This is a genomic window from Noviherbaspirillum galbum, from assembly GCF_010974945.1.
GTDB classification, from domain to species: Bacteria; Pseudomonadota; Gammaproteobacteria; order Burkholderiales; family Burkholderiaceae_D; genus Noviherbaspirillum; species Noviherbaspirillum galbum.
This window is the reverse complement of sequence record NZ_JAAIVB010000003.1, coordinates 57,180-114,850: the sequence shown is the minus strand read 5'-3', so window position 1 is coordinate 114,850 and position 57,671 is coordinate 57,180. Positions and strand designations below refer to the sequence as shown.

Genomic DNA, 57,671 nt, shown 5'->3' with positions numbered 1-57,671 from the left:
AGCATGAGACCGCGCAAAACATCGCGCGGCCATTGCGCCTATGTCAATGCTGGGGAAACGTCTTGCGATATGGCAACGCAAGCCGGCCGTTCAGGCGGGAGGTCGCGCAACGGCGGAAGCAATGATGAGATGGATGGCAGCTGGAGAAGGGCGGCCAGGAGAAGGGCTCCCGCGGCGCGGCCGAAAGCTTGGCCGCAAACGCAGGGGGATTCGCTCAGGAAAAGAATTGATGCGCAACTGCCAGGATGCCGCCCAGGTTGATGGCAAGGCCGAGGGCCAGCTGTGCGGAGGAAATGCCCGGCTTGTTGGAAGACTGCTTGTTCATGATTGCATCCCTTGTCTGTTTCACGTCATGCCAACAAGGATAGCAATCCGCCCGCCACCTGAGAATTTGAATCGTTCAATGCCCGTTTTAGTGCCGGACTATCATGGCGCGGGCGCGGAAGGCTGGGGCTGGGCTGACGCCTGGTACTTGTCCCCAGCCGTCGCCCGGATGGGGTGCGTGTCATAGATCAGGTCGAGGTACTCGATCTCGCATGTTCCCGGGCGAAAACGGAACAGGTCCATGACCTTGAAGGAAATCAGGGTGCCATCCCGCACGGTCCAGTCGTACTGGAAATAGGCGACCGCGTGATTCTTGTCCTGCGCGCTCAGGAAAATGTCGATGGGGATGATGACATTGGTGGCGGAGGCCTGGCCGAGCCGTTCGAAGAAGGGCACCGCCGGCATTTCGCCGAGGAAGGGCGAACGTACCCTGCCATCCGTGGCGAACAGGCCGGTGATCGTGGCGTAGTCGCTGCGGCCGAGGGCCGCCATGTAGGTGCGGAGGATATCGGTATAGGTCTGCATGTCGGTGCCTGGTCCTCGTGCTTGGTGGAGTCCTGTCGATTATGTCAATATTCGCGTGTTCCGGCATGACATTCCACTTATCCGCGGCATATGCGCATCCTCCTGGTTGAAGACGATTCCATGATTGGCGAAGGCGTTCGTACCTTCCTGCGGCAGGAGGGCTACGTCGTGGACTGGGTGCGCAACGGCGAGCTCGCCGACACCGTGCTGTCGACGGAACACGTCGACCTGGTGCTTCTCGACCTGGGGCTGCCCGGCCGGGATGGCATGGACGTGCTGCGCAGGATGCGGGCCCGCAAGGATGGCACGCCGGTCATCGTCGTCACCGCGCGCGACGAGGTCGCGGACCGCATCCGCGGACTCGACGCCGGCGCCGATGATTACCTGGTCAAGCCTTTCGATCTCGACGAGCTGTCGGCCCGCGCGCGCTCGGCATTGCGCCGCGCCGCCGGGCAGGCCGACACCATCATCGAGGCGCATGGCGTGCGGGTCAATCTCGCCACCAGGGAAGTGGCGCTGGATGGGCAGCCCGTGAACCTGTCCGCGCGCGAGTACGCGCTGGTGGAGGCGCTCATGCTGCGTCCCGGCCAGGTATTGTCGCGCGCGCAGCTGGAAGACCGACTTTACGGCTGGGGCGGCGAAGTCGAAAGCAATACGGTGGAAGTGTACGTGCACGCGGTCCGGCGCAAGCTCGGGTCCGGTTTCATCCGCAACGTGCGCGGCGTCGGCTACTACGTTCCGCGGCCGGGCCAGCAATGAAATCCATTCGCGCGACCCTTTCCGCCAGCCTGCTGGCGGCGGCCTTGCTGACGGCCCTGGTCCTCGGCGCCGTCACCTACCGCTTCACCCTGCGAGAGAACGAAGCCCTGTTCGATGACCAGCTGCGCCAGATCGCGCTGTCCCTGCGTGACCATGGATTCACCTTGCCGTCGCCGGCTGCGGGCGCCAATGAAGACGAAAGTTCCCAGGTCGTGGTCCAGATCTGGACCTTGAGCGGAGCCATCGTCTACCTTTCCGACGCCCGCAATCCTGTGCCCAACCGGGCCGTGGCCGGCTTTGCGGACATGGTCACCGACCAGGGCAAGTGGCGGGTATTCGGGCTGCCGGCGGGCGACCGCATCATCCAGGTGGCCCAGCCGCTCGACCTGCGGCGCGACCTGGCCGCCGCGGCCGCATTGCGCAGCCTCCTGCCGCTGCTGGCATTCGCCTTCCTGATGGCCCTGCTGATATGGTGGCTGGTAGCCCGCTCCCTGCTGCCGCTGCGGCGGCTTGCGGAAGAAGTATCGCGGCGCGATGCGAAGTCGCTCGACAAGGTCACCGCGCAACATCTTCCGGCAGAGATCGAGCCGCTGGCGGGCGCCTTGAACGCCATGCTCGAACGCCTCAGGCGCGCGTTCGCGAGGCAGCGCGCCTTCGTTGCCGACGCGGCCCACGAATTGCGCTCGCCGCTGGCCGCGCTGAAGATCCAGCTCCAATTGCTGGAGCGCGCGCGTGACGATGCCGCCAGGGCGGAAGCGCGGGCAAGGCTGGCCGAAGGCATGGACCGGGCCGCGCATCTTGTCGACCAGTTGCTGGCTGCCGCGCGCACCGATCCCGACGATGCCGCGAGCGCGTTCGAGGAAACTGACCTTGCGGAAGCCGTGCGCGAGGTCATTGCTGCATTGCATGTCGTTGCCGAGCAGAAGGGCATCGAAATCGCGCTTGAAGCGCCCGAGCGTCTGCAACTGGCCGGCGACCCGCAAGCCCTGACCATGCTCGCGCGCAACCTCATCGACAATGCCATCCGGTACACGCCTGCGGGCGGACAGGTAATGGTGCGCCTCTCGTCCGCCCAAGGGCATGTCGAACTCGTCGTCGAGGATAGCGGCCCGGGCATTCCCGAGGCGGACCGGCCGCGCGCATTCGACCGCTTCTACCGTGGCACCGGTGAAACCCAGGGCGGCAGCGGTCTCGGCCTCGCCATCGTGAAGAACGTGGTCGACATGCACCGCGCCGCCATCAAGCTTGGCGTTTCCACGATGGGCGGACTCAAGGTCGAGGTGACCTTCCCGCAAGACGCGGCGCCGGGTTTCTCAGCCTGAACCTAACCCAAGTTTGGCCCGGCGTTCTTCCTTAAGCCTCGTTTAATTCTCGCTCCCTATCTTTCAGCCTGTACCGATGGAACGGTGTCATGAATGATGAAAGGGACAAAAATGAAACGGAAATATCTGACCGCTGCACTCGTTGCTTCCGGCGTGATCGCCGCCGGCACCGCCGGCGCGGTGAACTGGAATCCGGGAAGCTGGTTCAAGACCCAGGCTGTCGCATCGCAGGCGGCGGGCGGGACGAATGCTGAAATGACGACGGCTGCTGCGGGTACGGCCCCGGCGGTGGCGCCGGTCGCGGCGCCGAATTATCGCGCCATCGTCCAGCGCTTCGGGCCGGCGGTGGTCGGCATCAATACCTCGGGCACCTCCCGGACCGCGGCCCGGAACCTGCCCCCGGAGCTTGGCGACAACCCCTTCTTCCGGCGCTTCGGCGCGCCCGACGCGGACGTCCCGGTGCGCGGACAAGGGTCTGGATTCATCGTCAGCAGCGACGGCTTGATCCTGACGAATGCCCACGTGGTGGCCGACGTCGATGAAGTGACCGTCAAGCTGAGCGACCGCCGCGAGTTCAAGGCCAAGGTGCTGGGCAGCGACAAGGAAACCGACGTCGCCGTGCTGAGGATCGATGCGAAGAACCTTCCCGTCGTGACGCTCGGCGATCCGGGCAAGCTCGCCGTCGGCGACTATGTGCTGGCGATCGGGTCGCCGTTCGGCTTCGAACAAAGCGCTACCGCGGGCATCGTCAGCGCGAAGGCGCGCAGCCTGCCGGGTGATGGCCACGTGCCCTTTATCCAGACCGACGTCGCGGTCAATCCCGGAAATTCCGGCGGCCCCTTGTTCGACGGCACCGGCAACGTCATCGGCATCAACTCGCAGATCTACAGCCAGACCGGCGGCTACGAAGGCGTTTCGTTCGCCATACCGATCGACGTTGCCCTGCACGTGAAGGACCAGATCGTTGCGACGGGCAAGGTATCGCATCCCCGCCTGGGAGTGACCGTGCAGGAAGTCAACCAGGGATTGGCGGATTCCTTCAAGCTCGGGCAGCCGGCCGGCGCGCTGGTCTCGTCGGTGCAGCCGGGCAGCGCCGCCGCCAAGGCAGGCGTGGAACCGGGCGACGTCATCCTGCAGTTCAACGGCCGGCCGATCGACCGTTCCGGCGACCTGCCCGCCATGCTGTCGTTCGCCAAGCCCGGCGACAAGGCAAACCTGCAGGTGTGGCGCGGCGGCAAGAAGATCGACCTCGCCGCTACCCTGACGGCCGCGAAAGAGGTTGTCGCCAGCAACGACGCCGGCAATGGCGCTTCGCAGGGCAAGCTGGGCGTCGCCGTGCGTCCCCTGACGCCCGAGGAAGCCCGCGCCGGCCACCTCCGGGGCGGCGTGGTGGTCGAACAGATCGCTGGCGCGGCGGAGCGTGCCGGCATCGAGCAGGGAGACATCATCCTGTCGGTCAATGGCGTGCAGGTGGACAGCGTCGACAAGCTGCGCAGCATGATCGACAAGGCAGGGAAGCAGGTCGCCCTGCTCATCCAGCGCGGCGAGGACAAGATCTTCGTCCCGGTGCGCGTCGGCTGATCGAGGGTCGCCCGGGCTAACCGGCCGAACGGGCGGCCATCTTGTCACCGGATACTGATTCGAACGCCAGGTACATGATTGCAGCCAGGATCAGCGGCGCCAGGTAATAGATTGCGCGGTAAGCCAGCAGCGCGGCCAGGATGGCCGTGTCCGGCAGCCGTCCCGCAAGCAAGGCGAGGAATACCGCTTCCAGCACGCCGAGGCCGGCCGGCACATGGGTCACCACGCCGGCGAATGCCGCGGCCAGCAGCACGCCGAGCACCAGCATGAAGGGCGTCTGCGCTCCTAGCAGGAAATGGAGTATCCCGGCAATCATCAGCCAGTTGGCGGACGACATCAGCAATTGCAGCAGGGCCAGCCGCGCGGACGGCAGCCGGATGGCATGTCCGCGCACGGTCCAGACGCGCCGCCGCGACAGGGCGCATAGCGCAAGGTAGGACAGGGCAAGCGTGCTCAGAAAGCCGCCTGCGGCGCGCAATCCGGCCGTGCCGACGGGCCAATCCTCCGGCACGGGCAGCGGCGTCGCGGCGAATGCCGCTCCAGCCAGCAGCAGATAGCCAAGCCAGTTGGTCAGCATGCTCGTTGCCAGCACCTGGGTGACGGCATCGACGCCCAGGCCGAAGCGCGAGTAGAGCCGGTAACGAAAGGCCACGCCGCCGACCAGCGCGCCGAGGTTGAGGTTGAATGCATAGCAGATGAAGTTGATCGCCATGACCAGCCTCGTTTTCAGATGATGCCCGGTGAGATGCCGGCCCAACAGGTCGAAGCAGCTGTAGAGGGCGTGGCTTGCCACGGCCAGAAGGCAGGCGAACAGCATGGTAGCAATCGAATGCGAACGCATGGCGGAAAACACGCCATGCCAATCCACGGTGCGGAGATGCATCAGCAAGAGGACGGCCACCGTGGCAAAGAAGGCGAACGTCACCAGCCGCCTGATGCGCGGCCACCAGGTACGGATGGCAGGCACGATGGAAGAAGGGGGCTCGCCCGGCATCATGCCGGCTCGTCCACCTGGCTCGCCGCGTCGACCGCCGCCGGCAACGATCTCAGCTTGGGCGCGTGGGCGGGCAGGGCGCCCGCCCAGGAAGGGTAATGCTTCAGGAAGTGGAACAGGAAAAAGCTGCGGACCTTGCGCCAGGTGCGCGATTCCTTCAGGTCGCTGGCAGAGACCGCCTTGCAGCTTTCCGTCATGTGCTCCAGCCGCTGGTATAGATCCTGGTTGAATTGCCGGTCCCGGATCACGAGGTTGGCTTCGAGGTTGAGCGCAAGGCTGAACGGGTCGAGGTTGCTTGATCCGATGAATGCCCATTCGTCGTCGATGAGCGCGACCTTGCCGTGCAGCGGCCGCTTGCAGTATTCATGGATGGTCACGCCGCCATGCAGCAGATAGTGGTACAGCATGGATGCCGCCGTCTGCACGATGGGCATGTCCGGATTCCCCTGCAGGATCAGCGTCACCTGCACGCCGCGCCGGGCCGCGCGGCGCAGTTCGCGCAGGAAGGCGTAGCCGGGAAAGAAGTAGGCATTGGCGATCACCACGCGCTTTTTGGCGAGGCGGATCGCCAGGCGGTAATACCGCTCGATGTCGGTCTTGCAGTTGCCATTGTCGCGCCAGACGAAGATCGCCTCGCCGTCGCCCGCCTCGGGACGGGACGGCAAGCCGCGCGGCTTCATGCGGCGCAGGAGGCGGTGCCATGCGGACTCTCGTTGCTGGATGGCGGCGCGCATGAAGCCATGGATATGCGCGGTGATGGGTCCTTCCGCTGCCACAGCGAAATCCTGCTTGGCCTCGGGGCCATAGTCCGCCAGGTGATCCGCCGAATAGTTGATGCCGCCGACGAAAGCGATCCGGCCATCCACGACGGCCAGCTTGCGATGCAGGCGGCGGAAATAATTGACGCTCTTGAACAGGCGCGGCGCGGGGTCGAATACATGCACACGCACTCCCGCCCCGGTGAGCGATGCGATGAAGCCATCCGGCAGTTCGTGGGAGCCGAAGCCGTCGATCGTCACTTCGATGCGCACGCCGCGGCTGGCCGCCGCCAGCAGCGATGCACGAAGCGCCCGGCCTACCTTGTCGTCATACAGGATGAACGTTTCGATCAGCACCTCTTGCCGCGCGGCGTCGATGGCGGCGAACAGGCGCGGATAATATTCCTCGCCGTTTTCCAGCAAGGTGAACTTGTTCCCTCCTATCCAGGATGGCGTCACGGCAAACTCCCCTCAAGTAAAAGTGATCGGACCGAATGTTCCGGTCTTTTCTCAGGGGAGTGTTGCAGCCTCGGAAAAGTTCGTGCGAGCAAGCACGAGGCTTGCGAGGAACCAAACGGCTGCGGGAAGGATTGAGCGAAGCGTGGTCAGGCGTCGCGGTATTCCGTGCGATTCCGGCCGTTGGCCTTCGCCTGGTAGAGCGCATTGTCGGCGGCGGTGAGCATGTCCTCGATGCTCTCCTTTTCATTCGCTTCGGCGACGCCGATCGATACGCTCAGCGGGTCATTCAGGCCCAGCGAGCGGTAGTCGACGTTCTCCACGCTGGCATGGATGCGCCGGGCAAGGTCGCCGACGGCGCTGGCGCGCAGGCCTGGCATCAGCAGCAAGAATTCTTCCCCGCCCCAGCGGCTGAAGGTGTCGGTCGCCCGCAGCACGGTCTTGATGGCATCCACGCAGGCAACCAGGGCCTTGTCGCCGACGAAGTGGCCGGCGGTGTCGTTGATGCGCTTGAAGTGGTCGATGTCGATGATCAGCACCGAGAAGGGCGTTCCCTGCTGCTCCAGCCTCGCCTTCGCCTGCCGCAGCTGGTCGAGGGCAAAACGCCGGTTGTAGAGGCCGGTCAGGTCATCGCAGGTTGCCTGGCGCTGGATCACGGTGAGCGCATCGGCGTTCTGCGCAAGCGCCTGCGCGAGGCGTTCATTGGCTTCCTTTTGCGAGCGGCGCAGGTTCCCGATGTAGCCGCCTATCCACGCGAACCAGGGGTAGATGAAGATCAGCATCAGCCACTGCAGCATCTCCACCGGAAGATTGAATCCCGGCTTGTGGCTGATGTACTCGATGGCAATGATGATGCCGTAGGTCGTGATGACCACCGCGCCGAGCTTGAGGAACTGGGCGCGCCGCAACTTGAAGATGCCGAACACCAGGACCAGCACGTAGCCGAGCAGGAAGGCGCCGCGCGCTTCGTTGGTGTGGTACACCAGGAAAGTGTTGGCCAGGCTGGCGATCAGCATCTGCGGCAAGGTCAGGCTCGGGTCGCGGGTCTTGAGGTTCCAGTCGAGCCGGATGGCGGCGTAGATGCCGAGGTTGAGGATCAGGGCGCCAACGAGCACCGGGATATAGGAAGCGGAAGGAAACAGGCCGTTCCAGCGGCAATAGCTGACGATGAACATGCCGAAGAAGTACGTGGTCGACGCTAGGAACAGGCGTTCGATGCGCAGCGCCTGCTTCGGGTCCGTGCCGAAGATGATCGCCTTGAGGGCAGACCCGGGCGAACGCTTCTCGATGACTGCCGGGGATGTGGTCATTAGGCGAGGGCCCAGACGTCCTGCATGGCGGGAATGTTCATCGGATGCATGTGTGTTGTTTCTTTGCAGTAACAATATCGGGTTCGCCAGTGCGGCGCATCCCATGAACATGGTAAAACCGTATTTGCGATTCGCGGCGTGGCTGCAATCCCGGCCTCAATACCGGACAAGGTAGCGATACGTGCCGGGCGATGCGGCGGCGACCACGATCGCCGAACGAAACCCGTCGATGGGAACGATGCGCGCAATGGGCGCGTTTCGCGTCAATGCCGTGACTTGCGCCGGCGGCTTGTCGACGACCGCGTTCGTCGTCATGAAGCTCAGCCCGTTCACGTTCCCCGATGGCTTGACCACGACGTCGATGATGTTGTTGCCGCTCGCCGCGTCGCGCGACACCGTGGCCTGGACGCGGGCACGGCTGCGCCACCATGCGGCGATGGCATCGCCGCGCGCGAACCAGACCTTGTCCTTCAGCTTGGCGACGCGATCGAACACCGCGGGCATGCCGACCATCATGGAGCCGTCCGGACCGTAATTCTGAGAGTGCACCGAGAGCAGGCCGAGCGCGCCGGCCTCGATCGCATAGTCGAAGTCATGCAGCAGGTGCATGGTCACCTTCTCCTGCGAGAATTCCATCTTGCGAAAGCTGATGTCGTCGTAATTGGTCCTGGGAAGCACGACCAGCGCATCTTCCGGCCCGAGCGCCGGCTCCGCCTTCGAGAAGAAGGGAAGGCGGTCCTCGGTGGCGTTCGGGTCGGCGGCATGGTGGCGCATGCCATAACGGCGCAGGAGGACCTCGGTTGCGCGGTCATACGATTCGGTCGGCGCCCTGAAGCCGGTCAGCTCCGAGAGGTCCGGCCCCAGGACGGAGGCCATCTGTTCGAGCATCAGTTGCAGCCGTTGCTCCTGATGGGCCGGCGGCTGGTCTCCAAAGCCGGTGTGGGTCTCGGCATGGTAGGCGATCTCATGGCCCTGGCGGCGCAGCCTCCGGACGAGGTCCGGGTTCTTGATGGCCTCACTCGTGAGGCAGTAGAACGTGCCGCGGATGCCGGAAGCCTCGAGCGCCTGCGCGAAATGCACGGCGTTCTCGAACCTGTCCTCGGTATCCATCTCGAGGAGCTGCGCAGCCGTCTTGCCGTCCGGCCAGGCAGCCATCCAGGTCCGGGGTTCGCGCATCAGCCATGACATCACCGCATCCAGCATCTGGTTGATGTCGTCGCGCTTGTGGTAATCCCATGCGGATTCGGAGAAGCCGAAATAGACGCGCCGCGCGCCTTCCATCTCCGCATAGCCGATCGCTCCCTGCTCACCTTCGAAATCGGGCGCCCGGTCCCAGTTCATGTAGCGCGCCGCGACGCGGCGCGAATCGATGCGCAAGAGGTTTTCCGCGACCTTGCCGAGAAACATCCTGCGGCCCGCCGGGATGGGCCAGGTCAGCGGGCCATCGCCGAAGGGCATCATGAACCACTGTTCGGAGTCGCGTTCGATCTCGCCGACGATCTTGAGGTCGAATTGCTTTTCGACGAAGCCATAGCCGCGCCACTTGCCGTTGCCGTCGCGCGCTCCGGTGCCCCAGCTTGCGAGCACCGACCCGCCGCGCTGCATGAAAGACTGGATCGCCGCGCGCTCGTCATCGCCCAGCAGCAGCGTTGACGGGAGGATGAGCACGCCCGGCTTCGGCCCGGCCAGCAAGTCCTTGTAACCGATTTCGGATGCCTTGCTTGCGCGCCGTTTCAGGTAGGTGCGCCATTGGACGAGCAGGGCTCCGTAGTCCGAATCGTTGGCCTTGAAGAACGCCGCGGTGCGTGCGCTGCGGTAAAGATAGATTTGCTGGAGCGGCGCGCTTTCTTCCGCCATCGCGGGCGAGCCGGAAATGATCAGCGCCAGGCAGGCCAGGGTGGCGAACATGGAGCGGCGGCAGGCCGCGAGCACGGTTCGCCCGGTGCGCCCTGCCATTGCCATCGAGGTGATCATGACTGTCCCGGGGCGTATGTCATTGTGCGACCTGAACAGGCTTGTAGGCTGCCTTGGGGAGGAGGGAAATGCTGGGCGCCACTGGTCCGGGAAGCGCATCCTGGCGGGCGCCGGGCACTGGCGCCTGGGCCGCATCGTCGGTCACGTTGTCGACCAGGACGACCCGCGCGTCCGCACGCAGCGCGCCGACCGGCGCAATCCGCGGCGGCAGGTCGGAAGGCGGCCGCGAGCGCGATGCCGCGGTCCTGCCTTGCGGCTGGCTGGAAGCTGAAGGCCGGGCATCCGCCCATGGATTCGCGGGTTGCGCATGCCCGAAAGCGGGCGCCGCCAGCAGCAGGGCGAGAGGGACGACATGGTGCCGAAGCGGATGAATCTGCACGTCAAGCCTTCGAAGTCGGAACGTTACTTCGCCAGAGTGCCATGCCTCGCTCGAGGCATGGGCCAATCAAACCGTCACGAAGTTTACACGGTTTAACTTGCTTGCTGAACAGCAATCAGGCTGGACGCGGCATTTTGCGGCTTTTTTGCCGTCAATTCCTGGCTTGCGGGATGATGGTTCGAAATGCGAGGCGCAATGTCAGCCACGGCGGAATCTTTTCTTGACCATGGGCGCCCGGGAGCATAATATGATGTTCATCATATTCACAGTTGACCGACCATGACTGGCGCCATCAGCAAACAGAAGCCCGGCCGCAAGGAAATTTCGCACGAGCGCATCCTCGATGCCGCCGCGTACGCCTTGCGCCGCGGCGGCGATGCCGGCGTCAGCGTGGCGGATATCATGAAGGAAGCCGGGCTGACCCACGGCGGCTTCTACGCGCATTTCTCTTCCCGGGAAGCGATGGTCGCGGAGGCGATCAGCCATGCCGGCGAGCAGAGCGCCTCCAGCCTCGACAGAAGCATGGCGCGGCTGCAGGCGAAGGGCGCATCCCCTTTCCGCTCGCTGGTGGACAGCTATCTTTCGACCAAGCACATGGAAATGCCGGAGAACGGGTGCGTGGTGGCGGCCCTGGGGTCTGAAATGGTTCGCCAGCCGGATCCAGTACGCAACGCATTGCGCGAACGGGTCAGGCGGCTGGTCGCCCTGGTGGAATCGGTCTTGCCCTCGGGCGTTCCGCCGGCGGAGGCCGCCCTCGTCACCAGCACGATGGTCGGCGCCTTGCAGCTGGCGCGCGCGATGGGCGGCGAGCGCGGACATACATTCCTCGACACCAGCCGACAGGCCTTGCTGGAAAGGTACGACTCGCCGTCCTGACGGCATGCAGCACGCAAGTGGGCCGCGTTCCTGGCGCGGCCTGTTTTTTTGATGTTGAATATGATGTTCATCATATTCGCGGCGCCGATCGAGATCCTTGCAAGGCGGGCCGCGATTTCCCGATGACTTCCCTTGCCGGAGGAAAACAGATGTCTCATCCCGTTGCCGTTCCTATCCCTGTCCGCGAGCCGGTTGGCGCGCGGTCTCCATGGCCCAGCTTCTGGATCGCCAGCCTGGCGGTGCTGCTGGTGTCCATCGATGCCACCGTACTGTATGCGGCATTCGGCGCATTGCGCAGGGCCTTTGCCGGCGAGTCCGCAGCCAGCCTGTCCTGGGTGCTCAATGCCTACACCGTCACCTATGCCGCGATGCTCGTGCCCGCCGGCGGACTCGCGGACGCTCATGGCCGTAAACGTACCTTCCTCGTCGGTGCCAGCCTGTTCATCATCGCTTCCTTCGCCTGCGGCGCCGCGCCTTCCATTGAGCTGCTCATTGCCGCCCGGGTCGTCCAGGCCATCGGCGCGGCCTTGCTGACGCCAGCCTCGCTTTCCCTAATCCTCGAGGCATTTCCCAAGGAAAAGCGGGCGGTGGCTGTCAGCCTGTGGGGCGCGGTGGGCGGACTGGCGGCGGCGATCGGTCCCAGCCTTGGGGCATGGATCGTGGATACGCTGGGCTGGCCCTGGGCGTTCTACATCAATCTCCCGCTCGGCGCGGTCTCGGTATTCAAGGGCATTTCGGTATTGCGGGAATCCCGTGGGCAGGGACGGTCCCCTCACGTCGACGTCGTCGGCATGCTGCTGCTGATCGTCAGCGTCGGCGGCCTGGCACTGGCCATCACCCAGTGGGAATCGCGCCAATGGAACAGCGGCGAGCTGCGTCTCGTGCTGCTGGGTGCGGGACTGAGCCTTGCGGCATTCATCATGTGGTCGGGCTGGACCCGTCATCCGCTGTTCAGGCTGGAACTGTTCCGCAGCCCGACCTACAGCCTCGTCAATGTCGCCACCCTATCCTTTGCGATCGCATTCGCGATGATGTTCTTCGCCTTCTTTTCGTACATGACGTCGATCTGGAAGTTCAGCCTGCCGCTTGCCGGGATCGCCATCACGCCGGGACCCCTGATGGTCGTTCCCGTCGCGATTGCGAGCGGCAAGGTTGCGGCGCGCATCGGCCATCGACCCGGACTCGTGCTCGGCTCGCTGGTATATGCCTGCAGCGGCCTGTGGCTGGCCATGGTGCCAGGTACGGAGCCGGCATACTGGACGCAATGGTTCCCCGGCCTGATGCTGAGCGGAGCCGGGGTCGGCATGGTGCTTCCTTCCCTGTCCGGCGCCGCGGTGGCGCGCCTGCCCCAGGACCAGTATGCAGTGGGCGCCGCGATCAACCAGGCGATACGGCAGATCGGATCCGTGCTCGGCGTCGCCGTGACCATCCTGCTCATCGGGCATGATCACCTGTCGCGCATCGACTTCAAGCCCCTGTACCTGATGCACGTCGGGCTGGCTTTGCTGACGGGCGGCTTGTGCCTGGGAGTGAATACGCGTCCGCGGGCCGCGCAGGGTTAATGTCGAGCCTCCTCAGCTTGAAGCGGAGGAGCCGTCGCCTCGCGCGCTGCATCGTGCGCGGGGCAACAAGGCGGCCCGGGATTGTTATTTCCCCATCGAGAGTTGCCAGAAGCGGCCGCGCTGCAACCTGGTGGCCGTCTCGGTCTCGGGTATGTCGATATGCAGCGCCTGCGCCCGCTCGGGATCGAACAATATGGTGGGCTGTGCCTGGCGCAGGACGGGAAGCACGTCCGGCTTCATGTGCTTCGCGAGAATCTTGACCGCCTGCCGGCCGCTCAGCATGCCGACCTCCTTGAAATCCGCGCCGACGTACATCACCGCGCCGGGCACCCGGACCAATGCCAGCGACACCACGGGAATGCCGTTCTCGGCGGTGTAGTCGCTCATGTCGAGGGCAGGTTCGAAATTGCGGAGGCCGTAGTAAGTGTCGAGCGGCACCGCGAACAGTTGTATGCCGCTTCCCTCCTTGTACAAGTCTTTCAGAGCCGGCACGATGTTGTCGCTCTTTTCCACCTCGCGCGAGTCGATGGCAAGCTCCAGCCTGGCGGCGCGTGCCTTCGCCGCCGCCACGTGGGCGACGCCGTTCTCGTCGTCGGTGTGCACCATGCCGATCCTGCTCACATGGGGAAAGACACGCCGTATGGCATTCAGGGAGTCGGCGATGTCCATGTAAAGCGTCGCGCCGGTCACGTTCGTTCCGCAATCCTTCAAGGTCGGGCATCCGGCGTCGAGCGGATTTGCCACCGCGGTGAAGGTGACCGGAACGCGCGCTTCTTCCAGGATGCCGCGCGCATGTTTCGTCGCCGGCGTGCCTATCGTTAGGGCGAGATCGGGCTTGGCGGCGGCGATGCGCTGGGCTTCTTCGCGAATGCGCAGCATCACGCCCAGCCTGCTCCAGAACCCCGCCTTCTCCACGTCGAAGTCGATCTTCGCGCGATTCACGACCAGGTTCCGGCCCTGCACGAAGCCTTGGGCTTCAAGCGCGCCAAGAAAGCCATCCAGCGATTCCTGGTAAGGCTCGATGTCGGTGACCTGCAATACTTCGATGCGATACACCTTGCCGACATCCATGGAATCCGGATTCAATTCTTCCATGGACCGGGCGGACAGTGCCGGCAGCAGGAAGGCGAGGAGGAGGGAGGAAATGAGGCGATGGCGTTTCATGATTGGCTCGTGGTTGTCTGTCGCCTGGCGCAGCGTTCGGAATCGCAGTGCATGCATCTGCACCGCAGGCCTCACGCGCGCCTGGCATCGGGACTCCATTTAACCAAAGCATGCGCCGCATGGGGACCGCGAGCCGCTGTCTTTCCGGGCCAAACATATTGCCGGACAGGCAGGAACGACCTTGCTATTCGAAATGAAACAGGATGTCGTCGTTGCGGATGACCGGACACGGTCGGGTGTGTGGCGGCACGATCGCCGTCTGATGCCATGGTGCGGAATGATGTCCGGCGAGTGGGTCAGGCTGTTCGCGCACAAGGTCCGCGTGGTGGCATTCCGGCTCTTCAGGCGTGGCAGATCCCTCGATCGGTTCACTTGATCCAGAGGTTTCCGGCATGTCCGGCCCGCCGGGCGGATGCGAACCTGCAAAATGATTTCCCCAGCCTTCCCCGGGCGCGTCGGCCCATCCAAAATAAGGAAACAATGAACTGACTTCCATCTGACCCTCCCGCTGCGCTTTTCATTTCGTGCAGCGCGGCCCGCTCGTGTTCAGCTTCCGGGACCCTGGGATTGCTGTTTTTTGAGATGCCACAAGAATTGCACTTCAGGCTTGCGACATCACAAGCGGTGGGGGTAGAGATCGTCGCGGGTAAGCGGCAGGGGCCAGCGGCCGCGGTCTCTCTTGGATGCGAGGATCTGGTGTATCCCCGCACCTCCGCTTTCGAATTCAAGCGCGCATCCGGCGAGGTACAAGCGCCATACCCGGTAATTGACGGGGCCGACTTCCTTCTGCGCGGCGTCGCGATTCGCCTCCAGTCGGGCCGCCCAATGGCGCAGGGTCAATGCATAATGCGGACGCAAGCCCTCCACGTCATGGATCTCGAATCCGGCATGCTCCATCTTCCGCTGTACGTTGCTGACGAGGTCGAGTTCGCCGTCGGGAAAGACATAACGATTGATGAATTCGGTGGTGAGGTTCCTTTCCCAGCCCTCGGTGTCATGCGTGATGCCATGGTTGAGGAACAAGCCGCCCGGCCGCAGTACCCGGTGAACGGTCGCATTGTAGGCGGCCAGATTGGCAAGACCCACATGCTCGAACATGCCGATGCTGCTGACCTTGTCATAGGCATTCTCGCCCTCGAGGTCTCGATAGTCGCGAAGTTCGACGGTCACCCTGCCATCAAGGTTTTCATTGCGGATCCGTTCCCGCACGAAATCGAACTGCTTCCTGCTCAGCGTGATTCCATGCGCACGCACGCCATAATTCCGCGCCGCCCAGCAGATGAGCGCACCCCATCCGCAACCGATATCTAACAGCGATTCTCCAGCCTGGAGCCTGAGCTTGCGGCAGATGTGGTCGAGCTTGTTTCTTTGCGCCTGGTGTATCGTTTCTTCCGGATGCCTGAAATAGGCGCAGGAATACACCCGTTCTTCATCCAGCCACAAGCCATAAAAGTCGTTCGAGACGTCATAATGAAAGGCGATCGCCTCTTCATCGCTTTCCTTGGTATGGCGATGGCTGAAGCGGTTTTTCAGGCCGGTAAGGCTGAAAGGCGCGTCATCGCTTTCGTCATGTGCAACGACACTCCCCAGGTCCAGCAGAAGCGCCGCCTTGTCCTGCCAGCCCAAGGACAGTTCCTCGAATTGCCGGCGCAGGGAAGACAAGGCTTCGTAGAAATCGCCTTCAATTTCGATGTTTCCTCTGAAGTAGGCTTCCGCCAGCGAGAGCGGACTGTGTTCCATGACCAGCTTGCGGATCAGGCTTGGCGACTTGATGACCAAGGTGAAGCGCGGTGGCGCGTCGCCATAGTGAAGCTGCCTGCCGTCCCATAGCCGGACCTGAGCCCCTCCCTGGAAGCGCTGCATCAGGCGCGCCAGAATCCTCGTCGTTGCCTGCGCGCTGCTGCCAGCATCGGGCATGACCAATCCGGGTTCGGAAGGCGACTTGGAATGCATGATCAACCTCGCAATCGTTCGGCGTGTTTTTCAGGAATGTCGCAGTTGGGGGCGGGCCTACCCAGCACATCTCTTAGTTTAGAAATGTTGTTATTGGCTTAATTGATTCCTGTCAAAACGATAAAAGTTGGCGGCTTGAATCTTCCCGGCTGGCGCCATGCAGGCAACGAATTGTTGTTTGGAAATGAAGAAGGCGGGGATGTCCCCGCCCTTCCTGAGGTTGCCGAACCGTTCGGCCACTAGCTCGTTTGCTGAATTACTTGTTGAAGGTGTCCTTCACGTTTCCTACCGTCTTCTGCGTCTTGCCGGCAGCCTGGTTTTCGGTGCCCTTGGCCTGCTGCTTCTTGTCGCCCAGGGCTTCGCCAACCTTGCGCTGGACCTTGCCAGCGGCTTCCTTGACGCTGCCTGCCACTTGATCCTTGTTCATCGCAATGCTCCTTTCATGTCGTCAGAATGTCATTTTGATCAGCGAACGATAGGCAAGTTCCATAAGGACTTCTGAGGCTCTGGAGCGGCCTATGAAATGCGCTGGTAGGCTAGGATGCCTGCGTATCCCGCCGGCAGTTCAAGTTCGATGCATTCGCACCCCGCCAGCCTTGCCTCCAGGGCCTCCGACCATTCCTCGAGCGGTAAACCCGAGCACTTCAGGCGTGCTTCCTGGGAGGTCCACGCAAGGGCGAATGCCTTCGGGCGGGAAGGCGGATTGCGGTGCCTGATCGCGGCGAGCGCGCGAGGTCCGAGGTAATCACTGGCAAGGGCTTGCCAGTCTTCGAGGCTCGCTGCCTGGGCCAGGTCCATCAGGTCCACGCCCACCGGACCGCCTGCATGCAAGGCCGCGAGGGATAGCCCGGGCTCGTGGCTAAAAGAGAGGAAGATGCGCCGGTCCGGCAGGGACACGCGAGGCGCCTCACCCGGCTGGCTGACCAGCGGGACGGCATCTGGGGCGCAATGCAGTACGCCGCCGAGGAAGCGCCGGACCGCGTCACGCAGCAGGCGCCGGGGTTCGGCGCGGAGCGTGGTTGGCGGTGCCGGCACGGCGATCACTACCGGCGGCCGATCCGGTGCGAGTGCGGCCGGTTCGGGCAGTGCTGGCCAAAGACAAGGCCTAAGCATGTGTCTCGAACGGACTCAGCCGTGCGCGGGCGCCGCCGGACATCCTTGCCATGCGCTCGCCGGAGGAATGGCTTCCCCTTTCATCACCAGGGTCAGCGCGCCGAGGCGGGCGCGATCGCCGACTTCCGCGCCATAGAGCACGGCGCTGCGGGGCGCCATGTACACGCCCTTGCCGATGCGCACGTGGTCGATCTTCATGACGCGATCCTCGAAGAGATGGGTTTGCGGGCAGGCCAGGGCATTGATTTCGCTGTGGTCGCCGATGCTGACGCAATCGAATTCGGTGATGTCCGTCGTGTCCATGTACACGCCCTTGCCGATGCGGCAACCCATCGCCTTCAGTGCTTCCGGCAACCATGGCGTGCCGCGCAGGTAGCGAAGGAAGTTGGGCACGGCCAGGCCTTCGTACAGGCTCGTCACCGCCTCGGATACCCAGACGAAAGGGGTCCACATCGGCGCCGTGCGCTTGTCGTAGCGCCTGAGCAGGAGCCACTTCAGGAGGGCCACGAAAACGAAGGCGCCGACGCCGTAAAGCATTCCGGCGATGGCCAGGCTGCCGGCAACCGCGGTCCAGCGTCCAGCCCCGGCCATCGGCATCAGATCCAGGACCAGGGTATAGCCGACCGCGGTAACGATGGCATGCGGGGCGGCGATGCGGAAGGCTTCAACCAGCGCGCGGCAAAGGCGCCGCGCAGGCGAGGGACGGAAGGTCAGGGATTCCGGATACCCGGTCGTGCCTTCGCGCGCCGGCAGGTTGATCGGCGGCGAGCCGAGCCAGGTGTCTCCCGGCTGCATCTGCGCGTTCGAGGGCGCCCGGCTGTGCACGCCGACCAGCATGTTCTCCGGGAGGATCGTGCCGTCCGGGATGTACGAGCCGTTGCCGACGAAGCTGCGGCGAGAAATCACCGTAGGCTGCATGGTCATCCAGCCGCCATCAATGTGTTCGTCGCCAAGCATGACGGCATCGGCAATGAAGGTTTCGTCGCCCAGGGTCAGCATGTCGGGAACGACGCCCAGCGCGGACGAGATCTCGGCATCCTTGCCTACCTTCGCGCCGAGCAGGCGGTACCAGAACGGCGAGTACACCGTCGCGTAGACGCCATGGAGCACGTTCAGGCTCGATTCCTGGATGAGATTGACCAGCCATTTGCGGCAATAGGTGAAGCTGTGCACCGCCCAGGTGCCGGGCTTGAGACGCGGAAGCACCGTCCAGCGCACGGCGGCGGAAAGCAGCACCGTGCAAAAGATCAGGACTGCCGTGGCTGGCAAGGCGAGCAGGAAGTGCCTCAGCAGCTGCACCGGCACGGCGTTCGACTGGAGCCAGGTAAAGCGTTCCGGCTCGCCCAGCCAGTCGATCAGCATGAAGGCAGGGAACACGGGCAGGAAGAACATGGCAGCGATGGACAGCGCGCCGACGGCAAAGAAAACGCCTTCCGCCGCCAGCCGCAGCCGCGATGCCGCGGGGCGGGGCGGACAGGTCCGGGTGAAGGCGCCGGTGTCGCGCGCGGGCGAGCCGCTCCAGCAACGACCGGCTGGCAGGCGCATTCCCTCGGACATGGAAGACTGTCCGTCCAGATGGCCGAGGCTGCCGATTTCCGTTCCGCCTTCCAGCACGGAATACGAGCCGACGAAGGCATCGTTGCCGATGTCGATCCGGCCGAGGCGCAACTCGCCGTTCTGCACGCGCGCGTTTTCAAGGTTGACGGCATTGCCGATGCTTGCGCCGTCCCCGATGCTCAGCATTGCCGGCGAGCGCAGGGTGATCGATCCGATGGTGACTTCGCGGCCGATCTTCGCGCCGAGGGCGCGCAGCCACCAGGCGTAAAGCGACGAGCCGGAGAGCAGGTAGGCGGGCGCCGATTCGACGAGGCGGTCGCCGAGCCACCAGCGGAAATAGGTCATGCCCCACAGGGGGTAGCGTCCCGGGCGAATGCCTGCCGACAGCAGCCGCACGCCCACCACCGGGACGACGAATTCGAGCATGGTGGTCAACAGGAAGACGCCGATGGAAGCCAGGACGGCCCATACCACGGAATCGCCCGGATCGCCTGTCAGGAAGTGATAGGTGAAGAAGGGCGCGAGCCATTGCGCCATGCGCAGCATGATGACGGGAGGCGTGACGATGGCCTGCGCGAGGCCGCAACGCCAGCGCGCGAAGGCGCCGGGGCGGGCCTGCGTCCGGGGCGCCGTTTCCGCGGCGATGATCGCCGCAGCCTGCGCTGCGGCTTGTCCTTCCGTCATCGCCGCCGCGATCGCGGACACCTTGCGGTGCTGGTAGATGTCGCGGACGGTCACATGCGCGTAGCCCGGAACGGTCCGCAGGGCCGAGGCGAGGCGGGCCGCGAACAGCGAGTGGCCGCCGAGATCGGAAAAGAAGTCGGCTGCGCGCCGCAGCGGCTGGCCAGGGAAAAGCTTGTGCAGGGCGGAAAAGAGTACCTCTTCGGCGGGCGTCGCGGCGGCGTCCCCATCCGCGGGAGCGCGCACCTCGAGCGGACGCGCCTTGAGCGTGTTGCGGTCGATCTTTCCCGATATCAGGCGCGGCATCTCCGCGAGCGCCTCGAAATGGCCCGGCACCATGTAAGGCGGCAGGCGCTCGGCGAGCGCCGCGCGCAGGGCCGCGGCGTTCGCTGCGCTCTCATCGTCCGCCACGTAGAAGGCGACCAGCTGTTCGATGCCGTCGTCCTTGCGCAGCACCACCGCCGCCGTGCCGACGCCGGCCTGGCGCACGAGTTCGGCTTCGATCTCGCCGAGCTCCACGCGGAATCCGCGGATCTTGACCTGGTCGTCGGTGCGCCCGAGGCATTGCACGTTGCCGTGCTCGTCGATGCGCGCCAGATCGCCGGTACGGTACATGCGCGCATGCGACGGATGCGCGGCCCAGGGATTGACGACGAATTTTTCCGCCGTCAGCTCGGGCCTGCCAAGATAACCGCTGGCCACGCCGGGGCCGGTAATGCAGAGCTCTCCGGTTTCGCCGGCGGGGGCGAGCTTTAGTTCGCCCGCGGAGCCGGTGTCGACCACGAGCAAGCCATAGTTGGGCAGTGGTGCGCCGATCGTCACGGGCTCGCCTGCCTGCAAGGCGATCATGCTCGCGGATACCGTGGCTTCCGTCGGACCGTAGCTGTTGAACACCGGACGGCCGGGACGGGCCCAGCGGGCCACCAGCGAATCCGGGCACATCTCGCCGCCGAGGTTGATGATCCGCAGGCCGGGCAAGTCGCGCTCGAACAGCGCCAGCAGCGTAGGCACCGCGTGCAGCACCGTGATGCGCTGTTCTTCCAGGGCGCGCGGCAAGGCTTCCGGATCCGCGGCGATCTGCTTGGGTGCGATCCAGAGGGTCGCGCCGACGAGATAGCTGATCCAGATTTCCTCGAACGACATGTCGAATGCCACCGAGAAGCCGTGGTAGACGCGGTCGTCGCCACGGACGCCGAGGACGCTGTTTTCGCTGCGGAGGAAATGGCAGATCGCGCCCTGGCTGATCTGGATTCCCTTCGGCTTGCCGGTCGAGCCGGAGGTATAGATCACGTACGCGGGATCGGTTGGCAGCACCTGGTCGCGGCGGCGGAGCTTTTCTCCGGCGCCGGTGGTGGCGAGCAGGTCTTCCGCCATCCAGGTCGTCGTTGCAGCGCCCGCGAGCTGGGCCTCGAAGCTTTCGCAGCTGACCAGTCCCGGCGAGCTGGCATCGGCCAGGCAGATGAGGATGCGTTCGAGCGGGGTATCGGCGTCGAAGGGCAGCCAGGCGGCGCCGGTCTTCGCGATCCCGGCTTGCATGATGAGCAGGTCGGCGCCGCGCGGCAGCCACAGGCCGATGATCTGGCCGGGGCCGACTCCGGCGGCGATGAGCCGGGAGGCGACGCGGTTGGCCGCCATGTCGAGTTCGCCATAGCTCACGACGCGCTCGCCGTCGATCAGCGCCGGATGATCCGGCTGGCGGCGGGCGGTGGTTTCGAGAAGGTCGGCGAGGATTTCGTCGCGGATGAATTCCGGACGCTCGGCGCCCAGCAGGATCGACTGTCTTGCAATCCCGGCTACGGTGGTGGAAGGTTCACTTGCCGGAAGCTGATCGGCGTCGATGCTGATGGACATGGCGATGATGAAAAAGGAAGTGTTCTTATAGCGTGCCGCTGATGCTTCGGTTGACGGATTGCGCCCAATTATTTGGGGTCGTCGGAATCCTGCGGACGATGTGGAAAAACGGTCATGCCAAGTCGGCATCATTGGCCGGCACGGGAGGCATGAGAGGCAAGGAGCGGCGCGCGGCGGAGCACGAAAGCATTCGCGGAAGCATGGCGTGATCGTACCAGAGCCGTCCTTGCCTGCGTGTGAAACTCTGATCGCGGGATCGTCCCTGTGTGCGTTCGCATACGCTTTTCGTCATGCGTGACAAGGCGGCATGCACTGCTGCCATGAACTTCGGCTGCGCGGTTTCCAGTTCAGGGAATTTTCTCGGTTTTCCCTCGGCGGCCGCCTTCAATGCAATCGTTGCTTTCGACGATTTGAGGCATAAAAGGGCCTTTTCTCGGTTTTGCAAACAGGAAACTTTTTGTGATAAATTTGCATGTTATACCGCTCACCATCGAGAGGAGATTTTCTTGGCCAGTCAGACAGGAATGTCATACGCAATCGATCTTGCCGTTCGATGAATTCCGTGACCGCTAAGCCGGACATTCGGAACCGCCTGCTGGCTACCCGCCTGCCGGCGTTGCCCGAGGTGCTGATGAAAGTGATGCACGCCTGTGCGGATGACGACATCGGCATGGATGCGCTCGCCGACTTGGTGCTGCAGGACGCCGCGCTCGCGGCAAAGGTCCTGCAGGTGGCGGCGAGTCCCGCCTACCGCACCGGCACCCCGGTCCCCAGCGTGCCGCAGGCGCTTGCCACCATCGGCCTCGACATGGTGCGCACCCTGCTCATGACCCAGTCGGTCTACCAGACCTTCCACGACATCGGCGCCGGCCTCGACCTGCGGGCCTTCTGGGTACACGCCATGACGGCGGGCGTGACTGCCAGGATGCTTGCCGAGCGCCAGGGCTATCCCTTCCCCGAGGAGGCTTACCTGGCGGGCCTGCTGCATGACATCGGCCGGCTGGCGCTGGCGTGCGCCGCGCCGGAAGAGTATTCCGCCAACTTCTTTGCCGACGAAGATCCCGCGCTGTGCGCGCTGGAGGAACGCACGCTGTCAATCACCCATGCCGAGGCCGGCGCCATGCTGGCGGAGCGGATGGCGCTCGATTCCTTCCTGGCCGACAGCATCCGCTATCACCATGTCGCGCTGGCGAGGCTCAAGGACGCGCATGCCCTGGTGCGGATCGTTGCCGCGACGGATTGTCTTCTTCACCTGCAGGACGCGCTTCCCCAATACCGGGACAAGAGCCTTGCCCTGGCCGGCCTTCCGCATGGCGAGTTCATCGAGCTGCGGGCACGGGCCGGCCACGAGGTCAGCAGGCTCGCGGATTCGCTGGGCATCGCCTTGCCGGGATTGGCGCCGGCGCAGGCCATCACCAGGGCGGTTGCGGCGGCAACGCGGCCGGAGCGGGCCGGCGATCCGCTCAAGGACACCATGCGGGATGTGCTCCTGATCGACAAGACCTTGTCCGCGCTGCGCCAGCAGGCCGATCCGGAGAGCTGCATCCGCGCGATCGTCAAGGCCGCCATCATCCTTTTCGACCTGACGGACGCCGTGGTCATGGAACGATCGCCCGATGGGCAGTCTTTCGTGCCGACGGCGCTGCCGCCCGGCCATCAGCGCCTTGCCGGGATGTCCCTGCCGGCGGATAACGACAACCTCGCCGGCCGCGCCTGGCGGCTCGGGCAGCCGGCCGTGCTTTACCCGGCGCCGGGGCCGTCGGTGGCGGAAGAGCAGCTGCTGCGCTTCTTCAATGCCGAGGCATTGATCGCGCTGCCGGTGCGAGGCGTCGATGCGCGGCCGCTGGTCCTGGTCGGGGCAACGAGCCGCTTGCAGGCGGAACACCTGGCCGAACGCCTCGCCTTGCTGCAGGACTTCGGCGGACAGGCCGGCGCCGCGCTGGCGGGCGCGGCGTCCGCCGTGGCGCAAGCCGGCGCGCCGCAGACCGGCGCGGCACAGGAACAGGAGTACCTGCTCGCGGCCAGGCGGGTGGCGCACGAGGTCAACAATCCGCTGGCCATCATCCGGAATTACCTTGGCGTCCTGCAGCGCAAGGCGGGCAACGCCCAATCCATCGACTCCGAGCTCGAAACCATCGAGGAAGAGCTCGACCGCGTCTCGCGCATCATCGACGACTTCGCCCAGCCCGAGGCGGCGCAGCCCGGACTGGCCGGCCCGGCCGTCTGTGAAGTAAACGCCGCCCTGAAGTACGTGTCGGCGCTGTTCTCGGAGAGCGGCACGCTGCCGGCCGGCGTCCAGATTTCCCGCCAGCTGTCTCCCGAGCCCACGCAGGCCGTCATCCACCAGGCGAGCCTGAGGCAGGTCCTCATCAACCTCGTGAAGAACGCGGTGGAGGCCATGCCGCACGGCGGGCGGATAGATTTGCGCAACAACGGCGTGGTCGACCGCGATGACGGCCGCTACGTCCTGCTGACGGTCAGCGACACCGGCCCCGGCATCCCGGACACCGTTCGCGCCCGCCTGTTCCAGCCCGTCGCCAGCAGCAAGGATGGGTCGAACCGCGGACTCGGCCTGTCCATCGTCCACGACCTGGTGCGCAACCATGGCGGCAGGATCGACTGCCGCAGCAGCCGGGGCGGGACCGTTTTCGACATCTTGCTGCAATCCGGCGGGGCGGCGGTCGTTGCCGCAGCGCCGCCGTCTCGCTGATCAACGCTGAAGGATCGACATGCGATCGCAAGCCATCAACATTTACGAGCAGGACCCGGTGTTCTCGCCGGATCCCACCTGGACCCTGGCCGAACCCCGGCTGCTGCTCGTCGACGACGAACCGCGGCTGCTGGCGAGCCTGAAGGAATTGCTGGACGGCCAGGGCTACCACCTCACGACCGCCCGCAACGGCGCGGAAGCTGTCGCGGAACTGGGCGAAAGCCATTTCGATGTCGTGCTGCTCGACATCGGCATGCCGGACATGTCCGGCCACGACGTCATGGACGTCATCAATGCGCGCGGCATCACCACAGAGGTGATCGTTCTCAGCGGCCACACCGGGATCGAGGCGGCGATCGGCGCGATCAACCGGCAGGCCTACGGCTACCTGCGCAAGCCATACCGCACTGACGAGCTGCTGGCGCTGGTTCGCAACGCGCTGGAAAAGCGCCGCCTCCACATCGAGAACCGCAACCTGTTCGCGCGGCTGGAGCAGTCGGAAAAGATGTACCGCTTCCTGATCGACAGCTCGCCCGACATTATCTATACCCTCGACCAGAGCGGCCGCTTCACATACATCAACCGGCGCGTCACCGAGCTGCTCGGCTTTGACAGGGACGCGCTGATCGGCGCGGACTATGCCGCGCTCGTGCATGACGACGACCTCGACCGCGCGCGCTACGTCTTCAACGAGCGCCGCGTCGGCGAGCGCGCCAGCCGCAACGTCGAGCTGCGCCTCAAGTGCAACGAGCCTGCCTCGTCCGAGCGGCATTTCGAAACCTCGCTGCGCACGATTTCCTTCAATTCCATCGGTCTCTACGCCAGCGACAAGGCGCCGTCGGTCGAGTACCTGGGCACCTACGGCATCGCGCGGGATGTTACCGAGAAGCGCCGTGCCGAAGAGCTGATCACCTACCAGGCCTACCACGACATCCTGACCGACCTGCCCAACCGCGCGCTGTTCCACGACCGGCTCGAGCTGGCGCTGCTGCAGGCACGCCGGAAGGAACAGCAGCTCGCGCTGATGTTCATCGACCTGGACCGCTTCAAGATCATCAACGATTCGCTGGGGCATCTCAAGGGCGACGAGCTGCTGAGGCAGGTCGCGACGCGCCTGCGCAGCTGCATCCGCAAGGGCGACACGCTGGCCCGCCTCGGCGGCGACGAGTTCGTCGCCCTGCTCCCCGACCTGGAAAAGCGGACCGATGCCACGGTGGTCGCGGAAAAATTCCTGGAGGCGCTGGGTGCGCCCTTCGTCATCGACGGCTCCGAACTGCACATCTCCGCCAGCATCGGCATTGCCGTCTTCCCGGAAGACGGCGAGAACGACGACGAGCTCGTGCGACATGCCGACATGGCGATGTACGCGGTCAAGTCGGACGGCAAGAACGGCTTCGGTTTCTATGATCGCTCCCTGCTCGACGCCGCGCACGAAAAGGTCTTGCTGGAACAGGAGTTGCGCAGGGCGCTGCAGCGCGGCGAACTCGAAATGTATTACCAACCCCAGGTCGATACCGCGGCCGGCAACGTGGTGGCGGTCGAGGCGCTGATGCGCTGGAACCATCCACGGCTCGGCCTGCTCACGCCCGGACGCTTCCTGCCGCTCGCGGAAGAGATGGGCTTGATGGTGATGCTCAGCGACTGGATGGTGGACGCGGTCTGCGCCGACATGCAGCGCCTGCAACGCGATGGTTACCGTGACCTCCGATTCTGCATCAACCTGTCGCCGACCTGCCTCGGCAGGGACGAGTTCTTCCGGAAGCTGTGGCGTACGCTCGAGGAACGCAAGGTGGCGGCGGAGCAGCTTGAGGTGGAAATCACGGAAAACATCTGCATCCGCAACCCCGACCTGGCGATCCGGCAGCTGAACCGGCTGACCGAGCTCGGCGTGCGCATCGCCATCGATGACTTCGGCACCGGCTATTCCTCGCTCGCGTACCTCCAGCGCTTCGAAGTGGACACCCTGAAGATCGACCAATCCTTCGTGCGCGAAATCGGCCAGGAAGGCGGACATTTCCCGGTGGTGCTGGCGGTCATTTCGATCGCCCGCGGCCTGGGCATGGATCTCGTGGCCGAGGGCGTCGAGACGGAGCGCCAGGTGCGCTACCTGCAGCAGGCCGGCTGCAGGGTGATGCAAGGCTTCCTGTTCCACCGGCCCATGCCGGTGAGGCAATTGCAGTCGGTGCTGGCAGGCCAGGCATCGGCGCGGCAAGCCGACGTGCCGTTGCAGGAGGCTGGCTGATGTCTGACCCGACCACGGTTTCCGGGGCGGTTGCGCAAGGGACGCCCGGCGCGCCCGCTGCCGCACCGTCAGTTCAGCCAGTTCAGCCAGCACAACCCGCCCAGGCCGGGGAGAGGCAGAACGCGCTGGTGATGTATCTGCAGGCCGCCGAACGCGGCCATGCCGGCGCCCAGCATCACCTGGGCTTGATGTTCGGCAGCGGCCAGGGGGTGAAGCGCGACCTGGCGACGGCGGCGGGGTGGTTCCGGAAAGCGGCTGGCCAGGGGCACGCCGCATCGCAATATCATCTCGGCATGCTGCATGAGCTGGGGCAGGGCGTGTCGCGCGATCCGGCTTCCGCGATCGGCTGGTACCGCAAGGCGGCCGCCCAGGGACATGTGAAATCGCAGGTGCGGCTGTCGCTCATCCTGAAGGAGAAGCGCTACGCGGCCTTCCATGCGGATGAGGCCATTACCTGGACCCTCAGGGCGGCGGAAGAGGGTCATACCGAATCCCAATGGCGCGCCGCCTGCCTGCTGGACGAAGGGGAAGGACTGGCGCGCGATCCGCAGCGGGCGCTGGAATTCTTCCGCATGGCGGCGTGTGGTGGGCACGCCAGGGCGCAACTGGAGCTGGCATTGCGCATCGATTGCGGCGTGCTGGTCGAGCGCGATGCCATGGCGGCGATGCACTGGTATGAAAGCGCGGCGGCGCAGGGCGTGGGCCGTGCCCAATTCAATGCGGGACTGATGCTCGCCTACGGCTCGGGCTCGGCGGACGAGCTCATGCGCGCCTGGCACTGGCTGGCGCTGGCGGAACGCAACGACGTCCCCAAGGCGGCTGCCTACCGCGCGGAAATCGAAGGGCGTCTTTCGCCGCAGGAGCTCGCGCAAGCGCGGGAAAGGCTGGCGGAAGCGGCGCAGGCGGCCACGTCCTGAAGCGAAGCCGGCGTGTCGCGCCGGCGATCACCAGTCCAGGGACGTCAGCCGTGCCGCCATGCGCGGCCAGCAGCGGCGCGGTATCTCGTCGCGGGTCGCCCAGCAGAAGCCGTCGACTTCCGGCGTCGGTTCGCCCGTGACATGATGGGTGAAGTGGCTGGTGCAGACGAGATGATCCAGGCTGTCCATGTCGGTCTCCATCCGGACGCGGTACAGGTGCAGGTCCTTTTCAGGGCGGTAATCGAAGCGGCCGAGTTCGTCGAACATCCCGGCCTCGAACACCAGCCCGGTCTCTTCCCGCATTTCGCGCATCGCCGCTTCCAGTGTGGTTTCGCCGGGATCTTGCAATCCCTTGGGAATGTCCCACTTGCGCGTTCCGGTGACGTGGCAGAGCAGGATTTCACCCCGCCGGTTGATGATCAGCGTGCCGCAGCTCGTCATGAGGGGCACTTTTCCTGTTTTTTTCGTTGTCGGCATCGTTCAGGTTGGCATGTGGCAAGGAGCGGGTCTGGGACAGAGACGGAAGGCGGGATACCAGGAACGGACTGGCGGCCATGGCGCGGCGCTGTCAATTTTCCAAGGCGAAACGCCTGTTCTCGATATTCGTTACAGGCTCTAGATTTTTCCCGTCATTTGAAGGTAATATGCGGCTGCACCACTAAAAAATCCATATTCAAGACGCCGCGAAGAGACACGAAGCCTGCCGGGCCACAAGCCGGGCAGGCTTTTTTACTTTGGCGCCAAGCGATGCTCATTCACCGCCTGAATGGCCGATATCACGAATCGAAAGCAGACAGACCCGGCCTCTTGGCCTAAAGTAATACCTGTCTCCTCCAACTCTCCTTGAATTGGATTTACCCGCTCTCCGCAAGGTCAGCGGGTTTTTTTTCGCCCCTGCGTTCTCCATCCCTGTTCCTCCCTTCGTGCTCTCGACCGTCCGCAAGATTGTTTCGGTTGGCGAAATGGTCCGTTGTCCGAAACATTGTTTTTCGGAAAAGGGAGGATGGCTACACTGTGCTTCATCGATGAGCACACACAGTGCGACTCAACGAGGCAGGACCCGACGGCTGGCGCCGCTTGCGCTGGCCTGCCGAGCCCGGAGTCAATCACTTACCCTTTTGGAGAACAACATGAATGCCAAGACCCTGATCGCTGCCGTTGCCCTGATCGCCGCCGGTTCCGCCTTTGCCGAGCAGACCTATCCCTTCGTCGAGCACACCGGCTACGCCTCGTCGACCAGCCGCGCCGCCGTCGCCGCGACCGTGAAGGCCGACAATGCAGCCGCGCTGCCCGGTTCGACCGAATTCACTGACTACACCCGCGTGGCCACCGAGAAGAGCCGTGCCGAAGTGCGCGCCGAACTGGGCGGCGGGCACGAGTTCCAGGTGGCGCGCAATCCCGAGTTCATCGACAACACCCATTTCGCTTCGGTGCGCACCCGCGACGAAGTCCGCCGCGAAGCCGTCCAGTCCGCCAAGGCCGCGAGCACGGTGTCCGGCAGCTGAGCCGGACGTCACGCCGCCAAGGACCCGGGGCGCCGTTGCATCGGCACCGCGTCCATAAACGAAAAAGACAGCCCTCGGGCTGTCTTTTTCGTTTGCGTCTTGCCCGGCTCTTGAACGTTGACTGCGCGTCGTCGATGCAGGCCGGGATCAGCGGCGCGGGGAAAACTTGTCGGCGAGCTGCTGAAGCTTGACCTGGCGCACTTCCGCCTCGCGTTCGGCCTGCTGCTTTTCCTTGCGTGCTTCCGCTGCCTTCTTGAAGCGTTCCTTCAGGGTCTCGGAGGCGCGGAGACGATGTTCGTCGAGCACTTCGCCAGCCGGATTGCCCGCCAGGTCGAGCCGCTGCTGCGCCTTTTCCGTCGCCTTCAGGTAACGGGTTGAGTTGGTATGCATGCGCAATGCGACCCGCAGGACTTTCTTGTCGATGCCGGGGACCTGCTCGAGGATCTGCTTGTCGATGCCGATCGCCAGGGGCGCCGCGGATTGAAAGACGGAAAACTGTTGTTCCAGCTGCTTGAGTAGAGCCTTGGCGGCATTGGCTTGATTGGCTTGGTTGTTTGCCGGATCGCTCATTGCTTTCGATGCGCTTCTGATGAAAGGGCCTGAGGATACCATGCCTTTGCCGCGTTGCGTTTGCGACATTTGTGCATCACGGCGCGCTACGGATGGCACGTGTCTTGCAAAACCGTGCTCTTTGCCTTTCCCACGGAGCACACGATGAAGATCGTACCTTCTCTCTTGCTGGCAACGACGCTCGCGGCCTCGGGCCTCTGCTTCGCCCAGTCCGCGCAGACGAACCGCCCTGACCAGTCGAATGGCAGCGCAGGCAATGCGAAGTCGGGCCATGAAAACGTCGGGACGGTGACGCCCGGGCTGGGAAGCCCTGCCGCCGGCGTCGCCGGTTCGACCGGGGGCGCCCGCACGCCCGGGACCTCCGCGTCCGGCGCCACGGTGAAGTGCAAGGACAGGACCAGCCAGGCCACCAGCGGCGCGAATCCCAACCTCGGGACGGGGCGGACTCCAGGCGCACGCCTCTCCAAGAACCAGGAAAGCAGCGCCAGCACCTACTGCGATGACGATACTGCGGTATCGGCCACCGGCAGCAACGCGTCCAGCGCGAATCCGGGCGTGTCGCCATCCGGGACAACGAGCAGCGGCGGCAACAGCGGCACTGCAGGTTCCAGCGGTGCCGGATCGGGCAAGTCAGACGCCCTGACGCCCAAGAAGGCGAGCGACGGCAAGAAATAAGCAGCCTTCCGTCGAGGGAAGGAAAAGCACCGGGTTGCAATTCCTACACGCCGCGCGATGCCTGGTGCGGCGTGGCGGGCTTGGGCGCGGACATGGCGCGCCCTTACAATACGGCAGTCGGAATGCGATGAGCATGACTTCCCGGCCCACGTTCCGGGGCATGCCGCGCACGCCAGCCGAACCACGTACCGTTTCCTTCCATGCCCGCCAAGATCCGCCGTTTCCAGCCTGCCGACAGGCAAGCCGTCATCCAGGCCTTTCGCACCAACGTCCCCCATTTCTTCCCGCCATCGGAAGAGAAATGGCTGAAGTCTTGCCTCGACGAACCGGATGGTCCCTTGTTCGTGGTCGTCGATGAGGGGGAAGTGGTGGCATTCGGCGGCTACGAGTTGTCGGAGTTCTATCACCTCGGAACCCTGGTGTTCGGCCTAGTGCGCGCGGACCGGCACGGCACGGGCATCGGGCGCATGCTCCTCCATTACCGCCTGAGGCACATGGCCGGGCGCAAACTGCGGCCGCGCTACGTCACCGTGGATACCCACGCGCATACCGCCGGCTTCTTCCTGCGTTGCGGCTTCACCGAGATCGCGCGCTGGCCGGGCGGCTACCGTTCCGGCCGCGACCGCGTGGACCTGCGGTTCGAGTTGTCCGACGAGGCGCTGGAGATGCTCAAGGTGGCCAAGCCGCTGGAATGATCATTCATCCGCACCACGCACCTCCGGGGCGGGGCCGACGGCAGGGCGCGGCCTGCGCATCCTGTTCCGGATTCTTCCCAGAAGGTGCTCGAGATCGTCGAGGTAGGTGAAGACGGCGGGCACGACCAGCAGGCTGAGCACCGTGGACGTGATCAGGCCGCCGATCACGGCGATCGCCATGGGCGAGCGGAAGCTCGGATCGGCTGCGCCGAGGCCGATGGCGATCGGCAGCATGCCGGCGCCCATGGCGATGGTCGTCATGATGATGGGTCGGGCGCGCTTGTGGCAGGCGTCGATCAAGGCATCGAAGCGGCTCAGGCCGTGGTCGCGGCGGGCGACGATGGCGTACTCCACCAACAGGATGGAGTTCTTGGTGGCGATGCCCATGAGCATGATCAAGCCGATGAGCGAAGGCATCGAGAAGCTTTTCTGCGCCACCAGCAGGCCAACGAAGGCGCCGCCCAGCGACAGCGGCAGGGCGGCGAGGATGGTCACCGGATGCAGGAAGTCGTGGAACAGCAGCACCAGCACGATGTAGATGCACAGCACGCCGATCAGCATGGCCAGCCCGAAGCTGGCGAACAGTTCGCCCATCACCTCGGCGTCGCCGATCTCCACCACGCGCACGCCCGCTGGCAGGTTGCGCACGGCCGGCAGCTCCTGCACCTTGGTCTTGATTTCGCCGAGCGGCTGGCCGGAAAGCTCGATCTCGAAATTGATGTTGCGCGAGCGGTCGTAGCGGTCGATCACCGCCGGGCCGCCGGCGATCTCCAGGCTCGCCACCTGGCCGATCAGCACCGGACCCTGCCTGCCCGGCACGGCGAGGCGCTGCAGCAGGTCGAGGTTCTGGCGCGCCGACTCTTCCAGCATGACCACGATGGGCACCTGGCGCTGCGAGAGATTGAGCTTGGGCAGGTTGATGTCGTAGTCGCCGGTGGTGGCGATGCGCAGGGTGTCGCCGATGGACGCCGTCGTCACGCCGAGGTCGGCCGCGCGTGCGAAGTCCGGGCGCACGGTGATCTCCGGCCGGATCAGGCTGGCGGTCGAGGCGATGCTGCCGAGGCCGGGGATGGTGCGCAGATCCTGCTCCACCGCCCGCGCGGCGGCGCGTAAGGCGTTCGGGTCTTCGCCGGTCAGCACGAGGACGTATTTCTCGCCGGAACCGCCGAGGCCCACCTTGGTCCGGGCGCCCGGCAGGCTTTCGAGGGCGCGACGGATGCGGTTCTCGATGATTTGCTTGCGGGGCCGGGATCCGCGGTCGCTCAGCAGGATGGTCAGCGTCGCCTTGCGCGCTTCCGCAGAACCTTGCATCGCGAAAGGATCGCCGCCGGCGCTGCCGCCGCCGACCGTCGTGTAGATGCTCTTGACGTGCTCGACGTTCGCCACCAGTTGCCGTGCCTGCTCGGCCGAGGCCAGCGTCTGCTGGAGCGTGGAGCCGGGCGCTAGCTCGATGTACACCTGGGTCTGCGAATTGTCGTCCGGCGGAATGAAGCCGGTCGGCAGCAGCGGAATCAGCGCGACCGAGCCGAAGAAGAACACCGTCGCCGCGATCATGGTGGCGAGGCGGTGGTGCAGGCACCAGCGCGCGCAGCGCAGGTAAAGCCGCATCCATCCGGGATCGCCGTGGTCGGTGGCGACCGGCTTGAGCAGGTAGGCCGCCATCATCGGCGTCAGCAGGCGCGCCACCACCAGGGACGCCATCACCGCCAGCGACGCCGTCCAGCCGAACTGCTTGAAGAACTTGCCCGGCACGCCGCTCATGAAGGCGGTGGGCAGGAAGACCGCGATCAGGGTGAAGGTGGTGGCGATGACGGCGAGCCCGATCTCGTCGGCCGCGTCCATCGCCGCCTGGTAGGCGGTCTTTCCCATGCGCAGGTGGCGCACGATGTTTTCCACCTCGACGATGGCATCGTCCACCAGGATGCCCACCACCAGCGACAGCGCCAGCAAGGTCACGACATTGATCGAAAACCCGAGCAGATGCATGCCGACGAAGGCGGGAATGACCGACAGCGGCAGCGCCACGGCGGACACGAAGGTCGCGCGGAAATCGCGCAGGAAGAGCCACACCACGATCACCGCGAGAATGGCGCCTTCGTAGAGCAGATGCATGGAGCCGCGGTATTCTTCCTCCACCGGCTCCACGAAGTTGAAGGCTTCGGTGATGTCGAGGTCGGGATGTTCCGCCTTCAGCTCGGCCAGCGCCTTCTGCACCGCCGCGCCCACCTCGACCTCGCTCTCGCCCTTGCTGCGCGACACCTCGAAGCCGACCACCGGCTTGCCATTGAGCAGGGCGGCGGAACGCGGCTCGGCGATGGTGTCGCGCACGATCGCCACTTCGTCGAGGCGGATGCGCCGGCCATCGTTCAGCGCGAGCTGGATGGCGGCCAGTTCCTCGGCGGAACGCACCGTGGCCAGCGTGCGGATGGGTTGTTCGCCGCCGCCCACGTCGGCGCGTCCGCCCGCGCTTTCGGTCTGCACCTGGCGCAGCTGGCGCGAAATCTCGGACGCCGTCGCGCCCAGCGCCTGCAGGCGCTCCGGCACCAGCGATACGTGCACTTCGCGCGTCACCCCGCCGACGCGGTTGACCGCGCCCACGCCGCGCACCGCCAGCAGCTTGCGCTTGATGTCGTTGTCCACGAACCACGACAGGGCCTCGATGTCGAGGCGCGGCGAAAACAGGGTGAAGGCCAGCACCGGCTGGGCGGCGAGGTCCATCTTGGTGACGATGGGGTCGCGCACGTCCCCGGGCAGTTCGGCGCGCACGCGGGCGACCGCGGAACGCACGTCGTCGACCGCTTCCTGGGTCGGCTTTTCCAGGCGGAATTCGGCGGTCAGCGTGACGCCGCCGTCCTGCACCTTGGTATAGATGTGCTTCAGACCCTGCACGGTGGCGATCGAGTCTTCGATCTTGCGCGCCACTTCCGTTTCCAGCTGGGCCGGCGCCGCGCCGGGCAGGGCGACGGTGACGCTCACCGTGGGCAGGTCGATGTCGGGGAAATTCTGCACCTTCATCGCGTTGAACGACAGCATGCCCGCGAAGGTCAGCATCGCGAACAGCATCAGCGCGGGTATCGGGTTCCTGATCGACCAGGCGGAAACGTTCATCATGCGGTATTCCTCACTTGCCCTGGGACGCGGCGTTCGCTGATGCCTGCGCGGGCGGGGCGTTCACGACCTTGACCACGTCGCCGTCGTTCAGGAAGCCCGCGCCGCTGGCGACCAGCAAGGCGTCCTGCCGCAGGCCCTTGAGCACTTCCACCCGGTCGCCGAGACGCCTGCCGACTTCGATCTTGACCTGGCGCACGCGGCTGTCCGGCGTGACTTCATAGACATAGCTGAAGCCATCTCGCAAGACCACGGCCTGCTGGGGCACGGTCAGGGCAGAGGACTTGCCGATCTCGAAGCGGCCGCGCGCAAACATGCCCGCCCGGGCGGACGATTGCTTTCCCTGCTGCGCAGGAAGATCCACGTAGACGAGGGCGGTTCGGCGCTGCGGGTCGAGGGTCGGGCCGATCTGCCGGACCTGTCCCCGGATTTCGCTGTTGTCCGGCAGGGTAAGGATGACCGGCACGCCCGCCGATATGCGGCCGAGCTCGGTGGCGATGACTTCCGCGCGCCATTCCAGGCGTCCGCGCCGGATCAGGCGGAACAGTTCCGTGCCCGCGGGAACGACCGCGCCGACGGTCGCCGCGCGCGCCGAGATCACGCCGGCATCCGGCGCCACCACCTGCAGGAACTTCTGGCGCAGCTGCTGGGCGGCCAGCGTTGCCTTGGCCGCTTCGACCCGCGCCTTGGCGACCTGCGCCGCCGTCTGGTACTGGTTGATCTGCTGCACGCTCATGGCGCCGGTGTCGCGCAGTGTGAGGGCGCGTTCGGCATTGGCGACGGCATCCGCCGCGTTGGCCTGCGCCTCCAGCAGGCTGGCGCGGGACTGGGCGACGTCGGCCGCCACGGTTTCGCCGGCGAAGCGCGCCAGCACCTGGCCAGCCTTGACCTGGTCGCCGACGTTGACCAGCACCTCCGCCAGACGCAAGCCGTTGGATTCGCTGCCGATGATGGCTTCCTGCCAGGCGGCGATGCTGCCGTTGGCCTCGATGGCGATCGGCAGCTCGGCGGTGGCCGGGCGCACGGTGGTGATCGTCAGCGCGGGCTTGCCGTTGCCAGCCTTCTTCTGGTCCTGGGCCTGCAGGGGAAGGATGGCCGCGCACAGGGCGGCGAGCAGGGCAGCGGCGAGAAGCGCGGGTCGGGAGATCGGGTGGCGATGGGTCATGAGCGTCCTGGGAGGTGGGGCGTTTCTTCGGGGCGAGGCGGTTCGGCGGCATCCGCCGTCCATCCGCCGCCGAGCGCGCGGTAAAGCGCCACCTGCGCGGCGCGGCGTTCGCGTTCCAGGCCGGCGAGGGCGTTCTCCGCGGCAAGCCGGATGCGCCGGGAATCTTCCAGCTCCACGAGGCTCGCGAGGCCGTTCTTGTAGCGGGATTCCGTGGCTGCAAAGGAGGCGCGGTAACCTTCCGCGGCCCTGCGCAAGTCTTCCCGGCGGGCTTCCGCGCCTTGCAGCGACACCAGGGCTTCCTCGACTTCCCTCACCGCCTGGCGCACTTTTCCGTGGTAGGCCGCCACCGCTTCGCCATAGCGGGCCTCGGCCGCGGCCTGGTTGGCGGCGAGACGGCCGCCGTCAAAGATCGGCACCGTGAGCGCGACCGGGCCGATGGACCAGGTATTGAGCCGGGTGTCTTCCCCGCCGGTGCGGAAATTCGCGACCCCGACCGAACCCGACAGGCTCAGGCGAGGAAAACGCTGGGCCTGCGCGCTGCCCAGGTCCGCGCTCGCGGCCGCCACCTCGCGCTCCGCCGCGAAGACGTCCGGCCGCTGGGCGAGCAGCCGGGCCGGCACGCTGGCCACCGCCATGACGGGCTCCGGCCTGGCGGCGAGTGCGGTGAGTGCGCCGGCGCCGGCTTCTTCACGCCGTGCTTGCGCCAGCCGCGAGACGACCTCCGGCTCGGCGATGCCGGTCAGGGCGACCAGCGCCTTCACGTCTGTCTTGCAGGCCGCGTCCTGCTGCGTCGCGCGCGCCCGGCTTTCCGCCGCGCTGGCGCCGGCGAGGGCGACATTGGCGGGCGCCTGGAAGCCGGCGCGCTCGCTGAGTTGCGCCAGGCGGAAGGTTTCCGCACGGGATGCCGCGTCGGCTTCGGCAACGTCGAGCAAGGTAGCGCAGCTGCGCGCGCTGTAATACTGGTTCGCGACTTCCGCCGCGACGGCGGTGCGGGCGTCGTGCCAGCCTGCAGCCGCGCCTTCCAGCCTGGCCTGCGCGGCATCCCGCAGCGCCCGGTTGGCGCCGAACAGGTCGAGTTCCCATGAAGACTGAAGGGCGATTTGCGTGGTCGTGCCCGCCGGCAGGGGCGGCTGCGCGCTGGAACGGGCGAGGCTGGCCGTTCCGTTGAGGTTTGGCGCCAGCGCCGCCCCGGCCGCCACCCGTGCGGCGCGCGCCTGCTCGATGCGCGACCGGGCGCTGGCAATGGTCGGGCTGACCGCTTGCGCGGCGTCGATGAATTGCACCAGTGCCGCGTCGCCCTGCGCCCGCCACCACTGCGACAGCTTCACCGGATCGCCGTCGTGCGGCAATGGGGAATGCCATTGCGGCGGGGGCTTCGCATCCAGCGCGGCAGTAGGCACCGCCGTGGCGCAGGCGCCGAGCAGCAAGCAGAGGAGCGATCCGCCGGCGACGCGTTGCAAGTACGATAGATTGGTCATGTCGTGTCGAATCCGGCTGAGCTCGGAGGCATTGGGGCGGCTGAGCGTGGCATGGCAGATAAGTAAAAATGCGGAAGCGGTTAGGTTCCTGCCACGGCGCGATCGCGATTACACCTTGGCATGGCCAAACCGATCAGTCTACCGATGTGCGCGGGCACATCGTTGTGCATTGTCAGTCGGCGTATCCGTGCGGATCGTTCGCAGGCTTGACGAAAAACTCCTTAAAGTGAACTTGTTTAGTAAACCTTGCTTACTGTTCTTGTCGACCTTTTCGGCAGTTTCGGTTAATGCGGCAAATAGTTCGGTGTTTTTTACAGCGGCGTGGAAAAAATCGGAAAAATTTGCTTGTTCGCTTGGGTAAGTCACCTGGGTTGATGGTAAGCTTGTACAAAACATGAACCAACCGCCCCGATACCATGAGCCCTCTTCTCCAGACGTCCGGTCATGACGCCGGAATCGACAGTACAAGGCAGATATTCCTCTCCACGCGCGCCCTTTCCAAGGCAATCCTCGAAATGGTCAGGCTGGACGACATCCAGCTCACGGGCGGCTACATTCCCGTCATCAGCGCAATCGACCCGGAAGGCATCCGGCTCACCGACCTCGCGCGCATCACCGGCATGAGCAAGCAGGCGCTCTTTCCCTACGTCACCGCGCTGCAGGACTTCGGCTATCTCTCCAAGGTGCAGGATCCGCACGACGGCAGGGCCAACCTGCTCTGCTTCACCCCCAAGGGCCACAAGCTGCTGGAACAGATCCATGCCGCGCTCGAGCAAATGAGCCGGGAGGGACAATCCGCCGGGCAGGCGCGGCACGGACGCGACATCGACATGCGCCGCTATTTCCCGGGCGACCGCTTCCTGAACCGTCAGGAAGGCGGAGCCCGTGCGGTGGCCGGCATCGTTGAATCCGGCGCGGGCGCCGACCTGTTCAGCAGCGCATTTACCCATGCGGCGATCGGCATGGCCATCGTCGGGCTGGACGGGCAATTCCTCGACGTGAACGAATCGCTGTGCCGCATCGTCGGCTACTCCAAGCCGGAACTGGTCAAGCTGACGTTCCAGGACATCACCCATCCCGACGACCTGAAAACCGATCTCGACTTGAGCAAGCTCCTGATGGATGGCGTGATTCCCTCCTACCACCTGGAAAAGCGCTACATCCGCAAGAACGGCGACCTCATCTGGATCCTGCTGACGGCCACCCTCGCCAGGCATGCGGACGGCACGCCGCATCACTTCATCGCCCAGATCCAGGATATCCAGAGCCGCAAGCAGGACGAGGATGAGCGCAATGCCTTCTTCGACGTCTGTCCCGACCTTCTCGCGGTCGCGGGCACGTCCGGCAGGTTCATTCGCGTCAACAAGGCCTGGACGGACATCCTGGGATGGTCGGTGGAAGAGCTAACCTCGCGGCCCTACCTCGACTTCATCCATCCGGAGGACCAGGAGCGTACCCGTCGCGAGCATGCGGCCAGCTTCGCGGGCAATCCGCTGCATGCCTTCACCAACCGCTACCGGCACAAGGATGGCAGCTACCGCTGGCTGGAGTGGAACGCAGCCGTCAAGGCAAACGAGCGCATCTTTTGCTCGGCCCGCGACATCACGGACATGATCGAGACCGGCGCGATGGCGAGGTCGCAAGCCCGCAACTGAGACGGCTTGCCATCTGGCCGCCTTGTAGGCGAGCCGGCTTTCCGGCCTGTGTTCCCGGCGGTGTCGCCGGACTAATAGATTTTGCCGTTTTTCCTGTCGTTGCCATAATGCAGCATGTCGCCGACATGTCCTGTCTCCATCCACGCCATGGGATTTATTTCTCGCAAATTGCCGGTCAGCCTAGGAATGCGCCTCGCATGGTGGTTTTGCATCATGTCGGCGGTGCTCACCCTGATCATCACCAGGCTCATCGACCAATCGGCCACCGCCAGCCTGCGCGAGCAGATCGGCCTGAGGCTCGCCAGCATCGCGGAGCAGACCAGCGACAAGCTTGACCAAGGCATGTACGAACGCTACCGCGAGTTCGAACTCCTGTCAGGGCTTCCTTTCCTGGGCGATCCCGCCGAGCGGATCGAGGACAAGCAGCGTCTCCTGGACCGGATGCAGAAGACCTACGAACATTACGCCTGGATCGGCATGACCGATACCCATGGCCGCGTGCTCGCGGCAACGAAAGGCATGCTGGTCGGCGCCGACGTCTCGGCGCGGCCATGGTTCGGCAATGCCCTGAAAGGCATCTACATCGGCGACGTTCACGATGCCAAGCTCCTCGCCAGCAAGCTGCCCAACCCTTCGGGCGAACCGATGCGCTTCGTCGACGTCGCCTTTCCCTATCGCGACCGGAAAGGCAACGCCGCCGGCGTGGTCAGCGCGCACATGAGCTGGCGCTGGGCCGAAGAGGTGCAGCATTCGGTGCTCGATTCGTTCGGCCGGGGCGCGGGCATCGATGGATTCATCGTCGCGAGCGACGGCACCACCCTCGTGGGACCCGGGCAAACCGCGGGCAACCTCCTCGAATCGGCGAGCGCCAGTCCGGCTCGCGCCGGCAAGGGCTACCTGGTCGAGCGCTGGGAGGATGGCAAGGATTACCTCGTCGGCTACAGCATGACGCGCGGCTTCCAGTCCTATCCCGGGCTGGGCTGGAAAGTCATCGTGCGGCAAGACCTGGACACTGCCTTCGCGCCGGTGCGCGCGCTGCAGCGCCAGGTGCTCTGGATCGGCCTTGGCCTCGCCGTGCTCTTCTCCTGCATCGGGCTGGTCAATGCGCGGCGCATCTCCCGGCCGCTGGTCGAACTGGCGGGGGCGGCCAAGGCCCTGCGACAAGGCGAAGCCGATGCCAGCATTCCCGTCGTGACCGGATACAGGGAAGCCGCCGAACTGAGCGCGGCCTTGACGATGCTGCTCGATGGCATGCGCGACCGCCAGCGCAAGCTGGAAGCGCTGAACGCTTCGCTGGAAGGCCGGATCGAGGAACGCGCCAGGGCCCTCGTGATCAGCGAAGCGCGCATGCGCACCATCACCGACAGCATGCCGGCGCTGATCGGTTACGTCGACGCGCAGGAACGCGTCCGGTTCTGCAACAGGGTAGGCGAGCAATGGTTCCAGCGGCCGCTTCCCCGCCTGATCGACGCCACAGTGCGCGAGGTGCTGGGCGATCCCGCCTATGCAATCCTCAAGCCGGCCATCGACGAGGTGCTCGCCGGCGCGGAGAAGACCTTCGAGCACAGCCGCCCGTTTGGCGACAGCGTCCAGCACCTGCGCATGCAGTTCATTCCCGAACGCGGGCGCGATGGCGTCGTGTCAGGATTCCATGTGCTGGCCCATGACATCACAGACAGCAAGAATTACCAGCTCGCCCTGCAGCACGATCTCCTGACCGATTCCCTGACCGGCCTGCCCAACAGGACGGCGTTCCTCCAGCGCATGGAAGCGGCGCTGGCGCGTGCCCGGCGCAACCGCTCGGCCCTGGCCGTCATGTTCCTGGACGTCGACCGCTTCAAGGCGATCAATGACGAGCATGGGCACCAGGCCGGCGATCTGGTTCTGCGCGAATTCGCGCAGCGCCTGCGTACGGCGGTGCGGGAAACCGACGCCGTGGCGCGCCTGTCCGGCGATGAATTCGTGATGGTGGCGGAAGACCTCGCGACGCCGGAGTCCGACGCGCAGGTCATTGCGGGCAAGATGATCGCTGCCATCCGGACGCCCTTCCTGGTACTGCAGCATGTGCTGGACATATCCACCAGCATCGGCGTGGTGGTGGCGGATGGTCATGGCGCGAGCGGCGCGGAATTGATCAAGCTGGCCGATGCCGCCATGTACGAGGCCAAGCGCGGGGGAAGGAACCGTATCGTGATGCACCGGCATGAGCGCCCGAGACAGGCCTGACGCCCGGTTGCGCGAGACTAATCCAGCCCAGCCTCGATGCGGGCAAAGACGCTGGCAAGGCGCCGGTCACGCCGGTCATGCCGGAGATCCGGCTTGGCCGGTTGTGCATCATGAGAGGCCTTGCGCGCAGACCCCTGCTCATTCCTCGAAAAGCGACGTGCGCCGGGCAGCACCGGCGGCGTTGCCGCGGGCTTGACCGGCGCGAGCGAGCGGAAGAGAGGCCAGCGATGCATCGCGCCGTCGGCCGCTGCGCCAAGGCGCGCGCGTTCCGCCGCCTCATCGGCGGCGAGGGAACGAAACAGGGCGGTCATCTGCTTGCCAAGGGTATTCACACTGCGGCTCCGTTCAGGTGGGTTGGTCCATGATGGGCCTCGCCATCCGGCGCGGCCCAGCCTACCGATATACGCAACGGTCTAGGCATCGGATTCGCCGCGTACGTCCATCTTTCCCGAAAGACAAAAGCAGCAGGTATTGAAAAGATGCTTTCTTGACAAGCATCAAGATTTATTTCCAATCCGCAATTCATGCCGACAGACAGCTTAGTCCTTCTGGCTGTCCTGGCCATTCTCGAAGCGGCCCAGGATTTCCTCGGCGCGCTTCCTCTCTTCCTCGGTCAGGTGGCGCATGGGAGGATCGGCCTGATGCTGCTTGCCGACCTCGTTCGTGGCGCCCGATTCCACCGGGTCGTAGCCGCCGGTTTTCTTGTTGCCGGAATTGCCTTGGGCTTGGTCGCGTGGGACTTGCATATGCACTCCTTGCTTCATGCCATGTAGACATGCTGGGTTGACGTGCCTGTTAGACAAGGATCTCGCCGGATTTCTGCATGCCGCCGAAAAGTTTTCGTCCCTTTCCGAAAACGATTCAACTAAGATAAGACGCAGGACGCAATTACGGGTTCGGTCCGCCCCAACCGGGCAGGCAAGACTGCCTCGCTGGCAGATTGATTAGCGTCAACGGCGTGTCATGTTTGGCATTCACAATGCGGGTCTCGACGCATGGGGACCAGGACCTTGCACCACCATAAAAATTCCAAGGAGACAGGATGTTTGCCTATGAGCTATGCCGGCGTTACCAGCGCGCCGTGAATGCACGGGACATGGACCAGATTTTGGACTTGTTCGTGCCGGACGCCATGGCGACGGCGCCGATATCGGGCACGCTGCCGGTGCGGGAATTCCACTTGCAGCTTTTCAGGCATAACGAACGCGGGATGACACAGCTGCGAAACGTGTTCGATGGACTGATGGGCGAGCGTTCGATCGCCCTGCAGTTCGACTATACCTGGACCCGGGAGGGAGACATCCCGCTGGTGCTGCAAGGGGTAACGATCTTCGATCTGGCAGGGACGAAGGACAAGCTCGCCGGATTGACGATGATCTACGACGCCAGCGAGCTGAGGAAGTACCTCGCCGGGCAACAGGCCAGCCACGCGGACCGCGCCGCGCGGTCCGCCTGAAAAAGGAACCTGATTGCAGGGGTGGAAGCACCCGGCGACGCGGCCGGGCATCCCATGCAGGTCTTGCGCTTAGAACCGGTAGGTCAGCGCGATGCGGGCGACCGGGTAGTACTTCAGCTGGTTCATCTTGTCGTTGAGGCTGGCCTGTTCCGCCGCCACGTTCGACTGCAGTTGCGCGCAGCCGCCGGGTACGGAAAGCGCCGTCGGTCCGCACACGGCGCTCAGACGAGCCGTCGGCGAACCCTGGAACAGCACGCCGAGGTCGGAGGCGAAGCCCCAGCCCTTGTCCTTTGCCAGCGCGTTGCCCCAGCCGATGCCGAGGTAAGGCGCCACCTTGCGGAAGTCGATCGTGCCGCTGGCCGATCCGACATCGCTTGCCGAATACGTCTGGCCATTGAAGGTATAGCGAGAGCCGGCGCCCGGCTTGGCGGTGGCATCCACCTTGTTGTCGTTGTAGTAGAGGCCGCCGCTGACATGGAAGCTGCCGGCTCCGGGGAACCAGTCGAGCAGCGCGTCGATCGTGCGCAGCTTCAGCTTGAAGTCATAGTCGACCTGGTTGGCGGTGCCGCTGTAGCTGTAGTTCAGGAAGTTCGCGCCGAAGCGTGCGTTGAGGTTCGGCTGCAGCGGGACGCTGAGGTCGACACCGAGGCCGGTGGTGCCGATGCCGACGCTGACCGCAGTATCCGCGCTGGCTGCGAAGGAGAGGAGGGCGCCGAAGAGGGCGCCGATGAGGCGAAGCTGCTTTTTCACGTCGTGTTCCTTGATTGATTCGATTGATGGCCCTTGCCGGGCCGGTGCTGCGGGTGCCCGCGCGACGGTGAATGCAGGCCGGCGGGATGGAAATCCTGCGGTGCAGTCTAGCAGCCGCGATGGCCGGCGCCCGCCGACCATGCCTTTCTGCCATCGATAGTCGCGGCGCGGTGTTGCGCGCGGGCGACGGCGGCGCGCGCCTCGGCTGCCGCATCATGTGCCGCCTGATGTCCTGCCTCATGTGCTATCGTTGCCTTCGACCGTCACCCATCACATTCCGGCACTCCGGCAGAGCAGCAACATGGACATCGAAGCAATCAAGCAACTGATGCGCACCCATCCCGACCCGGCGCAGCAAGGGATCCTGCAGGCGGCCGCGCAGCTCATCGAGGACTTGCAGGCGCAAGTCAGGATGCTGCAGGAAGAGCAGGCCATGCGGACGGAAAGCTATGTGCACGCAGTGGGCATCGGCGCAAAATATGAGCTGGCGAAGATCGAAGCATCGCTGCATGTGAAGGCGGTCCTGCTGCAGCAGCGCCAGCAGGCCGAGGCGCTCGACATCATCGAGCAGCGCTTCAACGCCGACGGCGTGACGATCGTCGTGCGCGATCCCAACGGCGAAAACCTGCGCAGGGACGCCGAGAAGTACCGCAAGCTGAAAAGCCGCTTCTCCTTCGCCAACGTGCGTTGACCCGCCGGTTTGTTGCACGCCCGCGACGCGGCGTCCGCCCGTCTTTGCGGCGGACTGGCTGTGGACCGGCGCGCCTGCCGGGCCATGGCGGCCGGATGATCATGCTTCCCCGAAAGCGGATCAAATTTCGCTACACATTCTGCTAAAGTACCGGCTGCTGCGCCGCAAGCGGAGATGCCCGGATGCGGGCGGCAGATTGACATGACGTGCTTCGGGTAACGGAAAGGCAAAGTGGCGTGACGGGATGGTTTGGTTGGTCTGTGTTGTGGCTCTTACCGTTGATATGGCGCCTCTCCCAGACGTTTTTCTTCAAGAAGGCACGGTTCCAGGGCCAGGGCTCGATCCGGCTCTGGCTGGGTAGCCTGCTCGTGCTGTGCGCCTGCAGCGCGCTGGAAGGCGTGGTTCGGATCGCGGCGCATGACGCCTCGGGCAACGATGCCGCCGGGCGCTGGATCGCCGCGTCGCTGGGAAGCGTGTTCGGCACGGCATTCAGCGTTCTTCTTCTTCTGCTGACCGCGATCGTCACGCTGCCCTGGCTGTTCGGCCGCAATGCCTTGCCCTTGCATGCCTGGATCCCCAAGCGCGCCGGCACCTCAGGCGGCGATGCGGTCCGCGCCCATCCCGGCCGTGCCGAGCGCGCGCGCCCGGACAGCCTGCCCGCCGCGCGACCGCAAGCCGATGACGCGGGCGCGGCCTCTTCCCGCAAGGTTCACGCCATCCGCGACATGCCTCGCAAGGATGCCCGCGCTCAGCCGAGCGCTACCGGGGCTTGGAAGCTGCCCGGCAGGTATTTTGGCAAGGATGCCGTCGGCAAGCCGGTCAGCCCGTTGCAGGAAGGCGCGCCGAAACCTCTTCCCGCCCGACCGAGAGAAGAATGGGAGCCCTTCGAAAGCATCCGGCCCACCGAAGCGATGCTGGCGCGCGCCCGTTCCATGGCTGCGGCGGAAGCGCAGGCGCCTCTGACCGAAACGATCCGCATCGCCGCGCCATCGCCTTCATCGTTACCATCGGCGGCGCCGAAGCGTGTCCCCGGCCTGCCCATCCGTCCCCCGCGCCAGCCCGACGCCGGCCGCAATGACGCCGTCGCCGCGCCGCGCCCGTGGCAGCGCCCGCCCGCCGAATCCGTTCCGGCGCAGGCAGCGGCATCGTTGCCGCTTGAGCCATCCTTGCCGGCGGCCGAGCCCGCTGTCGCGGTCCCAGCCCCGGTGCCGTCCACCGTCGAGGCGCCGCATCCGGTCATGACCCCGACGCTGCACGCGCCAGACCTTCCCGCGCGCCTGGCGCGAGACCTGCACGACCTGCAGGACGCACCGGCGGCGAATGACCTGATGCACGCCGTCCCTGGCATTCCCGAAACTCCCGCAGCGCCTGCGCCGCAGGAGATTCAAGTGTCCCGGATCGCGCCGGAGACGGCCGCGACGATGCTGGAACAAGCCGAGCCGCCCGAACAACCCGAACCATCGCAGCCCGTGGCGCCCTGGACGCAAGCCGCCGCAGCGCCAGCCCACATCCCCACCCACATCCCGGCCGCCAGCCCGCGCCAGCCGCAAGGCGATGCATTCGCGTTCCAGGCGCCCTCCGGTATCGACGTCGACCTGCCGGGGCTGGACCTGCTCGACATGCCCGACGACGCGGCGGTGGAAGTGCCGGCCGCCGCGCTGGCCGAGATCGGTCAGCTGATCGAGCAGCGCCTGAAAGAATTCAAGGTGCCGGTCACGGTGCTGGGCGCCTGCGCCGGGCCGGTGATCACGCGCTTCGAAATCGAGCCGGCGGTGGGCGTGCGCGGCGCGCAGATCGTCGGCCTCATGAAGGACTTGTCGCGGGCGCTAGGTTTGACCTCGATCCGCGTGGTCGAGACAATTCCCGGCAAGACCTGCATGGGCCTGGAATTGCCGAATGCCCGGCGGCAAATGATTCGCCTCTCCGAAATGCTGAAGTCCGACGCGTACCGCGCCTCGGCATCGCACCTGACGCTGGCGATGGGCAAGGACATCACCGGCATCCCGGTGGTGACCGACCTCGCGCGCGCGCCGCACATGCTGGTGGCGGGCACCACCGGGTCGGGCAAGTCGGTGGCGGTGAATGCCATGATTCTCTCCCTGCTGTATAAGGCCACGCCGGCCGACGTGCGCATGATCATGATCGACCCCAAGATGCTGGAGCTGTCGGTGTACGATGGCATTCCCCACCTGCTCGCGCCGGTCGTCACCGACATGAAGCTGGCGGCGAACGCGCTGACCTGGTGCGTCGCCGAAATGGAAAAGCGCTACCGGCTGATGTCGGCGATCAGCGTGCGCAATCTTGCGGGCTTCAACCAGAAGATCCGCGAGGCGCGCGCCGCCGGCAGGCACGTGCCGAATCCGTTTTCGCTCACGCCGGACGCGCCCGAGCCGCTTTCCACGCTGCCCACCATCGTGGTGGTCATCGACGAGCTTGCCGATCTGATGATGGTTGCCGGCAAGAAGATCGAGGAACTGATCGCCCGCCTGGCGCAGAAGGCGCGCGCGGCCGGCATCCACCTGGTGCTGGCGACGCAGCGTCCCTCGGTCGACGTCATCACCGGCCTCATCAAGGCCAACATCCCGACCCGCGTCGCTTTCCAGGTGTCCTCGAAGATCGATTCGCGCACGGTGCTCGACCAGATGGGCGCCGAAACCCTGCTTGGCCATGGCGACATGCTGTTCCTGCCGCCGGGTAGCGGCTACCCGCAGCGGGTGCATGGCGCCTTCGTCTCGGACGAGGAAGTGCACCGCGTGGTCGAGCACCTCAAGCAATTCGGCGAACCGGAATACGAAGAGGCGATCCTGGCCGGCGCGCCCTCCGAGGAAGGAAACGTCGACTTGCTTGGCGACCCGCCTTCGGCCGAAGCCGATCCCCTGTATGATGAAGCGGTTGCCTTCGTGATTCGTTCCCGCCGCGCTTCCATCTCGGCGGTGCAGCGCCAGTTGCGCATCGGCTACAACCGGGCCGCGCGCCTAGTCGAGCAGATGGAGACCGCCGGCATCCTGTCGTCGATGAGCGCCAACGGCAGCCGCGAAGTGCTGGTGCCGGCATCGGCCGGCTGATTCACGCTTACCCGACAAGGCCAAGATGACCGATTTGCCGCTGACTCCCCGCCCCGCAGCCACCCTCGTGCCGCTTCGCGACGGCCCGCAAGGACTGGAAGTGTTCATGCTGCAGCGGACCCACAAGGCGGCCTTCATTCCAGGCGGATATGTCTTCCCTGGTGGCGCTCTTGAGCCCGGCGACAAGGATCCGTTGTTTACCCAAGGCGCGACCTCGCCCGATCCGCACGAAGCCAGCCGCTTGCTGGGCCTGGAAGAGCACGGACTGTCCTTCTGGGAAGCCGCCGTGCGCGAGTGTTTCGAGGAAGCCGGCCTGCTGCTTGCCTATGGCAACGATGGACAAATGGCGGGCGCTACCGCCTCGCTAAACCTCGCGGAATTGCGCCGGCGGCTCGCGGACGGCGAACTCGGATTTGCCGAAGCTTGCCAGGCGCATGGCCTGCGTCCGGCCTTCGACCAGCTGGCGTATTTCGCCCATTGGGTCACGCCGACAGGCGCGCCGCGCCGCTTCACCACGCGCTTCTTCGTCTGCGAGGTGCCGGCCGGGCAAGCCGCCTCGCACGATGGCACGGAAACCATCGGTAACCTCTGGATCCGTCCCGGCGATGCGTTGATGCGCGAAGAACAGGGCGACATGCCCATGATGTTCGCCACCCGGAGAACGCTCGAGTTGCTGGCGAGCTTTACGGACACGCAGGCGGCGCTGGCGCACGCGCGCGCCTTGCGGTCGGTCGCGCGCCATGAGCCGCGCGTCGCGGCCGGCCCGCAAGGCAGGCGGGTCCTGCTTGCCGGCGATGCCGCCTATGCCGAGGTGGGCAAGCTCGATCCGCTCGGCCGGGGCAATGCCTCCAGCGAGATCGTTCCCGGCAAGCCGACCGTCCTCTCGCCGACCGTGCGCAGGATTGCCGCGCCGAACCCGAGCTACATGACAGGCCCGGGCACCAATGCCTATTTCATCGGCGCCGGCGAAGACATCGCCGTCATCGATCCCGGCCCGGCGCTGGCTGAGCACGTGGAAGCGCTGCTGCGGCATGCGGAAGGCCGCATCCGCTGGATCCTGTTCACCCACACCCATCTCGATCATTCACCCGCGGCGATGCTGCTCAAGGAAAAGACCGGCGCGCAGGTCATCGGCCGCCCGGCGCCGCCCGGCGATCGCCAGGACCAGGGCTGCCAGCCCGACATCGTGCCTGAAGACGGCCAGCGGCTCGAGCTTGGCGGCGTCACGCTGCAGGCGGTGCATACGCCCGGGCATGCCTCCAATCATCTTTGCTACCTGCATGAAACGGAAAAGATCCTGTTCACCGGCGATCATGTGATGCAGGGGTCGACGGTGGTGATCAATCCGCCGGACGGCGACCTGAGGGCTTACCTCGATTCGCTGGTCCGCCTCAAGTCGCTAGACGTCGAATACTTTGCACCCGGACATGGCTTCCTCATGGACAAGCCGCATGCCGTGATCGACCGCATCGTGGCCCACCGCCTCGGCCGCGAGGCCAAGGTGGCGGACGTGCTGCAGCGTCTCGGCAGCGGCAGCCTCGAGGAATTGCTGCCGCTGGTCTACGACGACGTGTCTGAAAAGCGCTGGCCCATGGCTCGACGCTCCCTGCTCGCCCACCTGCTCAAGCTGCGGGACGAGCGCCGCGCAAGCGAAACGGCAGGCACCTGGCAATCCGCCTGAGCCCGTCCGCCGCCCGCTTCCCCTGGCCCGGATCCAGCCGCCGGAACCTTCCGGCGGCTGGACCGTCTGCCTTCTTGTCTTCGTTGTATCCAGTGCATGCTGGAACACGCAAACCGAAAACAAGGAGGCGCCATGCTGCGCAAGATAGGTCGATCAGGCATCGAAGTGGCCCCGCTGGCATTCGGCGGCAACGTATTCGGGTGGACGGCGGACGAAGCCACCTCGTTCGCCTTGCTGGATCATTTCGTCGCGTCAGGCATGCAGCTCATCGATACCGCCGACGTTTACTCGCGGTGGGCGCCGGGGCACCAGGGCGGAGAGTCGGAAACCATCATCGGCAAATGGCTCAAGCGCAGCGGCAAGCGCGACCGCGTGGTGATCGCCACCAAGGTCGGCATGGAAATGGCGCCGGACAAGAAAGGACTGCGCAAGGATTACATCCTGCGCAGCGCAGACGATTCGCTGCGCCGCCTGCAGACCGAATACATCGACCTCTACCAGTCGCACGCCGATGACGCGGACACCCCGCTGGAAGAAACCCTGGAAGCCTATGACACCCTGGTGAAGGCCGGCAAGGTCCGGCTGATCGGCGCGTCCAATTACGGCGCGGCAAGGCTGAAGCAGGCGCTGGAAACCAGCCGCGCGCATGGCCTGCCGCAGTACCAGACCTTGCAGCCTCATTACAACCTCGTGGAACGACGGGAATTCGAGGAAACGCTCGCGCCGCTCTGCGTGGAAGAAGGCATCGGCGTCATCCCGTACTACAGCCTCGCCAGCGGCTTCCTCACCGGCAAGTACCGTTCTCAGGCCGACCTCGGCAAGAGCGTGCGCGGGCAGGGCGTGAAGAAATACCTCGACCAGCGCGGGCTGGCCATCCTTGCCGCGCTGGACGAGGTGGCGAAGGAAACCGGAAGCACGCCGGCGCAGGTGGCCCTGGCATGGCTGATGGCGCAGCCGGCCGTCACCGCGCCGATCGCCAGCGCCACCAGCATCGAACAGCTCGACGACCTGATCGGCGCTACCCGGCTCGAGCTGGACGCGCACGCACTCGACCGCCTCGACAAGGCCTCCAGGCAATGACGGCCTGCACGGCACCGATCCCTCACCTCACGATCGCTTCAGGAAGGAACCCGCCATGAAAAGCATCAACCCGCATTCCGGAGAATTGATCCGGGCCTATGACCCCCAGGACGATGCCGAGGTGAAGCGGCTGCTGGCGGAGGCGGACGCTGTCTCGCGCGAGTGGCGCAAGAGCGGATTCGCGGACCGCGCCCAGCTGATGAAGCGTGCCGGCGGCGTCCTGCGCGAGCGCAAGCAGGAACTGGCGGCGCTCATGGCCGACGAGATGGGCAAGGTGCTGCGCGACGGCGAAGCCGAGGTCGAGAAGTGCGCGGGCTGCTGCGACTACTATGCGGACAATGCCCAGCGCTTTCTCGCCAATGAGCCCGTCGAAAGCGACGCGGAGGACAGCTACATTGCGTACGATCCGCTCGGCGCGGTGCTGGCGGTCATGCCGTGGAATTTTCCTTTTTGGCAGGTATTTCGCTTTGCCGCGCCCGCGCTGATGGCGGGCAACGTCGGCGTGCTCAAGCATGCATCCAACGTGTCCGGCTGCGCCCTCGCGATCCAGGACATCTTTGAAGCGGCCGGCTTTCCCCGCCATGCCTTCACCACCCTGCTGGCCGGCAGCGCCAGCATCGAAGGCGTCATCCGGAATCCGGCGATCAAGGCGGTGACGCTCACCGGCAGCAGCCCCGCCGGACGCTCGGTGGCGGGCATCGCCGGATCGGAACTCAAGAAGGCGGTGCTGGAGCTCGGCGGCAGCGACGCCTACCTCGTGCTCGATGATGCCGACCTCGAAATGGCGGTCGACGTCTGCGTGAAAAGCCGCCTGATCAACGCCGGGCAGAGTTGCATCGCCGCCAAACGGTTCATCGTTGCCAAGTCCTTGCTGCCGGCATTCGAACAAGGTTTCGTCGAGCGCTTCAAGCGCATCCGTGCCGGCGATCCGCATGATCCGCAGTCGGACATCGGCCCGATGGCGCGCGCCGACCTGCGCGACGAGGTTCATCGCCAGGTGCGGGACAGCATCGGGCAGGGCGCACGGCTGCTGTGCGGCGGCGAGGTGCCTGGGGGGGCCGGGGCCTACTACCCCGCCACGGTCCTGTCGGGCGTGCGGCCGGGCATGACCGCGTTCGACGAGGAAATCTTCGGGCCGGTGGCGGCGATCATCGAAGCCGCGGATGAAGAACAGGCCATCGCGCTGGCCAACCAGTCGCCCTTTGGCTTGGGGGCGGCGCTCTTCACCCGGGACAAGGCGAGGGCAGACCGCATCGCGAGGCGCATCGAGGCCGGCAGCGTGTTCGTGAATGCCTTCGTCAAGTCCGACGTGCGGCTGCCCTTCGGCGGCGTGAAGCAGTCCGGATTCGGGCGGGAGCTGTCCTGGTTCGGCATCCGGGAATTCGTCAACGTAAAGACGATGTACCACGCCAAGGCGAGCCAGGCGTCGCCGTCCGGAGCGCAAGGCGGCAGCGAGTAAAGGCGTGGTTCGCCGGGCGAGAATGGTGTATTTACTTCAACACGGGCTGCTGGTACGATCGGCTAACGATTTGCAGAAATAAATTCTGCAATGCAGAACAACGTCGCACGACCGGCGCCCGAGCGGGTACGATCAACGCCCGCCCGGCAATCCGGTTGCGGCGGCACACCAACGACGAGCTCCCCGCATCATGAATACCCGACACTTTCCCTTCTGGCCCGCCGGCCAGTCTCGTCACCTCACGGTGCCGCAGACCAGCCTCTTCTACAACATCGAGGTATCGGCGACCCGGTATCCGGACAAGCCCTGCATCCTGTTCTACGACACCCCGATCACCTACGCCGGTTTCCGCGACGAGGCCGAGCGCATCGCCGGCTACCTGCAGAAGACGTGCAATGTGCAGCGAGGCGACCGGGTCCTGCTCTTCATGCAGAACAGTCCGCAATTCGTGCTTGCCTACTACGGCATCCTGCGCGCGGACGCGGTGGTCGTGCCGGTCAATCCCATGAACCGGATCGACGAGCTGCGGCATTACGTCGGCGACACCGGCGCCCGGGTCGCCATCGTGGCGCAAGACCTCCTGCAGCACATCGCGCCGCTGCAGGGACAAGGTCTTGAGCACCTGCTGGTCGCCACCTATTCCGATTACCTGAAGCAGCCGACCGACCTGCAGGTTCCGGATTTCGTCGCCGCGCCGCGGGAAGTTCCCGCCGCGCCCGGCATCACCGCATGGAACGACATGCTTGCCGGCGGCCTTCGTCCCGGCCCGATGCTGGCCGGCCCGGATGATCTCTGCGTAATGCCTTACACCTCGGGCACGACCGGACACCCCAAGGGATGCATGCATACCCATGGCAACGTCATGTTTTCGCTGGTGGCCAGCATGCAGTGGTTCAACGCCAACCAGGATGCGGTGTCGCTTTCGGTGCTGCCGTTCTTCCATGTCACTGGCATGCAGGGCAGCATGAACGGCCCGCTTTACTACGGCAGCACCATCGTGATCCTGCCGCGCTGGGACCGCGACGCGGCGGCCCAGTCGATCCAGCGTTATCGCGTGACCTCGGCGCAGGTCATCTCGACCATGGCGGTGGACCTGTTGTCCAACCCAAGGCTGGGCGAATTCGACCTGTCGAGCCTGCGCGGCATACGCGGCGGCGGCGCGGCCATGCCCGAGGCCGTGGCGCGCAAGATGCAGGTCGAGCTGGGCATCACCTACACCGAAGGGTATGGCATGTCGGAGACGATCGCCGCCACGCACATCAACCCGGTCATGCGGCCCAAGCTGCAATGCCTCGGCATTCCCATCTACGACGTCGATGCGCGCGTGGTCGATCCGCACAGCCTGCAGGAAGCGGCCAATGGCGAGGTGGGTGAAATCGTGGTTCATGCGCCGCATGTCATGAAGGGCTACTGGAATAATCCCCAGGCGACCGAGGAAAGCTTCATCGAGATCGAGGGCAAGCGTTTCCTGCGCACCGGCGACCTGGCGAAGATCGACGAGGACGGCTACTTCTTCATGGTCGACCGCCTCAAGCGCATGATCAATGCGTCCGGGTTCAAGGTCTGGCCGGCGGAGGTCGAAGCCATGCTGTACCAGCATCCGGCGATCCGCGAAGCCTGCATCATCGCGGCCCGCGATGCCAAGCGCGGCGAAACCGTCAAGGCCGTCGTGGTGCTGCAGGAAGCGCAGCGCGGCAAGGTCAGCGAGCAGGACATCATCGACTGGGCGCGCCAGCACATGGCGGCCTACAAGGTGCCGCGCATCGTGCAGTTCGTCGACGCGATTCCCAAGTCGCCGAGCGGCAAGCTGCAATGGCGCGAATTGCAGGAACGCGAACAAAGGATGGAGCAGAAAGGAGACGACCATGCGGTTCAATGACAAGGTGGCGATCATCACCGGCGCGGGCAGCGGCATCGGCCGCGCCACGGCGCTGCGGCTGGCAGGGGAGGGCGCGTCGGTGGCCCTCGTCGACCGCAACGCCGCCGCGGTGGCCGAGACGGCGGCAATGATCAGCGATGAGGCGCGAGTCTGGCACCGCGGGCTCGACATCTCCCGTGAAGAGGACGTCGCGCAATGCGTGGCCGACGTGCAGGCGCGGTTCGGCCGCGTCGACGTCCTTTGCAACAATGCAGGCATCTCCGGCGGCGATTATTCGAAGATCACGGAAACCGATACCCAGATCTGGATGCAGATCCTGGCCGTCAACATCATGGGCGCGGTCCACTTCACGAAGTATGCCGCGCGCATCATGCGCGACCAGCGCGCCGGGGCGATCGTCAATACCGCGTCGGTGGCGGGCGTGCGCTCCGGCGCGGGCGGCAATGCCTACAGCGCCTCCAAGGCCGCGGTGATCAACCTCACGCAGACCACCGCATGCGACCTCGGCGAGTGGCAGGTCCGCGTCAACGCGGTATGCCCCGGACTGATCGAGACCGGCATGACCGCGCCGGTGTTCGAACGCGCCCGCGCCGCGAATAAGGAAGACAAGCTGGGCTCGCGCTGCGAACTGCGCCGTCCCGGCCGGCCGGAAGAAGTGGCGGCAGTGATCGCCTTCCTGGCGAGCGACGATGCGAGCTACGTGACGGGACAGGCCTTGCCGGTCGACGGCGGCAATACCGCGTCGCTCAACCTGCCCGGCATGAAGGTATAACCGCCTGTCGATTCGATAGACAAGGCAGGCCTGTTCAGCATTCGTCACCATCGCGGCAAGAGCGCGGCAAAAGTGTGGCATTCGTCATGCCACCTGGTTGGCGCGCTTGTCCGACCGCCATCCGGTGAGGCTTGATTTTTCACCAAGGATTTTATTGCGCTTCCCATGCGCCTTTCGTAAGCTTCCCGGCTTTCCGCAGGTCATCTTGGCCTCATGCCTGCGTCAACCACCGATCGTTGGGAGGAGTGCAGCATGGGTCTGAGCGCATTGAACAGGAAGATCATCTACGGCGCCGATGGCACCACCATCGGCGAGGTCGATATCTATGACGCCTCGGGCCGGAACCTCGTCGAGGCAGACCATTACGAACAGGGCCGGCTGCAGGGAACGACGAAATATCTTGCCGACGGCAGGACGGTGTCGGAGATCGGCCGCTACACCTATGCGGATGGACTGCTCACCACGATCACGCGGTGGTTTCCCGCTTCCAAGACCATCATGACGACCCTGCTCGACGCCGGCGGCCAGACCAGGGAAACCGATGTCGCCCAGTACGACGCCAGCGCAAGGCTGAGCGAGGTCAGAAAGTCGACGGGCGGCGGACTGCTGTTCGAGGTCGATCGCTACAGCGAAGGCAAGCTGGCCGCCGTCACGAGCTACTTATCGTCGGGCGATGTGTCCAGTGTGGCGAAGTATGCGTCGGATGGCGTCACGATTTCCGAAGTCGATTCCTTCCAGTACATCGCGGTGTCCGGCCATCTCGCATCGGTCAGCAAGGCCGATGCGACGGGCAAGGTGTTCGAGATCGATTACTACGACGATGCCGGGCACATGGCCGGCGTCGCGCGCTCCGCGACCATCCCCGCTCCCGCGGGCTCGCCTCCTCCGGTGCCCTCGCGTCCCCAGGTCGGACCTCCCGCTCTACCGCCCACCGCATCGTTGCCGGCGCCCGCCTGGAGCAAGGACTGGGGATTCGGTCAGGCCGACCTTCTTAAAGCCCTGGGCGCCGTGCTCGGCCGCACGATTGCCGACCAGGCGGCACCCGCTTCCATCCAGGGCCAGTGGGCGCTCGACGCCATGCATGTCGACGATGCCTGGCAGGCGGGATATGCCGGCCGGGGCGTGATCATTGCGGACATCGATACCGGCATCGACATGCACAATGCCTCGCTCACCCGCAACCTGAGCCGCGATTCATGGAATTTCATCGACCACTCCGCGAACGTGCAGGACGACAACGGACATGGCACCTTCACCGCCTCCGAAATGATCGCCGCCAATGACGGCCGTGGCGTCGTCGGCGCGGCATACGACGCGAAGCTCATGGTCCTGAAGGCGATGGACGCCAGGGGACACGGCGCGACCGCCGACCTGGTGGCGGCGATCGACCATGCGGTCGCCCATGGCGCGAACGTCATCAACCTATCCATCGGCAGCGCGACGGCGCAATCGGAAATGGAAGCAGCCCTGCGGAACGCCTCCTCGCACGGCGTGATCGTCTGCATCTCGGTGGGCAATACCGGCGGCGATTCACCGGAGTATCCGGCGCACTATGCGCAAAGCATTCCTAACTGCATCGCCGTCGGCGCCGACCAGCCTTCGGTTGCGGGTACGGGGGCGGTACAGTCATCCTTCAGCGCGAAGGCAGGAACCGCGTTGGCCTATCCCTATGTGGTTGCGCCCGGCATGCCGGTCAAGGGCTACGGGCTGGACGGCACCGCGCAGAACTGGTGGGGCACGTCCATGGCATCGCCGCTGGTTGCCGCCGAAGCCGCCATCCTGCTGTCCGCCCAGCCGTCGCTGCCGGTGGATCAGCTCGTGCAGGATATCGTCCATGGCACGGTGGCGCTCGTCGGCGTTGCCCCCGCGACGTCGCACGGCTGATTGCCGCCTTCCCGCATCCGGCATCCGACATCCGACATCCTGCAGGAGGGACGGTCAGCCGGGGCTTACCGGCCTTGGATCGACGGGCTCGCCGTCGTCTTCGAAGCGCGCGGCAAGAGACAGCGATGCCAGGCCGAGCGAGCTCAAGGCATCGAGGACATCTTCGGCCTCGTCTTCCTGCGTCTGCGTGGTCCGTATCGGCTTGTCGAACGAGGCCAGCAATTCCCGGCTGGCCGCGGCATACAGGTTGATTCGGAACACGAGGTCATCGCCGATGTCTGCGGGGCCCGCGATCGCGTCCACGGAATCGGCGGCGTTGCCGCTTGCATCGATGGCTTGCTGCAGGAAGGCGAGCATCTGCAGCACGTCATGTTCCGCCGCGCCGGCCGCCTTGCCGCCGTAGAACAGGTCCTGGTAGAGAAAATCGAGTTCGACCTTCCTGTCTCCGGCTACGAGGCAGCGCTCGAGCAGCGGCGCGGCGTCCCGGGTCCAGCGGCGGAAGCGCTCGGCGCGCTTCGCGAAATAGCGATCGGCTTCCGCTTCCTTTTCCGGAACGGCGTAGAACGGATCATCCAGCCGCTTGAGCGTGAAGCCAAGCAGGTAGCGCAGTTCCACCGCCTGGTCCTCCGCCGCGAAGCCGCTTTCCGGCCAGCCGCTCATGCTTTCGGTCATGACCGGCGCGGCGACCGCCTTCTTGCGGGTCATCGACTCATGCGCTTCGCGCACCATCTGGTAGACCTGTGCGTACCCAAGCCGCTCGAGTTCCTCGAGATGATAGGCATGGCTGACGAGCACCACGCGTGCTTTGGCGCTCTCGAGTTGGGCGTCCTGGATGCTGTCTCGCAAGTGCGTGAATGCCGCTTCGTCCTGGAAACATTCGTCGGCGCGCAAGCCGCCGACGGTGCGCGCGAAGAATGGAATCACGAAGGCATTCACCTCGACGTCTGCGCCGTCTTCCGTGCGAAAGATCGCTTCCTGGGCGGCGTCCTCGATATGGCGCTTGAGCGCCACCCAGGCCGCATCGTCTTCTTCGCGCGCAAGTTGCAGCGCTTCGCCGAGTATCCCGTTGCGCCCCTGCTGCAGGCATTTGCGGATGCGGCGGCCGAGGTCGGCGGCTTTCTTTTTCAGGTCATCCGGGACGTCGGCATACAGGTCGAGTTCGGTGAGGTCGAGCGCGAGGCTGGCGAGCATGGGGGAGGCGGTTTCGTCCTGCGATGAGGACGGTCCCTGGGAGCGGGAGGCTCGCTTGGAGGGAGGGGATTTCTTTTTTGGTTTGTTCATTGTTGTGTTGTCATTTCCGCGTTGGCGAAAATCTCATTACGGTTTTGGCTTGGCTTTCTATCCGGTGAACCGTTGGCTGTTCTCACTTCCTTGTTTCGCCTTCGGCATCGTACTCGTGGCGGCATGACTACTCCTGTCATTCCCGCGAAGGCGGGAATCCCATTTCACCAGTCCGGAGAAACGCACGAACGAATCCCTGCACCCATCGTCACCCACCCAGCACCGTAACAACCACCCGGCGCCGCTGCGCACCGGTCCGATGCTCCCACAAAAATATCCCTTGCCACGTCCCGAGCAGCAGGCGCCCATCGCCGACCGGTACGCTGATCGACGTGGCCGTCAGCACCTGCCGCGCATGGGCGGCCATGTCGTCCGGTCCTTCGAGGTCATGGCGGTAGGCAGGGTCGCCGTCGGGCACGAGGCGCGAGAGTATCGTTTCCAGGTCGCGGCGCACGTCGGGGTCGGCGTTTTCCGTGATGGTGAGTGAGCAGCTGGTATGTTGCACGAAGACATGCGCGAGCCCGGTACGCACCTGCGATGACGCCACGGCGCGCGCCACCTCGTCGGTGATGTTGCGCGTGCCGCGTCCCGGCGTCGCAAATTCAAGGGTGACCTGATGCGTCATCGCCGCAGTCCTCGTGAATGGGTGGCGCGTGATGCATGGCGGCCTCAGTCCGGCTTGCGCCCCATCGCCTCGCCCATGCGGATGGCGCGGGCCGCGGTCCATTCCTTATTGAATTCTATGACGCCTCGCTGGAAGAGCATCACGACGGTCGAACCCAGCAGGAAGCGGCCCATCTCTTCGCCTTTCTCGAGCACGACGTTCTTGTCGTCGTAGCGCCATTCCCGCACGCTGCCGCCGCGCGGCGGATTCACCACGCCATGCCACACCGTCGCCATGCTGCCCACGATGGTTGCGCCGACGAGCACCATGACGAAAGGGCCGAAGGCCGAATCGAACACGCACACCACGCGTTCGTTGCGCGCGAACAGGCCGGGCACGCCGCGCGCCGTCGCGGGGTTCACGGAAAACAGGCTGCCGGGAACGTAGATCATGCGCCGCAGCTTGCCCGTGCAAGGCATGTGGATGCGGTGGTAATCGCGCGGGCTCAGGTACAGGGTCGCGAAGCTGCCATGGTCGAAATGCGCGGCGAGGTCGGCATCGCCGCCGACCAGGGCCTTCGTGGAATACAGATGGCCTTTCGCCTGGAAGACCTGGTCGTGTTCGATGGCGCCGAACTGGCTGATCGCGCCGTCGACGGGGCAGATGAAATCCGCATTCGCCCGCGGCCGCGCGCCCTCGGCCAGCGCGCGGGTGAAGAAATCGTTGAAGCTCGAATAGCTTCCCAGGTCGGGGTTGTGCGCTTCCTTCATGTTGACGTCGTACTTGCGGGCGAACCAGCGAATGAGGAAGCGCCCCAGGCCGCTTTGCGAGCTTGCGAGACGACCCGCGAGGCGGGTCAGCGCCTGTTTCGGCAGCAGGTATTGATGGAAGACGGAGATTCGGTTGCGCACGGGCGAGCCAGGGAAAATGGAATGGATGTCATTATAGCCAGATGCGCTTCGCCGGCACCGGGGAATGTCATGG

Annotated in this window: 46 protein-coding genes; 22 read left to right on the top strand and 24 right to left on the bottom strand. The window is 65.1% G+C overall.

The window, feature by feature from the left end:
• Window positions 1-426: 426 nt before the first annotated feature.
• On the bottom strand, window positions 427-849 hold the full coding sequence (locus G3574_RS00485; RefSeq protein WP_163959788.1) for a nuclear transport factor 2 family protein: 423 nt from the start codon (window positions 847-849) through the stop codon (window positions 427-429).
• 90 nt (window positions 850-939) lie between these two features.
• Between G3574_RS00485 and G3574_RS00480 the strand changes: the two genes are divergently transcribed.
• The 3 genes from G3574_RS00480 (at window position 940) to G3574_RS00470 (ending at window position 4,511) form a co-directional block, all read left to right on the top strand.
• Window positions 940-1,608, top strand: coding sequence for a response regulator (locus G3574_RS00480; RefSeq protein ID WP_163959786.1), 669 nt, complete (start codon window positions 940-942; stop codon window positions 1,606-1,608).
• Window positions 1,605-2,930: an ATP-binding protein gene (locus G3574_RS00475; RefSeq protein ID WP_163959784.1), complete on the top strand. Its 1,326-nt coding sequence runs from the start codon at window positions 1,605-1,607 to the stop codon at window positions 2,928-2,930. Before G3574_RS00480 ends, G3574_RS00475 begins: the two co-directional genes overlap by 4 nt.
• Before the next feature lie 111 nt (window positions 2,931-3,041).
• On the top strand, window positions 3,042-4,511 hold the full coding sequence (locus G3574_RS00470) for a Do family serine endopeptidase (protein WP_235952843.1): 1,470 nt from the start codon (window positions 3,042-3,044) through the stop codon (window positions 4,509-4,511).
• 16 nt (window positions 4,512-4,527) lie between these two features.
• Here G3574_RS00470 and G3574_RS00465 read toward each other — a convergent pair whose 3' ends face one another.
• The 5 genes from G3574_RS00465 to G3574_RS00445 form a co-directional block, all read right to left on the bottom strand.
• On the bottom strand, window positions 4,528-5,508 hold the full coding sequence (locus G3574_RS00465) for a lysylphosphatidylglycerol synthase domain-containing protein (protein ID WP_235952842.1): 981 nt from the start codon (window positions 5,506-5,508) through the stop codon (window positions 4,528-4,530).
• The gene (gene clsB / locus G3574_RS00460; protein WP_163959782.1) at window positions 5,505-6,722 is read right to left on the bottom strand and encodes a cardiolipin synthase ClsB; all 1,218 of its coding nucleotides are present in this window, start codon (window positions 6,720-6,722) and stop codon (window positions 5,505-5,507) included. The genes G3574_RS00465 and clsB overlap by 4 nt, the downstream gene beginning before the upstream one ends.
• 146 nt (window positions 6,723-6,868) lie before the next feature.
• Window positions 6,869-8,029, bottom strand: coding sequence for a GGDEF domain-containing protein (locus G3574_RS00455; RefSeq protein WP_163959780.1), 1,161 nt, complete (start codon window positions 8,027-8,029; stop codon window positions 6,869-6,871).
• 156 nt (window positions 8,030-8,185) lie between these two features.
• On the bottom strand, window positions 8,186-10,003 hold the full coding sequence (locus G3574_RS00450) for a polysaccharide deacetylase family protein (protein WP_163959778.1): 1,818 nt from the start codon (window positions 10,001-10,003) through the stop codon (window positions 8,186-8,188).
• A 19-nt stretch (window positions 10,004-10,022) separates the two neighbouring features.
• The gene (locus tag G3574_RS00445) at window positions 10,023-10,382 is read right to left on the bottom strand and encodes a hypothetical protein (protein WP_163959777.1); all 360 of its coding nucleotides are present in this window, start codon (window positions 10,380-10,382) and stop codon (window positions 10,023-10,025) included.
• 279 nt (window positions 10,383-10,661) lie between these two features.
• Between G3574_RS00445 and G3574_RS00440 the strand changes: the two genes are divergently transcribed.
• Together G3574_RS00440 and G3574_RS00435 are read left to right on the top strand one after the other, a co-directional pair.
• Entirely contained in the window at window positions 10,662-11,258 is a 597-nt protein-coding gene (locus G3574_RS00440) for a TetR/AcrR family transcriptional regulator (protein ID WP_163959775.1), read from the top strand.
• 149 nt (window positions 11,259-11,407) lie between these two features.
• Complete coding sequence (locus tag G3574_RS00435) at window positions 11,408-12,820, top strand: MFS transporter (protein WP_163959773.1); 1,413 nt, start codon at window positions 11,408-11,410, stop codon at window positions 12,818-12,820.
• Window positions 12,821-12,904: 84 nt separating this feature from the next.
• On the opposite strand, the gene G3574_RS00430 is transcribed toward G3574_RS00435, so the two are convergent.
• The 6 genes from G3574_RS00430 to G3574_RS00405 all read right to left on the bottom strand — a co-directional run bounded on the left by G3574_RS00430 (window position 12,905) and on the right by G3574_RS00405 (window position 21,139).
• On the bottom strand, window positions 12,905-13,984 hold the full coding sequence (locus G3574_RS00430) for an ABC transporter substrate-binding protein (RefSeq protein ID WP_163959770.1): 1,080 nt from the start codon (window positions 13,982-13,984) through the stop codon (window positions 12,905-12,907).
• Between the two features lie 184 nt (window positions 13,985-14,168).
• A complete protein-coding gene (locus G3574_RS00425; RefSeq protein WP_163959769.1) occupies window positions 14,169-14,480 on the bottom strand; it encodes a hypothetical protein in 312 nt (103 codons plus the stop codon).
• A gap of 119 nt (window positions 14,481-14,599) precedes the next feature.
• Window positions 14,600-15,937 carry a class I SAM-dependent methyltransferase gene (locus G3574_RS00420; protein WP_163959767.1) on the bottom strand — a complete coding sequence of 446 codons (1,338 nt, stop codon included), beginning with the start codon at window positions 15,935-15,937 and terminating at the stop codon, window positions 14,600-14,602.
• A gap of 256 nt (window positions 15,938-16,193) precedes the next feature.
• Entirely contained in the window at window positions 16,194-16,364 is a 171-nt protein-coding gene (locus tag G3574_RS00415; protein WP_163959765.1) for a CsbD family protein, read from the bottom strand.
• Between the two features lie 89 nt (window positions 16,365-16,453).
• Window positions 16,454-16,972 (bottom strand): 4'-phosphopantetheinyl transferase family protein, encoded by a 519-nt coding sequence (locus tag G3574_RS28605; protein ID WP_163959763.1) that lies wholly within the window; start codon window positions 16,970-16,972, stop codon window positions 16,454-16,456.
• A gap of 93 nt (window positions 16,973-17,065) precedes the next feature.
• Window positions 17,066-21,139 (bottom strand): Pls/PosA family non-ribosomal peptide synthetase, encoded by a 4,074-nt coding sequence (locus tag G3574_RS00405; RefSeq protein WP_163959761.1) that lies wholly within the window; start codon window positions 21,137-21,139, stop codon window positions 17,066-17,068.
• Between the two features lie 562 nt (window positions 21,140-21,701).
• On the opposite strand from G3574_RS00405, the gene G3574_RS00400 reads away from it, so the two are divergent.
• The 3 genes from G3574_RS00400 to G3574_RS00390 are packed head-to-tail and all read left to right on the top strand — an operon-like array spanning window position 21,702 to window position 27,008.
• Window positions 21,702-23,849, top strand: a complete 2,148-nt coding sequence (locus G3574_RS00400) for an HDOD domain-containing protein (RefSeq protein WP_163959759.1) — start codon at window positions 21,702-21,704, stop codon at window positions 23,847-23,849.
• Window positions 23,850-23,868: 19 nt separating this feature from the next.
• Window positions 23,869-26,091: an EAL domain-containing response regulator gene (locus G3574_RS00395; RefSeq protein WP_163959757.1), complete on the top strand. Its 2,223-nt coding sequence runs from the start codon at window positions 23,869-23,871 to the stop codon at window positions 26,089-26,091.
• Window positions 26,091-27,008: a tetratricopeptide repeat protein gene (locus tag G3574_RS00390; protein ID WP_163959755.1), complete on the top strand. Its 918-nt coding sequence runs from the start codon at window positions 26,091-26,093 to the stop codon at window positions 27,006-27,008. The genes G3574_RS00395 and G3574_RS00390 overlap by 1 nt, the downstream gene beginning before the upstream one ends.
• A 27-nt stretch (window positions 27,009-27,035) precedes the next feature.
• On the opposite strand, the gene G3574_RS00385 is transcribed toward G3574_RS00390, so the two are convergent.
• Entirely contained in the window at window positions 27,036-27,449 is a 414-nt protein-coding gene (locus G3574_RS00385) for an NUDIX hydrolase (protein ID WP_163959753.1), read from the bottom strand.
• A 188-nt stretch (window positions 27,450-27,637) separates the two neighbouring features.
• Window positions 27,638-27,763: a hypothetical protein gene (locus tag G3574_RS28600; RefSeq protein ID WP_268958853.1), complete on the bottom strand. Its 126-nt coding sequence runs from the start codon at window positions 27,761-27,763 to the stop codon at window positions 27,638-27,640.
• A 375-nt stretch (window positions 27,764-28,138) separates the two neighbouring features.
• Here G3574_RS28600 and G3574_RS00380 point away from each other — a divergent pair, with 375 nt between their 5' ends.
• Window positions 28,139-28,513, top strand: a complete 375-nt coding sequence (locus tag G3574_RS00380) for a DUF4148 domain-containing protein (protein WP_163959751.1) — start codon at window positions 28,139-28,141, stop codon at window positions 28,511-28,513.
• A 147-nt stretch (window positions 28,514-28,660) separates the two neighbouring features.
• Here the strand turns inward: G3574_RS00380 and G3574_RS00375 are convergent, their stop codons facing one another.
• A complete protein-coding gene (locus tag G3574_RS00375) occupies window positions 28,661-29,083 on the bottom strand; it encodes a ProQ/FINO family protein (protein ID WP_163959750.1) in 423 nt (140 codons plus the stop codon).
• A 144-nt stretch (window positions 29,084-29,227) separates the two neighbouring features.
• Between G3574_RS00375 and G3574_RS00370 the strand changes: the two genes are divergently transcribed.
• Window positions 29,228-29,758, top strand: a complete 531-nt coding sequence (locus tag G3574_RS00370; protein ID WP_163959748.1) for a hypothetical protein — start codon at window positions 29,228-29,230, stop codon at window positions 29,756-29,758.
• Between the two features lie 200 nt (window positions 29,759-29,958).
• Window positions 29,959-30,453, top strand: coding sequence for a GNAT family N-acetyltransferase (locus G3574_RS00365; protein WP_163959746.1), 495 nt, complete (start codon window positions 29,959-29,961; stop codon window positions 30,451-30,453).
• Here the strand turns inward: G3574_RS00365 and G3574_RS00360 are convergent, their stop codons facing one another.
• Genes G3574_RS00360 through G3574_RS00350 form a run of 3 tightly spaced genes read right to left on the bottom strand, consistent with a single transcriptional unit; the run spans window position 30,454 to window position 36,204 of the window.
• A complete protein-coding gene (locus G3574_RS00360) occupies window positions 30,454-33,561 on the bottom strand; it encodes an efflux RND transporter permease subunit (RefSeq protein ID WP_163959855.1) in 3,108 nt (1,035 codons plus the stop codon).
• Window positions 33,562-33,574: 13 nt separating this feature from the next.
• Window positions 33,575-34,726 (bottom strand): efflux RND transporter periplasmic adaptor subunit, encoded by a 1,152-nt coding sequence (locus tag G3574_RS00355; protein ID WP_163959744.1) that lies wholly within the window; start codon window positions 34,724-34,726, stop codon window positions 33,575-33,577.
• On the bottom strand, window positions 34,723-36,204 hold the full coding sequence (locus tag G3574_RS00350; protein ID WP_163959743.1) for an efflux transporter outer membrane subunit: 1,482 nt from the start codon (window positions 36,202-36,204) through the stop codon (window positions 34,723-34,725). Before G3574_RS00350 ends, G3574_RS00355 begins: the two co-directional genes overlap by 4 nt.
• 416 nt (window positions 36,205-36,620) lie before the next feature.
• Between G3574_RS00350 and G3574_RS00345 the strand changes: the two genes are divergently transcribed.
• Together G3574_RS00345 and G3574_RS00340 are read left to right on the top strand one after the other, a co-directional pair.
• Entirely contained in the window at window positions 36,621-37,859 is a 1,239-nt protein-coding gene (locus tag G3574_RS00345; protein WP_163959741.1) for a PAS domain S-box protein, read from the top strand.
• A 213-nt stretch (window positions 37,860-38,072) separates the two neighbouring features.
• Window positions 38,073-40,085, top strand: a complete 2,013-nt coding sequence (locus G3574_RS00340; protein ID WP_163959739.1) for a diguanylate cyclase domain-containing protein — start codon at window positions 38,073-38,075, stop codon at window positions 40,083-40,085.
• Window positions 40,086-40,102: 17 nt separating this feature from the next.
• Here the strand turns inward: G3574_RS00340 and G3574_RS00335 are convergent, their stop codons facing one another.
• Both G3574_RS00335 and G3574_RS00330 read right to left on the bottom strand, forming a co-directional pair.
• A complete protein-coding gene (locus G3574_RS00335; RefSeq protein WP_163959737.1) occupies window positions 40,103-40,417 on the bottom strand; it encodes a hypothetical protein in 315 nt (104 codons plus the stop codon).
• 207 nt (window positions 40,418-40,624) lie between these two features.
• Entirely contained in the window at window positions 40,625-40,831 is a 207-nt protein-coding gene (locus G3574_RS00330; RefSeq protein WP_163959735.1) for a hypothetical protein, read from the bottom strand.
• 296 nt (window positions 40,832-41,127) lie between these two features.
• Between G3574_RS00330 and G3574_RS00325 the strand changes: the two genes are divergently transcribed.
• Window positions 41,128-41,541, top strand: a complete 414-nt coding sequence (locus G3574_RS00325) for a nuclear transport factor 2 family protein (protein WP_163959733.1) — start codon at window positions 41,128-41,130, stop codon at window positions 41,539-41,541.
• A 69-nt stretch (window positions 41,542-41,610) separates the two neighbouring features.
• On the opposite strand, the gene G3574_RS00320 is transcribed toward G3574_RS00325, so the two are convergent.
• Complete coding sequence (locus tag G3574_RS00320; RefSeq protein WP_328804675.1) at window positions 41,611-42,291, bottom strand: hypothetical protein; 681 nt, start codon at window positions 42,289-42,291, stop codon at window positions 41,611-41,613.
• Between the two features lie 301 nt (window positions 42,292-42,592).
• On the opposite strand from G3574_RS00320, the gene G3574_RS00315 reads away from it, so the two are divergent.
• From G3574_RS00315 to G3574_RS00280, 8 genes are all read left to right on the top strand, one after another.
• Entirely contained in the window at window positions 42,593-42,982 is a 390-nt protein-coding gene (locus tag G3574_RS00315; protein ID WP_163959731.1) for a hypothetical protein, read from the top strand.
• 278 nt (window positions 42,983-43,260) lie between these two features.
• Entirely contained in the window at window positions 43,261-46,047 is a 2,787-nt protein-coding gene (locus G3574_RS00310) for a DNA translocase FtsK (protein WP_235952841.1), read from the top strand.
• A gap of 25 nt (window positions 46,048-46,072) precedes the next feature.
• Window positions 46,073-47,728 carry an MBL fold metallo-hydrolase gene (locus G3574_RS00305; RefSeq protein WP_163959727.1) on the top strand — a complete coding sequence of 552 codons (1,656 nt, stop codon included), beginning with the start codon at window positions 46,073-46,075 and terminating at the stop codon, window positions 47,726-47,728.
• Between the two features lie 132 nt (window positions 47,729-47,860).
• Window positions 47,861-48,808, top strand: a complete 948-nt coding sequence (locus G3574_RS00300) for an aldo/keto reductase (protein ID WP_163959725.1) — start codon at window positions 47,861-47,863, stop codon at window positions 48,806-48,808.
• Between the two features lie 55 nt (window positions 48,809-48,863).
• Window positions 48,864-50,267, top strand: a complete 1,404-nt coding sequence (locus G3574_RS00295) for an NAD-dependent succinate-semialdehyde dehydrogenase (protein ID WP_163959723.1) — start codon at window positions 48,864-48,866, stop codon at window positions 50,265-50,267.
• Between the two features lie 190 nt (window positions 50,268-50,457).
• Window positions 50,458-52,146 carry a long-chain fatty acid--CoA ligase gene (locus tag G3574_RS00290; RefSeq protein ID WP_163959721.1) on the top strand — a complete coding sequence of 563 codons (1,689 nt, stop codon included), beginning with the start codon at window positions 50,458-50,460 and terminating at the stop codon, window positions 52,144-52,146.
• Window positions 52,133-52,918, top strand: a complete 786-nt coding sequence (locus tag G3574_RS00285; RefSeq protein ID WP_163959718.1) for an SDR family NAD(P)-dependent oxidoreductase — start codon at window positions 52,133-52,135, stop codon at window positions 52,916-52,918. The genes G3574_RS00290 and G3574_RS00285 overlap by 14 nt, the downstream gene beginning before the upstream one ends.
• Window positions 52,919-53,170: 252 nt before the next feature.
• Window positions 53,171-54,802 (top strand): S8 family peptidase, encoded by a 1,632-nt coding sequence (locus G3574_RS00280; protein WP_163959717.1) that lies wholly within the window; start codon window positions 53,171-53,173, stop codon window positions 54,800-54,802.
• Window positions 54,803-54,856: 54 nt separating this feature from the next.
• Here the strand turns inward: G3574_RS00280 and G3574_RS00275 are convergent, their stop codons facing one another.
• The 3 genes from G3574_RS00275 to asd form a co-directional block, all read right to left on the bottom strand.
• Window positions 54,857-56,083 (bottom strand): DUF2863 family protein, encoded by a 1,227-nt coding sequence (locus G3574_RS00275; RefSeq protein WP_163959715.1) that lies wholly within the window; start codon window positions 56,081-56,083, stop codon window positions 54,857-54,859.
• A 208-nt stretch (window positions 56,084-56,291) separates the two neighbouring features.
• Window positions 56,292-56,708, bottom strand: a complete 417-nt coding sequence (locus tag G3574_RS00270) for a secondary thiamine-phosphate synthase enzyme YjbQ (protein ID WP_163959713.1) — start codon at window positions 56,706-56,708, stop codon at window positions 56,292-56,294.
• 44 nt (window positions 56,709-56,752) lie between these two features.
• Window positions 56,753-57,598 carry an archaetidylserine decarboxylase gene (gene asd, locus G3574_RS00265; protein ID WP_163959711.1) on the bottom strand — a complete coding sequence of 282 codons (846 nt, stop codon included), beginning with the start codon at window positions 57,596-57,598 and terminating at the stop codon, window positions 56,753-56,755.
• Window positions 57,599-57,671: the final 73 nt, after the last annotated feature.

Bases quoted from the DNA above. Each gene is read 5' to 3' on its own strand.
- G3574_RS00485 (WP_163959788.1), bottom strand. From the start codon at position 849: ATGCAGACCTATACCGATATCCTCCGCACCTACATGGCGGCCCTCGGC.
- G3574_RS00480 (WP_163959786.1), top strand. From the start codon at position 940: ATGCGCATCCTCCTGGTTGAAGACGATTCCATGATTGGCGAAGGCGTT.
- G3574_RS00475 (WP_163959784.1), top strand. From the start codon at position 1,605: ATGAAATCCATTCGCGCGACCCTTTCCGCCAGCCTGCTGGCGGCGGCC.
- G3574_RS00470 (WP_235952843.1), top strand. From the start codon at position 3,042: ATGAAACGGAAATATCTGACCGCTGCACTCGTTGCTTCCGGCGTGATC.
- G3574_RS00465 (WP_235952842.1), bottom strand. From the start codon at position 5,508: ATGATGCCGGGCGAGCCCCCTTCTTCCATCGTGCCTGCCATCCGTACC.
- G3574_RS00455 (WP_163959780.1), bottom strand. From the start codon at position 8,029: ATGACCACATCCCCGGCAGTCATCGAGAAGCGTTCGCCCGGGTCTGCC.
- G3574_RS00450 (WP_163959778.1), bottom strand. From the start codon at position 10,003: ATGATCACCTCGATGGCAATGGCAGGGCGCACCGGGCGAACCGTGCTC.
- G3574_RS00440 (WP_163959775.1), top strand. From the start codon at position 10,662: ATGACTGGCGCCATCAGCAAACAGAAGCCCGGCCGCAAGGAAATTTCG.
- G3574_RS00435 (WP_163959773.1), top strand. From the start codon at position 11,408: ATGTCTCATCCCGTTGCCGTTCCTATCCCTGTCCGCGAGCCGGTTGGC.
- G3574_RS00430 (WP_163959770.1), bottom strand. From the start codon at position 13,984: ATGAAACGCCATCGCCTCATTTCCTCCCTCCTCCTCGCCTTCCTGCTG.
- G3574_RS00425 (WP_163959769.1), bottom strand. From the start codon at position 14,480: ATGGAAGTCAGTTCATTGTTTCCTTATTTTGGATGGGCCGACGCGCCC.
- G3574_RS00420 (WP_163959767.1), bottom strand. From the start codon at position 15,937: ATGCATTCCAAGTCGCCTTCCGAACCCGGATTGGTCATGCCCGATGCT.
- G3574_RS00415 (WP_163959765.1), bottom strand. From the start codon at position 16,364: ATGAACAAGGATCAAGTGGCAGGCAGCGTCAAGGAAGCCGCTGGCAAG.
- G3574_RS00405 (WP_163959761.1), bottom strand. From the start codon at position 21,139: ATGTCCATCAGCATCGACGCCGATCAGCTTCCGGCAAGTGAACCTTCC.
- G3574_RS00395 (WP_163959757.1), top strand. From the start codon at position 23,869: ATGCGATCGCAAGCCATCAACATTTACGAGCAGGACCCGGTGTTCTCG.
- G3574_RS00390 (WP_163959755.1), top strand. From the start codon at position 26,091: ATGTCTGACCCGACCACGGTTTCCGGGGCGGTTGCGCAAGGGACGCCC.
- G3574_RS00385 (WP_163959753.1), bottom strand. From the start codon at position 27,449: ATGACGAGCTGCGGCACGCTGATCATCAACCGGCGGGGTGAAATCCTG.
- G3574_RS28600 (WP_268958853.1), bottom strand. From the start codon at position 27,763: ATGAGCATCGCTTGGCGCCAAAGTAAAAAAGCCTGCCCGGCTTGTGGC.
- G3574_RS00380 (WP_163959751.1), top strand. From the start codon at position 28,139: ATGAATGCCAAGACCCTGATCGCTGCCGTTGCCCTGATCGCCGCCGGT.
- G3574_RS00375 (WP_163959750.1), bottom strand. From the start codon at position 29,083: ATGAGCGATCCGGCAAACAACCAAGCCAATCAAGCCAATGCCGCCAAG.
- G3574_RS00370 (WP_163959748.1), top strand. From the start codon at position 29,228: ATGAAGATCGTACCTTCTCTCTTGCTGGCAACGACGCTCGCGGCCTCG.
- G3574_RS00365 (WP_163959746.1), top strand. From the start codon at position 29,959: ATGCCCGCCAAGATCCGCCGTTTCCAGCCTGCCGACAGGCAAGCCGTC.
- G3574_RS00360 (WP_163959855.1), bottom strand. From the start codon at position 33,561: ATGAACGTTTCCGCCTGGTCGATCAGGAACCCGATACCCGCGCTGATG.
- G3574_RS00355 (WP_163959744.1), bottom strand. From the start codon at position 34,726: ATGACCCATCGCCACCCGATCTCCCGACCCGCGCTTCTCGCCGCTGCC.
- G3574_RS00350 (WP_163959743.1), bottom strand. From the start codon at position 36,204: ATGACCAATCTATCGTACTTGCAACGCGTCGCCGGCGGATCGCTCCTC.
- G3574_RS00345 (WP_163959741.1), top strand. From the start codon at position 36,621: ATGAGCCCTCTTCTCCAGACGTCCGGTCATGACGCCGGAATCGACAGT.
- G3574_RS00340 (WP_163959739.1), top strand. From the start codon at position 38,073: ATGTCGGCGGTGCTCACCCTGATCATCACCAGGCTCATCGACCAATCG.
- G3574_RS00330 (WP_163959735.1), bottom strand. From the start codon at position 40,831: ATGCAAGTCCCACGCGACCAAGCCCAAGGCAATTCCGGCAACAAGAAA.
- G3574_RS00325 (WP_163959733.1), top strand. From the start codon at position 41,128: ATGTTTGCCTATGAGCTATGCCGGCGTTACCAGCGCGCCGTGAATGCA.
- G3574_RS00315 (WP_163959731.1), top strand. From the start codon at position 42,593: ATGGACATCGAAGCAATCAAGCAACTGATGCGCACCCATCCCGACCCG.
- G3574_RS00305 (WP_163959727.1), top strand. From the start codon at position 46,073: ATGACCGATTTGCCGCTGACTCCCCGCCCCGCAGCCACCCTCGTGCCG.
- G3574_RS00300 (WP_163959725.1), top strand. From the start codon at position 47,861: ATGCTGCGCAAGATAGGTCGATCAGGCATCGAAGTGGCCCCGCTGGCA.
- G3574_RS00295 (WP_163959723.1), top strand. From the start codon at position 48,864: ATGAAAAGCATCAACCCGCATTCCGGAGAATTGATCCGGGCCTATGAC.
- G3574_RS00290 (WP_163959721.1), top strand. From the start codon at position 50,458: ATGAATACCCGACACTTTCCCTTCTGGCCCGCCGGCCAGTCTCGTCAC.
- G3574_RS00285 (WP_163959718.1), top strand. From the start codon at position 52,133: ATGCGGTTCAATGACAAGGTGGCGATCATCACCGGCGCGGGCAGCGGC.
- G3574_RS00280 (WP_163959717.1), top strand. From the start codon at position 53,171: ATGGGTCTGAGCGCATTGAACAGGAAGATCATCTACGGCGCCGATGGC.
- G3574_RS00275 (WP_163959715.1), bottom strand. From the start codon at position 56,083: ATGAACAAACCAAAAAAGAAATCCCCTCCCTCCAAGCGAGCCTCCCGC.
- G3574_RS00270 (WP_163959713.1), bottom strand. From the start codon at position 56,708: ATGACGCATCAGGTCACCCTTGAATTTGCGACGCCGGGACGCGGCACG.